This window comes from [Clostridium] aerotolerans DSM 5434 (assembly GCF_000687555.1).
In the GTDB taxonomy this organism is placed as follows: Bacteria; Bacillota; Clostridia; order Lachnospirales; family Lachnospiraceae; genus Lacrimispora; species Lacrimispora aerotolerans.
Genome location: NZ_JHWJ01000001.1, coordinates 519045 through 576715, shown reverse-complemented (window position 1 = coordinate 576715; position 57671 = coordinate 519045). Strand labels below are relative to the sequence as shown.

50 protein-coding genes and 1 riboswitch (2 of these 51 cut by a window edge) are annotated in these 57671 nt (G+C 42.0%); of the genes, 5 read left to right on the top strand and 45 right to left on the bottom strand.

Annotated elements, in window-relative coordinates:
* The 23 genes from T546_RS0102700 to T546_RS0102590 all read right to left on the bottom strand — a co-directional run.
* Positions 1-213, bottom strand: partial view of a phosphatidate cytidylyltransferase gene (locus T546_RS0102700; protein WP_026890296.1) — the beginning only. The gene continues 588 nt to the left of window position 1, outside the view; 213 of the gene's 801 nt are visible here — the first part of the coding sequence; its start codon is at positions 211-213; the stop codon falls past the left edge of the window.
* 19 nt (positions 214-232) lie between these two features.
* Positions 233-955 carry an isoprenyl transferase gene (locus T546_RS0102695; RefSeq protein WP_026890295.1) on the bottom strand — a complete coding sequence of 241 codons (723 nt, stop codon included), beginning with the start codon at positions 953-955 and terminating at the stop codon, positions 233-235.
* A 65-nt stretch (positions 956-1020) separates the two neighbouring features.
* Positions 1021-1575, bottom strand: a complete 555-nt coding sequence (frr, locus tag T546_RS0102690) for a ribosome recycling factor (RefSeq protein WP_026890294.1) — start codon at positions 1573-1575, stop codon at positions 1021-1023.
* A gap of 13 nt (positions 1576-1588) precedes the next feature.
* Positions 1589-2290: a UMP kinase gene (pyrH, locus tag T546_RS0102685; RefSeq protein ID WP_026890293.1), complete on the bottom strand. Its 702-nt coding sequence runs from the start codon at positions 2288-2290 to the stop codon at positions 1589-1591.
* Between the two features lie 132 nt (positions 2291-2422).
* A complete protein-coding gene (locus T546_RS0102680; protein ID WP_026890292.1) occupies positions 2423-4105 on the bottom strand; it encodes a peptide ABC transporter substrate-binding protein in 1683 nt (560 codons plus the stop codon).
* 217 nt (positions 4106-4322) lie between these two features.
* Entirely contained in the window at positions 4323-6014 is a 1692-nt protein-coding gene (locus T546_RS0102675; protein ID WP_026890291.1) for a peptide ABC transporter substrate-binding protein, read from the bottom strand.
* A gap of 111 nt (positions 6015-6125) precedes the next feature.
* Positions 6126-7103, bottom strand: a complete 978-nt coding sequence (locus T546_RS0102670) for an ABC transporter ATP-binding protein (protein ID WP_334291582.1) — start codon at positions 7101-7103, stop codon at positions 6126-6128.
* A complete protein-coding gene (locus T546_RS0102665; RefSeq protein ID WP_026890289.1) occupies positions 7103-8113 on the bottom strand; it encodes an ABC transporter ATP-binding protein in 1011 nt (336 codons plus the stop codon). Before T546_RS0102665 ends, T546_RS0102670 begins: the two co-directional genes overlap by 1 nt.
* A 15-nt stretch (positions 8114-8128) precedes the next feature.
* Positions 8129-9169: an ABC transporter permease gene (locus tag T546_RS0102660; RefSeq protein WP_026890288.1), complete on the bottom strand. Its 1041-nt coding sequence runs from the start codon at positions 9167-9169 to the stop codon at positions 8129-8131.
* A 17-nt stretch (positions 9170-9186) separates the two neighbouring features.
* Positions 9187-10104 carry an ABC transporter permease gene (locus T546_RS0102655; protein WP_026890287.1) on the bottom strand — a complete coding sequence of 306 codons (918 nt, stop codon included), beginning with the start codon at positions 10102-10104 and terminating at the stop codon, positions 9187-9189.
* 128 nt (positions 10105-10232) lie between these two features.
* On the bottom strand, positions 10233-11156 hold the full coding sequence (gene tsf, locus T546_RS0102650) for a translation elongation factor Ts (RefSeq protein WP_026890286.1): 924 nt from the start codon (positions 11154-11156) through the stop codon (positions 10233-10235).
* 136 nt (positions 11157-11292) lie between these two features.
* Positions 11293-12033, bottom strand: coding sequence for a 30S ribosomal protein S2 (gene rpsB, locus T546_RS0102645; protein WP_024835715.1), 741 nt, complete (start codon positions 12031-12033; stop codon positions 11293-11295).
* A 235-nt stretch (positions 12034-12268) separates the two neighbouring features.
* Positions 12269-13084 carry a GTP-sensing pleiotropic transcriptional regulator CodY gene (gene codY / locus T546_RS0102640; RefSeq protein ID WP_026890285.1) on the bottom strand — a complete coding sequence of 272 codons (816 nt, stop codon included), beginning with the start codon at positions 13082-13084 and terminating at the stop codon, positions 12269-12271.
* 133 nt (positions 13085-13217) lie between these two features.
* Entirely contained in the window at positions 13218-15287 is a 2070-nt protein-coding gene (gene topA, locus T546_RS0102635) for a type I DNA topoisomerase (RefSeq protein ID WP_026890284.1), read from the bottom strand.
* A 14-nt stretch (positions 15288-15301) separates the two neighbouring features.
* The gene (dprA, locus tag T546_RS0102630; RefSeq protein WP_034597480.1) at positions 15302-16402 is read right to left on the bottom strand and encodes a DNA-processing protein DprA; all 1101 of its coding nucleotides are present in this window, start codon (positions 16400-16402) and stop codon (positions 15302-15304) included.
* The gene (locus T546_RS0102625) at positions 16389-17936 is read right to left on the bottom strand and encodes a YifB family Mg chelatase-like AAA ATPase (RefSeq protein WP_026890282.1); all 1548 of its coding nucleotides are present in this window, start codon (positions 17934-17936) and stop codon (positions 16389-16391) included. The genes dprA and T546_RS0102625 overlap by 14 nt, the downstream gene beginning before the upstream one ends.
* 135 nt (positions 17937-18071) lie before the next feature.
* A complete protein-coding gene (locus T546_RS0102620; RefSeq protein WP_026890281.1) occupies positions 18072-18851 on the bottom strand; it encodes a TIGR03915 family putative DNA repair protein in 780 nt (259 codons plus the stop codon).
* A gap of 3 nt (positions 18852-18854) precedes the next feature.
* Positions 18855-20177 (bottom strand): putative DNA modification/repair radical SAM protein, encoded by a 1323-nt coding sequence (locus T546_RS0102615; RefSeq protein ID WP_026890280.1) that lies wholly within the window; start codon positions 20175-20177, stop codon positions 18855-18857.
* A 381-nt stretch (positions 20178-20558) separates the two neighbouring features.
* Positions 20559-21578: a UDP-glucose 4-epimerase GalE gene (gene galE, locus T546_RS0102610; protein ID WP_026890279.1), complete on the bottom strand. Its 1020-nt coding sequence runs from the start codon at positions 21576-21578 to the stop codon at positions 20559-20561.
* Positions 21579-21678: 100 nt separating this feature from the next.
* Complete coding sequence (locus T546_RS0102605; RefSeq protein ID WP_026890278.1) at positions 21679-22518, bottom strand: carbohydrate ABC transporter permease; 840 nt, start codon at positions 22516-22518, stop codon at positions 21679-21681.
* Between the two features lie 2 nt (positions 22519-22520).
* Positions 22521-23453, bottom strand: coding sequence for a carbohydrate ABC transporter permease (locus tag T546_RS22665; RefSeq protein ID WP_034597476.1), 933 nt, complete (start codon positions 23451-23453; stop codon positions 22521-22523).
* A gap of 54 nt (positions 23454-23507) precedes the next feature.
* Positions 23508-24914: a type 2 periplasmic-binding domain-containing protein gene (locus tag T546_RS0102595; protein ID WP_026890277.1), complete on the bottom strand. Its 1407-nt coding sequence runs from the start codon at positions 24912-24914 to the stop codon at positions 23508-23510.
* Positions 24915-24937: 23 nt separating this feature from the next.
* Positions 24938-25960: a LacI family DNA-binding transcriptional regulator gene (locus T546_RS0102590; protein WP_026890276.1), complete on the bottom strand. Its 1023-nt coding sequence runs from the start codon at positions 25958-25960 to the stop codon at positions 24938-24940.
* 292 nt (positions 25961-26252) lie between these two features.
* Between T546_RS0102590 and T546_RS0102585 the strand changes: the two genes are divergently transcribed.
* On the top strand, positions 26253-28682 hold the full coding sequence (locus T546_RS0102585) for a GH36-type glycosyl hydrolase domain-containing protein (RefSeq protein ID WP_026890275.1): 2430 nt from the start codon (positions 26253-26255) through the stop codon (positions 28680-28682).
* Positions 28683-28766: 84 nt separating this feature from the next.
* Positions 28767-29318, top strand: a complete 552-nt coding sequence (locus tag T546_RS0102580; RefSeq protein ID WP_026890274.1) for a nitroreductase family protein — start codon at positions 28767-28769, stop codon at positions 29316-29318.
* A gap of 65 nt (positions 29319-29383) precedes the next feature.
* Here the strand turns inward: T546_RS0102580 and T546_RS0102575 are convergent, their stop codons facing one another.
* Genes T546_RS0102575 through T546_RS0102565 form a run of 3 tightly spaced genes read right to left on the bottom strand, consistent with a single transcriptional unit; the run spans position 29384 to position 30568 of the window.
* Positions 29384-29698 carry a carboxymuconolactone decarboxylase family protein gene (locus T546_RS0102575; protein ID WP_026890273.1) on the bottom strand — a complete coding sequence of 105 codons (315 nt, stop codon included), beginning with the start codon at positions 29696-29698 and terminating at the stop codon, positions 29384-29386.
* Between the two features lie 31 nt (positions 29699-29729).
* A complete protein-coding gene (locus T546_RS0102570) occupies positions 29730-29972 on the bottom strand; it encodes a zinc ribbon domain-containing protein (protein WP_026890272.1) in 243 nt (80 codons plus the stop codon).
* A 14-nt stretch (positions 29973-29986) separates the two neighbouring features.
* The gene (locus T546_RS0102565) at positions 29987-30568 is read right to left on the bottom strand and encodes a TetR/AcrR family transcriptional regulator (RefSeq protein WP_026890271.1); all 582 of its coding nucleotides are present in this window, start codon (positions 30566-30568) and stop codon (positions 29987-29989) included.
* Between the two features lie 188 nt (positions 30569-30756).
* Between T546_RS0102565 and T546_RS0102560 the strand changes: the two genes are divergently transcribed.
* The gene (locus T546_RS0102560; protein ID WP_026890270.1) at positions 30757-32430 is read left to right on the top strand and encodes a S8 family peptidase; all 1674 of its coding nucleotides are present in this window, start codon (positions 30757-30759) and stop codon (positions 32428-32430) included.
* A gap of 173 nt (positions 32431-32603) precedes the next feature.
* Here the strand turns inward: T546_RS0102560 and T546_RS0102555 are convergent, their stop codons facing one another.
* From T546_RS0102555 to T546_RS0102525, 7 genes are all read right to left on the bottom strand, one after another.
* Entirely contained in the window at positions 32604-33782 is a 1179-nt protein-coding gene (locus tag T546_RS0102555) for an MFS transporter (protein ID WP_026890269.1), read from the bottom strand.
* 11 nt (positions 33783-33793) lie between these two features.
* On the bottom strand, positions 33794-34651 hold the full coding sequence (locus T546_RS0102550; protein WP_026890268.1) for a PRD domain-containing protein: 858 nt from the start codon (positions 34649-34651) through the stop codon (positions 33794-33796).
* 22 nt (positions 34652-34673) lie between these two features.
* Positions 34674-36098, bottom strand: a complete 1425-nt coding sequence (locus tag T546_RS0102545; protein ID WP_026890267.1) for a glycoside hydrolase family 1 protein — start codon at positions 36096-36098, stop codon at positions 34674-34676.
* 12 nt (positions 36099-36110) lie between these two features.
* On the bottom strand, positions 36111-38024 hold the full coding sequence (locus tag T546_RS22660) for a beta-glucoside-specific PTS transporter subunit IIABC (RefSeq protein ID WP_084326098.1): 1914 nt from the start codon (positions 38022-38024) through the stop codon (positions 36111-36113).
* Between the two features lie 347 nt (positions 38025-38371).
* Entirely contained in the window at positions 38372-39970 is a 1599-nt protein-coding gene (locus tag T546_RS0102535) for an ABC transporter substrate-binding protein (RefSeq protein WP_026890266.1), read from the bottom strand.
* A gap of 44 nt (positions 39971-40014) precedes the next feature.
* The gene (locus tag T546_RS0102530; protein WP_026890265.1) at positions 40015-40914 is read right to left on the bottom strand and encodes a carbohydrate ABC transporter permease; all 900 of its coding nucleotides are present in this window, start codon (positions 40912-40914) and stop codon (positions 40015-40017) included.
* Positions 40915-40927: 13 nt separating this feature from the next.
* Positions 40928-41881 carry an ABC transporter permease gene (locus T546_RS0102525; protein ID WP_026890264.1) on the bottom strand — a complete coding sequence of 318 codons (954 nt, stop codon included), beginning with the start codon at positions 41879-41881 and terminating at the stop codon, positions 40928-40930.
* Between the two features lie 210 nt (positions 41882-42091).
* Here T546_RS0102525 and T546_RS0102520 point away from each other — a divergent pair, with 210 nt between their 5' ends.
* Entirely contained in the window at positions 42092-43027 is a 936-nt protein-coding gene (locus tag T546_RS0102520) for a helix-turn-helix transcriptional regulator (protein ID WP_026890263.1), read from the top strand.
* Between the two features lie 77 nt (positions 43028-43104).
* On the opposite strand, the gene T546_RS0102515 is transcribed toward T546_RS0102520, so the two are convergent.
* Positions 43105-43995: an AraC family transcriptional regulator gene (locus T546_RS0102515; protein ID WP_026890262.1), complete on the bottom strand. Its 891-nt coding sequence runs from the start codon at positions 43993-43995 to the stop codon at positions 43105-43107.
* Positions 43996-44296: 301 nt separating this feature from the next.
* On the opposite strand from T546_RS0102515, the gene T546_RS0102510 reads away from it, so the two are divergent.
* Positions 44297-45172: an AraC family transcriptional regulator gene (locus T546_RS0102510; RefSeq protein WP_026890261.1), complete on the top strand. Its 876-nt coding sequence runs from the start codon at positions 44297-44299 to the stop codon at positions 45170-45172.
* A gap of 169 nt (positions 45173-45341) precedes the next feature.
* Here T546_RS0102510 and T546_RS25850 read toward each other — a convergent pair whose 3' ends face one another.
* From T546_RS25850 to citF, 11 genes are all read right to left on the bottom strand, one after another.
* Entirely contained in the window at positions 45342-45794 is a 453-nt protein-coding gene (locus tag T546_RS25850) for an acetylglutamate kinase (RefSeq protein ID WP_242842178.1), read from the bottom strand.
* 437 nt (positions 45795-46231) lie between these two features.
* Positions 46232-48883, bottom strand: a complete 2652-nt coding sequence (locus T546_RS0102500) for a cation-translocating P-type ATPase (RefSeq protein ID WP_026890259.1) — start codon at positions 48881-48883, stop codon at positions 46232-46234.
* A gap of 294 nt (positions 48884-49177) precedes the next feature.
* The gene (locus T546_RS0102490) at positions 49178-49645 is read right to left on the bottom strand and encodes a DUF2798 domain-containing protein (RefSeq protein WP_026890258.1); all 468 of its coding nucleotides are present in this window, start codon (positions 49643-49645) and stop codon (positions 49178-49180) included.
* Positions 49646-49796: 151 nt separating this feature from the next.
* On the bottom strand, positions 49797-50486 hold the full coding sequence (locus tag T546_RS0102485; RefSeq protein ID WP_026890257.1) for a beta/alpha barrel domain-containing protein: 690 nt from the start codon (positions 50484-50486) through the stop codon (positions 49797-49799).
* Positions 50487-50623: 137 nt separating this feature from the next.
* On the bottom strand, positions 50624-51883 hold the full coding sequence (locus T546_RS0102480; RefSeq protein ID WP_026890256.1) for a cytochrome P450: 1260 nt from the start codon (positions 51881-51883) through the stop codon (positions 50624-50626).
* 116 nt (positions 51884-51999) lie between these two features.
* Positions 52000-52329, bottom strand: a complete 330-nt coding sequence (locus T546_RS0102475; protein WP_026890255.1) for a hypothetical protein — start codon at positions 52327-52329, stop codon at positions 52000-52002.
* A gap of 311 nt (positions 52330-52640) precedes the next feature.
* A complete protein-coding gene (gene ribH / locus T546_RS0102470) occupies positions 52641-53108 on the bottom strand; it encodes a 6,7-dimethyl-8-ribityllumazine synthase (RefSeq protein WP_026890254.1) in 468 nt (155 codons plus the stop codon).
* Between the two features lie 19 nt (positions 53109-53127).
* Entirely contained in the window at positions 53128-54327 is a 1200-nt protein-coding gene (locus T546_RS0102465; RefSeq protein WP_026890253.1) for a bifunctional 3,4-dihydroxy-2-butanone-4-phosphate synthase/GTP cyclohydrolase II, read from the bottom strand.
* An 11-nt stretch (positions 54328-54338) separates the two neighbouring features.
* Positions 54339-54977 carry a riboflavin synthase gene (locus tag T546_RS0102460; RefSeq protein ID WP_026890252.1) on the bottom strand — a complete coding sequence of 213 codons (639 nt, stop codon included), beginning with the start codon at positions 54975-54977 and terminating at the stop codon, positions 54339-54341.
* On the bottom strand, positions 54959-56059 hold the full coding sequence (gene ribD / locus T546_RS0102455; RefSeq protein ID WP_026890251.1) for a bifunctional diaminohydroxyphosphoribosylaminopyrimidine deaminase/5-amino-6-(5-phosphoribosylamino)uracil reductase RibD: 1101 nt from the start codon (positions 56057-56059) through the stop codon (positions 54959-54961). Before ribD ends, T546_RS0102460 begins: the two co-directional genes overlap by 19 nt.
* Positions 56060-56395: 336 nt before the next feature.
* Positions 56396-56508: riboswitch (FMN riboswitch) on the bottom strand.
* 70 nt (positions 56509-56578) lie between these two features.
* Positions 56579-57671 carry the 3' portion of a citrate lyase subunit alpha gene (gene citF, locus T546_RS0102450; protein WP_026890250.1) on the bottom strand. It continues 470 nt past the right edge of the window, so the window shows 1093 of its 1563 coding nt (coding positions 471-1563); its start codon lies beyond the right edge, outside the window; it ends in the stop codon at positions 56579-56581.

Below are 57671 nucleotides of genomic sequence, written 5' to 3'. Positions count from 1 at the left end.
ATGAAACCACAGCAATCCGTAATAAGCTATTACTGCCAAATATCCCATATACCCCAATAAGTTTCGTTGTATCTTAATCACGCGATACAATTCAAACAAACCGATGAGAGAAATGGAAACGGTCGTTACAAACAGCAATATCCCTCCGCTGCCCACTGTTAAAAGAGCAATCAGCACAAGTATAATACCGCTTATGAGTCTGATCGTAAACATCGCGTTACCTCCCCCTGAATCACTTTACTCCCCCGAATCTTCGTTCCCTGTTATTGTACGCCGCAATTGCCTTTTTCATTTCTTCCATATTAAAATCAGGCCAAAAGCAATCGGTAACATAGAGCTCTGTATAGGCAAGCTGCCATAACAGATAGTTGGACAGCCTTAATTCTCCACTGGTACGAATCAATAAATCAGGATCTGGTATCTCAGCAGTATCCAGATAAGACTGAAACATCTTCTCATCCATGTCTTCCGGCAGAATTTTTCCATCTCTCACATCTTTCATAGCATTTTTAGCTGCGCGAACGATCTCGTCACGGCCGCCGTAATTTACTGCTATCACAAAAGTCAGGCCAGAATTATCTTTTGTCTCCCGCTCCAGCTTGTTAAGACCTTCCACAATGTCCTGGTCAAAGCGTTCCCGGTCACCAATCATCTTAACGCGAACATTATTAGCTTTTGCAACCTTTAACAATCTCACCATATAATAACGGAAAAGCTGCATAAGAGCTCCCACCTCATCGGAAGAACGCTTCCAGTTCTCAGTGGAAAAACCATAAACGGTTAAGTATTTAATTCCAAGCCTGGCTGCATCCTCAACGGTCTTCTCTACAGTCACACAGCCTTCTTTATGTCCCAAACTTCTGGGAAGTCCTCGTTTCTTGGCCCACCTGCCATTCCCATCTAATATGATAGCAACATGCTCCGGTATCACCATTCCCTGTATCTTATCGTCCATATTAAACCACTCCTTATAAAACACAAAACAGGACAGGCAAAAAGCCTGCCCCCCTGTTCAAAATTTTATACCGTAAGAAGATCTTTTGACTTCTCTTCAATCGCTTTATCGATCTGTGCGACCATCTTATCTGTTAACTTCTGGATTTTATCTTCTGCATCAGCCTGCTCATCCTCAGAAATCTCCTCTGCCTTTAACTGCTTCTTAAACGCATCATTGGCATCGCGACGGATATTGCGAATAGCAATCTTAGCATTCTCACCCTTCTTTTTCACATCCTTCACCAGCTCTTTTCTGCGTTCCTCGGTAAGCTCTGGGAATACAAGACGGATTACGTTTCCATCGTTTGTAGGATTAATGCCTAAATCAGAAGTAAGGATTGCTTTTTCAATGGCCTTTAACAAGCTCTTTTCCCACGGCTGAATTATGATCATGCGTGCTTCAGGAATGGTAACATTACCAACCTGCTGAAGGGGAGTTGGCGTACCGTAGTAATCCACTCTGATTTTGTCCAACACATGAGGATTGGCACGTCCAGCACGAATGGCCATAAAATCATTCTCCAGTGCTTTTAATGTCTTATTCATCTTCTCGTCGTAAACCTGTAAAATTTCCTGCATATCGTCCTCCTGGTTATGCGGTAACAATCGTACCGTTTATTTTTCCTTGCATGGCATTGGCAATGCCATCTTTTTCATTCAAGCTGAATACCGCAAGCGGCATCTTATTTTCCATACACATAATGGAAGCAGTCAGATCAATGACTCCAAGCTGCTTATCTATTACTTCCTGAATTGTAATCTTATCATACTTTACAGCATTGGGATTGATCTTAGGATCGCTGTCATATACGCCATCTATGGCCTTAGCCAGAAGAATACAGTCTGCATCCATCTCAATCGCACGCAATGCAATTCCAGTATCCGTAGAGAAATAAGGATGACCGGTTCCGCCGGCAAAGAATACTACCTTACCCTCAGCAAAGTACTTATTGGCTCTGTCTTTGGAAAAAAGCTCTGTCATGGAACCACATGAAAAAGGTGTCAAAATCTCAGCGCCCATTCCTTCATTCCGGAAAATCTCCGAAACATAAATACAGTTCATGATAGTAGCCAGCATTCCGATCTGGTCTGCCTTCGTTCTGTCAATGGCATTACTGGTTCTTCCTCTCCAGAAGTTCCCTCCGCCAATAACAATGCCCACCTGAACGCCTGCATCAACGGATATCTTAACCTGCCGTGCAACTTCTTTCACCGTAGCCTCATCATAGCCGGTCTTCTCTGCTCCGGCAAGAGCCTCACCGCTGAGTTTTAATAATACACGTCTTGGATTCATAACCTTAACTCTCCTGTACTTTTGTATTGTCTTAAAAGATTATAGCATACTTTTAGAAGGTTGGAAAGAGGTATTTCCCCGCAAAAAACCCGGGAAATAAATTCCCGGGCATCTCATATCAGGTTTTTCCTCTTATTCCATGGTGGCATACTGGAAGAACCAGTAACCAAATGGAGAATACCAGGTTCCTTTTAACTTTGTATTCTGTAACCAGAATTCATTTCTGTAGTTAAGCGGAGCAATGGCTGCATCTTCAAGAATCATATTCTCTGCCTCATGAAGTTTTGCATAATGCTCTTTCACATCGAGAGTAGCATTGGCTTCATCTAACAGCTTATCAAGTTCAGGGTTCTTATACTGAGCACTATTGTTACCACTTGTTGATTTCAATAAGTTCAGCAGATTGGAAGGATCATCATAATCAAGGCTCCATGCATCCCGTGCTGTGAGATAATCTCCTGCACGACGGGTTGGTGCAAAGGTTCCCCATTCCACGATTTTAATATCCATGTTAACGCCAAGTTCCTTCCAGCAGTTCTGTAAATACTCTGCCACTGCTTTGTTATGACCTGCATCATTGGTCATATATTCAACTACCGGAAATCCCTTTCCATCAGGATATCCAGCTTTTGCAAGAAGCTCCTTAGCCTTTTTTAAATCTTCTTCATGATTTTTAATATTAAAGAAATCTCCGCCGTTATTTTTTCTGGTTACATCCTCAAAATAAGTTCCGCTTTCAGCATCACTGACACCTTGAGGTACAAAGTTTCCTGCAGGAGCACCGATTCCCTGCATGACTGTATTTGATACATAATCCCGGTCAATGGCCAGACTCAGAGCTTTGCGGACATCCGGATTTGTAAAAGGCTCTTTCTGATTATTAAAATCTAAATAAGAAACTCCAACGTTAGGCGCTACATGAAACTCCTCATTGCCCTGAAGAGAAGGAATTTCCTCTGTAGGAACATCCTTAATCATAGCGACTTCTCCAGTTCGGTATGCACTGTACGCTGCATTCGCATCTTCCATTAAAACAAATTTTAAAGTATTAATAGTAACTTTATCTGCATTCCAGTAATTTTCATTCTTTGTAAAGGTGACATGGGAACCTGGAACCCACTCAATCATCTTTAAAGGACCATTGGAAATATAAGTTTCTGGCTTTAAGCTCCACTGCTCCCCATTGGCCTCTACAGAAGCCTTCTGTACAGGAACCATGGTTGCATGAGTTACAATCTTTATAAAATACACACAGGGAACAGATAACTCTACAACAAAGGTCTTATCATCAGGTGCGGAAACGCCAAGTGCGTCGATATTTCCAGCTGCGGCCTCCTGATATCCCTTTACGTATCCTAACATATCTTCAGCATATGGAGCTGCAACATTAGGATCTGAAAGCCGTTTCCAGGAGAAAACGAAGTCGTTTGCAGTTAAAGGAGTACCATCACTCCACTTCAAACCATCACGTAAATGAAAGGTATATGTAAGCCCATCATCAGACACCTCATAAGATTCTGCCTGTCCAGGTACAATCTTATTATCCTTGTCTACAATCAACAGTGTTTCAAAGGCATGCATAATCATGTTGGCACTGTCAGCTGCACTGTTTAAGGCAGGATCAATGGTTTCAGGGTCAGGTCCAACCTGTACTGCGAGATCAAGACCTGCAGTTCCGCTCTTCGGAGCAGTTGTTTCCCCGTTTGCTGCTGTAGTTGCGCCCTTTGATGGTTCAGCCGCTTTATTCCCACCGCAAGCAGAAAGAATAAGGCTGGATACCATAATCGCAACTAAAAAAAGTGACTTCTTTTTCATAGCTCATCCTCCTATAAATATCATAATATTGGCATCCCATAATATTACTAAATGTTTTACCAATTTTTTACAGAATAACATAGAAGCATAATAAAATCAATAAAATATATACTTAATTGTTCAATTATCACTAAAATCATCCATCAATCTTGAGATTTTAGGCACAAAAAAACAGCCAGGAAATATTTCCTGACTGTTTTTTGTAAGACTTTTATTCTTAGTCCATAGTAGCATACTGGAAGAACCAGTAGCCGTATGGAGAATGCCATGTTCCTTTTAATTTCGGATTCTGTAACCAGAAATCAGTGTAATAAGCAACTGGAGCAATTGCTGCATCCTTCAGAATCATATTCTCAGCTTCGTGAAGCTTTGAGTAATGTTCTTTTTCATCTGCAGTTGTGTTTGCTTCGTTTAACAGCTTATCAAGCTCTGGATTGCTGTACTTCGCATTGTTGTTACCGCTTGATGCCATCATTAAGTTGAGCATGTTGGAAGGATCATCATAATCGTAAACCCAACCATCACGAGCTACCTGATAATCACCAGCACGACGGGTTGGTGTGAAGGTTGCCCACTCAACAACTTTGATATCTACATTAATGTTAAGTACCTCTTTCCAGCAGCTCTGTAAATACTCAGCAACTGGTTTGTGGTAACCGGAATCATTAATCATATATTCAATTGTTGGGAAGCCCTGACCATCTGGATAACCAGCTTTTGCAAGAAGTTCTTTTGCTTTTGCTACATCTGCATCATGATTCTTTAAATCAAAGAAATCTTTGCCATTAAGTTTTTTTGTTTCATCTTCAAAGAAGCTTCCTGGCTCTGCATCAGAAATACCAGGTCCAACAAAGTTAGTAGCAGGCATATAAGTTCCCTGCATTACTGTGTTAGCAACATAATCTCTATCAATTGCAAGGCTTAATGCCATACGAACGTCAGGATTGTTGAAAGGTTCTTTCTGGTTCTGGAAATCAAGGTAGTAGGTACCCATGATAGGTTCTACATGGAAATCTTCTTTTCCTTTCAGACCTGGAACTTCTTCTGTAGGAACGGTCTTGATCATGGAAACTTCGCCTGTCTGGTAAGCACTGTAAGCAGCGTTTCCGTCTTCCATAAGAACGAACTTAAGAGTATTTAAGGTAACCTTATCTGCATCCCAATAGTTCTCATTCTTAGCGAATGTAATGTGAGATCCTGGAACCCACTCGATCATCTTTAAAGGACCATTAGAAACATAAGTTTCTGGCTTTAAAGTCCACTGATCGCCATTGGCTTCTACAGTAGCCTTTTCAACAGGTACCATGGAGCCATGTGTTACAAGTTTAGAGAAATATACACAAGGAGCAGATAATTCTACTACAAATGTATTTTCATCTGGTGCGGAAAGACCAAGAGCATCAAGATTTCCTGCTGCTGCCTCATCATATCCCTTTACATAACCAAGCATATCTCCTGCATATGGTGCTGCTGTTTTAGGATCAGCCAGTCTCTTCCATGAGTAAACGAAATCATTTGCTGTTAAAGGTGTGCCATCGCTCCACTTTAACCCTTTGCGAAGGTGGAAGGTATAAGTTAATCCATCTTCAGATACATCAAAAGACTCTGCCTGACCTGGTACGATCTTGTTCTCAGAATCTACAGACAGCAATGTCTCGAATGCATGAAGAATCATGTTTCCACCATCAACCGCACTATTTAAAGCAGGATCGATTGTCTCCGGATCTGGTCCAATCTGAACTGCAAGATCAAGCCCTTTGGAATTCCCTTCTGCTGGTGCGGTCGTTTCTCCGTTTGCTGCGCTGGTAGCTGCACCAGTTGTTGGCTGAGCAGATTTACTTCCGCCACAAGCGGTAAGAATCATGCCTGTTGCCATAACGGCAGCCAATACAAGTGACATTTTTTTCATAGTTTTTCCTCCTATAAAAGTATTCATTATCAGCGCAGTAACACTTTACTCGGCTACTGCGCTGATTTATGTTCTAGCATATCATAACTATGGGAAAATAGCAATGAATTTTTAGTTCACTTTATCTAAATGATGACAAGCCGCATAATGACCGGATGTAACCTCTTTCCATTCTGGTTCCTGAGCCGCACAGAGTTCATCTGCATAAGGGCAGCGTGTTCTGAATCGGCATCCAGATGGGGGATTTACAGGGCTTGGCACATCTCCTTCCAATACAATTCGATTGGATTTTCTGCTGAGCTCAGGATCGGCAATAGGAATCGCAGAAATCAAGCTCTTTGTATACGGATGAAGGCTGTGGAATGTAAGCTCATAGCTGTCCGCAAGCTCTACCATCTTTCCGAGATACATAACACCGATCCGGTTAGAGATATGCTTTACGATAGAAAGGTCATGGGCAATGAATAAATAAGTAAGTCCACGCTCCTCCTGAAGCTGTTCGAACATGTTAACAACCTGAGCCTGAATGGATACGTCCAAAGCAGATACAGGCTCATCACAGACGATAAACTGAGGGTCTACTGCCAGGGCTCTTGCAATACCAACACGCTGACGCTGTCCGCCGGAAAACTCGTGGGGATAACGGTTCGCATGCTCTGAGTTAAGGCCTACGGTAGAGAGAACAGAGATAATCTGTTCCTGACGGTCTTTTTTATTGGCAGCCAGACGATGAATGTCAATGGCCTCACCAATAATATCACCTACTGTCATACGGGGATCCAGACTGGCATAAGGATCCTGGAATACGATCTGCATCTTCCGGCGGTAAGGAAGCATATTTACTTTTGTTATGTCCTTTCCGTCAAAAAGGATCTTTCCGGCTGTCGGCTCATGAAGACGAAGCAGGGTACGTCCAGTAGTGGTCTTACCACAACCAGACTCACCTACAAGTCCAAGTGTTTCTCCCTTTTTAATTCCAAAGGATACGTTATCAACAGCTTTTACAACTTTTTTCTCAAACATTTTGCCACCGGCAACCGGGAAATACTGCTGTAAATTCTGAACTTCTACAAGATTCTTATTGTCCATCATGCATCTCCCTTCTGAGCCTGTTGTTTTTCAAACTCCTGCTTCTGCAGCAGCCAGCAGGCACTGTAATGTATATCTGAAACATCCGTATATGGCGGCATCTCACGCAGACAGATCTTAATACAAGCTCTGCATCTTGGCGCAAAAGGACAGCCAGCAGGTGGATTCAACATATCCACAGGGCTTCCTTCAATGGGCACAAGCTTGCTGTGCTCTTTTTCTGTCAGCTTAGGAATGCTTCGAATCAGACCTTTTGTATATTCGTGGCTTGGATTATAGAAAATATCGTTGGCGTCGCCATACTCTATTACTTTTCCAGCATACATAACCGCAATACGGTCACACATATTAGCAACCACACCAAGGTCATGGGTAATCATAATAATAGCCATACCAAGCTTTTCTTTTAATTCCATCATCAGTTCCAGAATCTGAGCCTGAATGGTCACGTCAAGAGCGGTTGTCGGTTCATCAGCAATCAGAAGCTTTGGTTCACATGCCAATGCAATGGCAATCATAACACGCTGACGCATACCACCAGATAATTCGTGTGGATACTGCTTTAAGCGTTTTTCCGGCTCATTGATACCAACCAGAGTCAATAATTCTTTTGCACGCTCATTGGCCTGAGCTTTATTCTTATCTGTATGAAGCATGATTACTTCACAGATCTGATTTCCTATGGTATATACAGGATTTAAGCTGGTCATAGGATCCTGGAAAATAATAGAGATCTCATTCCCTCTGATTTTTCTCATTTCCTTCTCTGTCATCTTGTCAATCTGATGACCGTTGAACTGAAGAGATCCTCCGATCAGACGTCCTGGATAAGCGGTAAGTCCCATTAAGCTGTATGCAGTAACAGATTTACCGGAACCTGACTCACCTACGATACCAAGAACTTCTCCTTCACGTAAATGAAGGGACACATTATTTAAAGCCTTAACTTCCCCTGCCGGAGTAAAGAAAGAAAGACGTTCATTTTCAATATTAACTAAATACTCACTCATCAGTTCTCTCCTCCTTTAATCTTTCAGTTTCGGGTCAAATGCATCACGAAGGCCGTCACCTAAGAGATTGAAACTTAAAATAATGACTGAAATCATGATTGCAGGCGCAAACAAACGGTGAGGATAGCTCTGAAGTCCGTTTAAGGCAGCACTTGCAAGGCTTCCGAGAGATGGCATAGGTGCAGCAACACCAAGACCAAGGAAGCTTAAAAAGCTTTCCGTAAAAATAGAAGACGGAATCTGCAGAGTTGTTGTAACGATCAAAGTACCGATACAGTTGGTAAGAAGGTGCTTTTTAATGATATGACCGCTGGAAGCTCCGAGAGCTCTTGCTGCCGTTACATACTCCTGCTCCTTTAAAATAAGAATCTGGCTTCTTACGATACGTGCCATACCTACCCAGTAAAGAAGTGCGAAAACCACAAAGATACTGATTAAGTTTACACCGATGACCTGAATCCACTGAAATCCCGGCTTCTGCGCCAAAGCTTTCAGGGGTTGGTCAAATGCCACCGATAGCAGTACAATGATTAATATATCTGGAACTGTATAAATCATATCCACAATACGCATCATAATCATATCCACCCAGCCTCCAAAGAAACCGGCGATGGAACCGTAAAGAGATCCAATCATAAGGATAATACAGGAAGCAACCAAACCTACGATCAGAGAAACACGGCTTCCCATCATAACACGGACTGCATAATCTCTACCAAGATTATCGGTTCCCAAAACGTGAGGGAATACACTCTCTCCTGCATCAATTGCCTGTAATTCCTTCTGGGAATACTGCATGGGGGCAAGATTTTCACTTCCCCTTATCTGCTGCTCATAGCTGTATGGATAAAACTGCGGTACAGCAAATGACAGAATGAATACTAATATGATAACAAAAACACTGATCATAGCGATTTTGTTCTTTTTTAAACGTCTGATTCCATCCTTCCAGAATCCGACACTTTTCCGCATGACTGTTAAGCTTTCTTTTTCCGCATCGCTTGCAGGGAGAAAGTCTTCCACATTAAGCTGTAATGACATTTTATTCTTTGGCATCCTCTTTCTCCTTTCTATTATTTCAGATTAATACGTGGGTCAATGAATTTATAAGCAACGTCGACCAGCACGTTCATGATAACCATCAAAGTAGCAAGGAAAATAGTGGTACCCATAATAAGAGGATAATCACGACCAGTAATCGAACCAATAAACTCAGATCCTAAGCCAGGGATGGTAAATATTTTCTCAACAATAAAACTTCCTGTTACGGTATAGGCCAAAAGCGGTCCTAAATATGTAACAACCGGAAGAATCGCATTACGAAGTGCATGCTTAAAGATGCTGACCAGCTGGGAAAGACCTTTTGCACGGGCAGTTCTCATATAATCCTGTCCCATGACATCAAGCATGGAGGAACGCATGAGGCGTGCAATATAGGATGACGGATAAAAGGAAAGAGCCATTACCGGCATGATATAGTTTTTCCACGAGGTAAGTCCAAACGTGGGCAAGAGCCCCAGTTTCAAACTTAGTACATACATGAGAACGGTACAAACCACGAAGCTAGGAACGGCAATGCCGCAGGTACTGAATATAATGATTACATTATCGACAGGAGTTCCACGCTTAAAAGCTGCAATACTTCCAAGAGGAACACCAATAAGAACAGCGGTCAGAATAGCCATACCGCCAATTTTAGCAGATACCGGGAACTTTGTTGCAATAATCATATTAACAGTACGTCCACGCTGCTTAACGCTTAATCCCAAATCTCCATGAAGAAGATCTGACATATAGGTGATGTACTGTTCACTTAACGGTTTATCAAGGCCATATTTTTCATTTAATGCGGCCTGAGCCTGTGGGCTGATTGCTTTCTCAGACATGAAGGGAGCGCCTGGGACCATATTCATGACAAAGAATGTAACCGTTGCAACTGCAAAGATTGTTACAATCGCCATAGCGATTCGCTTAATTATATACTTAGCCACTTTCGTCAACTCCTTTGGTATTGTGATGTCCGTACAATATGGAAACATTTGTTAATGGTAAACGGACACTGTTTTAATAGAAAAATCCCATGGATACCCATGGGATTCCCCCCTGAATCCTGTTAAGGTTACTGCATCTGTCTCGCAACTTCTTCAGCGAAATTGTCTTCTTTCTTTTCAAGACCCTCACCAGTTTCAAAACGTACAAACTTCTTCACATCTACCTTGCCGCCAACTTCTTTAGAAACCTGCTCTAAATATTTAGCTACAGTCAGATCTCCATCTTTTACATAAGCCTGGTCAACCAGACAGAACTCTTTTAATTCTTTATTCAGACGACCAACAATCATCTTGTCAATAATGCTGTCTGGCTTGTCCGGATTTTCATTCTTAGCCTGAACTTTTAAAATTTCAGTTTCATGATCGATGAATTCCTGAGAAATCTCATCTCTTCTAACATACTTTGGAGTTAATGCAGCAATCTGCATTGCAATATTTCTTAAAGCTTCTTTCACTGTATCGTTGACAATTTCTGCACTTGCCTCGATTAAAACGCCGATTCTTCCGCCGCCATGGATATAATCAACAACAACGCCATCAGTTGTAATTTTCTCAAATCTTCTGATGTTCATGTTCTCGCCGATAACTGCGATCTGGCTGGATAACATCTGCTCTACTGTTAAAGAAGTATCTTTTGCCCATGTTTCAGCAAGAAATGCTTCCATATCTTTGGATTCAGAAGCCAGTGCCTGTGCTGCAACATCAGCAACATATGTCTGGAACTGAGCATTCTTAGCAACGAAGTCTGTCTCGCTGTTTACTTCAACGATTGCTGCAGATTTTCCATCTTCGCTTACAATCGTAGCAACGATACCTTCTGCTGCAATTCTGCCTGCTTTCTTAGAAGCTGCTGCAAGTCCTTTTTCTCTTAAGAACTCAACTGCTTTTTCCATATCACCATCAGTTTCTGCAAGAGCCTTCTTGCAATCCATCATACCTGCACCGGTCAATTCTCTTAACTCTTTTACCATTCCAGCTGTAATTGCTGCCATTTATTTGCCCTCCATATATATATCAATATATCATTCCATGATTAATAGTCTACTTTAAATTACTGGGTTTTTTTCCAGTAAAAAATGCTCCGACCCGCTTCTCAAAGCAGGTCGAAGCATTCAATCGCCTGAATTATTAAGCTTCCACAGTCTCTTCCATATCCTGAGCCGCTTCTGCTTCCTCAGCTACTGCCTCGCCCTGGTTTGCTTCGATTACTGCGTCAGCCATCTTAGACACAATTAACTTAACAGCTCTGATCGCATCATCATTACCTGGGATCACGAAATCGAGTTCCTCAGGATCACAGTTTGTATCAGCGATACCGATTAATGGAATACCCAGTGTATGAGCTTCCTGTACGCAGATTCTTTCTTTCTTAGGATCAACGACAAAAATCGCATCTGGAATCTTCTTCATATCCTTGATTCCGCCTAAGTTCTTCTCTAATTTCTCCCACTCTTTCTTAAGAGCGATAACTTCTTTTTTAGGAAGTACTTCAAATGTACCGTCCTGAGACATAGTCTCGATTTCTTTTAATCTGGCAACTCTGGACTGAATTGTCTTAAAGTTTGTCAGCATACCGCCAAGCCATCTCTCGTTAACAAAGTACATTCCGCAACGCTCTGCCTCAGATTTGATTGCATCCTGAGCCTGCTTCTTTGTACCAACGAAAAGAATCTTACCGCCTTCGTTAGCAATATCAGAGATTGCTTTGTAAGCTTCGTCTACTTTAACTACAGATTTCTGTAAGTCGATGATGTAGATACCATTTCTCTCTGTGTAAATGTAAGGAGCCATCTTAGGGTTCCATCTTCTGGTCTGATGACCAAAGTGTACGCCAGCTTCTAAAAGCTGCTTCATTGAAATAACGCTCATGTTATTACCTCCATTGGTTTTACTTCCGTCCGTTTCTCATGCTTCCTGGGAGACCCTTATCAGGCACCTTCCACAGAAATCCGCAGACGTGTTTTTTATTAAGCTTAGCCAGTATAGCATAATTTTCTACACGATGCAAGTAGTTTTTTGTACTTAACGCCTGAAAAAGAGAGCTGTACTGACTAATTCAGAAAAAAAGAGCAGATTTTTGTCCGCTCCTTTTTTCTGAATATTTTTATAAATCTTTTAATTCTCTGCGTTCTGCCATGCTCTTAACGGTTCCTGCTTTAATCGTTCTTAACTCGTCAAAAACCACGTCATTTAATACTTTAATGTAAGTTCCCTTCATACCAGAAGATCTGGATTCAATAACGCCGGCACTTTCAAACTTGCGAAGGGCGTTAACGATAACGGAACGGGTAATTCCTACACGGTCAGCAATTTTACTTGCAACAAGGATTCCCTCGTTTCCATCCAATTCCTCAAAAATATGGGTAATTGCTTCCAGCTCAGAAAAGGATAATGTGCTGATAGCAGATTTTACAATCTGTACTTTTCTGGTCTCTTCCGCATTCTCTTCATTGACGGACCGCATCATCTCAAGGCCTACCACCGTAGTGCCGTACTCACTTAAAATAATATCATCAATGTCGTACTGAGAGTCTTTTTTGTAAATGAAGAGAGTTCCAAGCCTTTCACCTGCTATATCAATCGGTGTTATAATAGCCTGATATTTTCTAATATTATCGCCAGTAAATCCCAGCGTCTCCAAATTAACATTTTCTTTTGTTGACAGAATGCTGAGAAGGCGCTCATTCAGCATAATATCTACATAACCGCCGACCTGATCTGCAATCAGTTCCTGAATCTCATCGATGTCCGGTGACAGGCCTACGCCAAGCACCTTTCCCTTCTTGCTGATTACAAGAATATTGGAATTCAGGATCTCGGTCAGCACTTCACAGATATCGTTAAATACTACCTTATGCGAATTGTTGTTATGCAATAATTTGTTAATTTTTCTAGTTTTGTCCAACAACTGTACGCTCATAGCCGAAAACCTCCTTATGAATTTGTGTGAAAATCCAAAATATATCTCTAATGTATAAATATTAACATTATTATGCTCAAATAACAATAGTTTTTTGAAGATTTTCGATTTTCTTAATAATTTTCCATTTTTGCTATTTATCCGTGCTAAATCCACACTGCTCATTGGAACAAAGCAATTTGTTTCCTTTTTCAACCATGTAAGCTCCGCACTTTGGACATTTCTGTGTGGAAGGTTTTTGCCATGACATGAAATCACAATCAGGATTGGCTTCACAGCCATAGAATACTCTGCCTTTTTTCGTCTTCTTGATTACGACTTCCTTACCGCATTTGGGGCATGGAACTCCAACCTTCTCAAGATATGGCTTCGTGTTCTTACACTCCGGAAATCCGGGACAGGCAAGGAACTTACCGTGAGGACCGTATTTAATGACCATATTACGGCCGCACAGCTCACAAACTTCCTCTGTCACTTCATCTGCAATAGTCACAGATTCCAGCTCCACAAGAGCTTTGTCTACCGCTTCCTTTAAATCCGGATAAAAATTCTTTACAACCGTCTTCCACTGGACCGAACCATCTCCCACTTTATCAAGGAGATATTCCAGATTCGCGGTGAATGTAATGTCTACAATACTGGGGAAACTTTGCTTCATCATACTATTAACAACTTCCCCCAACTCTGTTACATAAAGATTCTTATTCTCCTTAGCCACATACCGTCTTGCAATAATTGTGGTGATGGTAGGTGCATAGGTACTTGGACGGCCAATTCCCTGTTCTTCCATTGCCTTTACTAAAGAAGCCTCAGTAAAATGCGCAGGCGGCTGGGTAAAATGCTGACCGTGCTCAAGTGTTTCAAGCTTTAATATACTTCCCTTTTCCAGATTCCCTAATAAGACATTGGCATCTTCTTTATCATCTTCCTGTACATACACAGACATGAATCCATCAAAAGAAAGCTTGGAAGCAGAAAGTGTAAACGTATACTCTCCGGCTCCTACCTTAACAGAAGTTGTCTGGTATACAGCTGGCTGCATACGGCTGGCCGCAAAGCGCTTCCAGATCAGCTGGTAAAGCCGGAACAAGTCTCTCTGCAAAGATTCTTTTACCATAACCGGTGTAAGTGCAATATCGGTTGGACGGATCGCCTCGTGAGCATCCTGAATCTTTGCGTTGGTCTTTTTGCTCTGCTCTCCCACTGCCACATACTGACTGCCATACTGTTTCCCAATGTACTCTCTTGCTGCTGTATCTGCTTCTTCTGCGATTCTGGTAGAATCTGTACGAAGATAAGTAATAAGACCTACGGTTCCATGACCAGCGATCTCAACACCTTCATAAAGCTGCTGTGCAAGACGCATGGTTTTTTGAGTAGAAAAATTAAGTACCTTGGAAGCTTCCTGCTGAAGTGTACTGGTTGTAAAGGGAATAGGAGCTTTTTTAACTCTTTCTCCATTCTTCACCTCTTCCACTTCATAGGTCTGATTCTCAAGTCCCTTAAGTATCACATCCAATTCCTTTTTATTACGAATGGGAAGCTTTCCGCTCTTATCACCATAAAACTTCGCAGTCAGCATCTTCTTGCTTCCGTCCTGCTTTAACTGGGCATCCAGATTCCAATACTCTTCGGGAATAAATGCATTGATTTCTTCCTCCCGGTCACTGATGAGCCGCAGTGCCACGGACTGTACACGGCCGGCACTTAAGCCTCTCTTAACCTTTGCCCATAAGAGGGGGCTTATCATATATCCAACCATACGGTCAAGGACTCTTCTGGCCTGCTGGGCATCCACCAGATTCATATCAATGGCTCTTGGGGTCTTTAAGGAGGCTTTTACTGCATTCTTTGTAATCTCGTTAAAGCTGATTCGAAATACCTGCTTTTCTTTCAGCTCATCAAGCTTTAAGGCTTTTAATAAATGCCAGGAAATAGCTTCTCCCTCACGGTCAGGGTCAGTCGCCAGATAAATCTTATCTGCCTTCTTTACTTCCTTCCTGAGCTTCGCCAGAATATCCCCTTTTCCTCTGATTGTTATATATTTTGGATCAAAATCATTCTCAACGTCAATTCCCATCTGACTTTTCGGGAGATCTCTTACATGTCCGTTGGATGCATCCACTTCATAGTTCGTCCCCAAGAACTTCTTTATTGTTTTTACTTTCGCCGGTGACTCCACAATTACTAAACAGTTCGCCATACCAAACTCCTCGCCTATAGTTTCTTACCATAATATTGATGGGATGTCTGCAAAATGAGGCCGTTTAATTCTAGCTCCAAAAGGGCACCCATACATTCACTGACAGACAATCCGCTTAAAGATACAATCTCTTCCAGATTCTTTGGTTGTAAATCTAGGCAACTATACACCATTTTTTCTTTTTTGGCAAGCCCGTTCTTATTTTTTTCATGAACTCTTAATATTTTACCATTTTGTAAATTAAAATATTCCAAAACAGAATCAGGACTTAAAATCACACCGGCGCCCTCAGAAATCAACCGGTTACAGCCTGCACTCAATGGATCTGTGACTCTCCCCGGAAGAGCAAAAATTTCCTTTCCCTGATCCAGTCCAAGGTTAGCTGTAATGAGAGAACCGCTCTTTTCTCTGGCCTCTATTACAAGGATCGCATCAGACAGTCCACTGATAATCCGGTTTCTCATGGGAAAATTACAAGGCCTGGGGGCTTCATCTGGAACAAACTCTGTAAGGATGCCTCCTCTTTCTTTCATTTGTTCAAACAATCCGTAATTCTCTTTGGGATAACAGATATTGATCCCGCTGCCTAATACACCATACGTATCTCCCTTTCCTTTCAAAGCACCCTGATGGCCTGCCCCGTCGATTCCGCTAGCAAGGCCGCTTATAATCTGGACTCCACAGGAAGCCAGTTCCTTAGAGAGATAAGAAGCCATCTGCCTTCCATAATTCGTGCAGTTTCTGGCTCCAATGACAGCGACTGTGGGACGATCTTCATCCGGAAGCTTTCCCTTGTAAAAGATACCCATAGGATAATCATATATTTTAAAGAGACGTGCCGGATAACCGGCATCATGTGGTGTGACAAACTCTATCTTTTGATCCTTTAAACCAGCAAGCTCCTTATCGCACCCGGTCTTCATTTTTTTACTATCTTCAAAAACAGATACAGCAGACGACTTAAGCAGTCCCAGCCTCTGTAACCCTTTTCCTTCTATATTATATATCTCCTTATAGCTTCCCATGTAATCATAAAGCCGCTTTATGGTCACAGCCCCTAACATAGGGACATGGCAAAGCCAGTATAAATACTCTCTCTCCTCATGGCTGACCATAGATTCCACCCCAGTATTTTCCTTCCAGACTGCGCAGACCGGCAGCCTCAGCCAAATGTGCTCTCCGAATCCCATAGGAACCTTCCAGATCCGCGATGGTCCTTGATATTTTAAGCAGCTTTTCATAGCCCCTTGCACTAAGCCTCTGAGTTTCATATATTTGCTTTAAGAATTCCCTGTCAGACTTCTGGAGTATACAGAACCTTTCAAGCTCTCCTTTTCGCATAGAACTGTTAAAGTATATTTTCTGCCCCTTAAACCGCTTTGCCTGTATCTTTCTGGCTGCTTCTATCCGGGTTCGTATGGAGGCAGAGGATTCTCCTCCCTCCTTTTGCTCCAGTTCCTCGTATGTAATCATTCTGGATTCGACGCAGATGTCAATGCGGTCTAAAAGAGGCTTCGATATCCTGCTTAAATATTTATATACCTGTTGTTCTGTGCACCTGCATTTGGTTCTGTCAGGATAAAATCCACAAACACATGGGTTCATGGAAGCAGCCATCATGAAATTCGCCGGGAATTCATAAGAGCCATGTACCCTGGAGATTGTTATCTTTCCTTCCTCCAATGGCTGTCTCAAGATCTCAATGGTACTTTTTTGAAATTCAGGGAATTCATCCAGAAACAGAACGCCTCCAGATGCCAGAGAGATTTCTCCTGGTTTGGGTATCCGCCCACCTCCCGAAAGAGCCTGAGGGCTGATGGTATGATGCGGACTTCGAAAGGGCCGCCTTGTCATTAATGGCATCTCAGGGGAAAGCAGTCCGCTGACGCTGTAGATTTTTGATATTTCGATGGTCTCTTCTAAAGATAACGACGGCATTATGGTGGGAATGCGATTTGCTAACATGGATTTGCCGGTTCCTGCCGGACCTATATAGAGAATATTGTGCATTCCCGCTACTGCCACCTCTGTAGCTCTTCGAAGGAGAGGCATTCCTCCTATTTCAGAAAAATCCACTTCATAGGAACAAGTCTCAGCCTGCCTCCAATCTCCCGGCTTCTCTCTTTTTCCAAGAGTACCTGGAACATTTAATTCATCAACCAACTCTTTTAGTTGACTTACCCCAATTATATTAATTCCTTCAATTACCAGACCTTCCTTAACATTCTCCCTGGGGAGAAAACATACGGACTTTCCATCCTTTCTTGCAGCTGCTGTAATCGAAAGTGCTCCATGAACCGGTTTAATTCTTCCATCTAACCCCAGTTCACCAGAAATCACGCAATCCTCCAAGGCAGAGGATTTGATATGGCCGGAAGCGGATAACATAGAAATTGCAATAGGCAGATCAAAGGCTGTGCCTTCTTTCCGTATATCAGCAGGAGAAAGATTTATAGTGACCTTTTTTGCAGGAAGACGAAAGCCGGAATTTTTTAATGCCGTTCTTACCCGGTCCTGCGCTTCCCTGACCTGGGAAGAAAGATATCCTACCATGGAAAAGCCCGGAAGTCCATCACTGACATCCGCTTCTACCAAAATAGGAACTCCTTCCACCCCCGTAATGCCAATGCTATGAACTTTGCTGTACAAAGACGCCTCATCCTTTCCTTATTCAGTTTTTATTTCTAACTTGGATAAACGTGCAGAAACGCACATGGAATGTTCCTGAACCGGAACGTGTCTCCATCATAACTCAAACGGTTGAAAAAGGCAAGAATTGTTTCATTATGTGTCCCGTAACCCATGGGAGAATTCTGGCATATAGGGCCGGTAACGCAAGGGCATATGATTTTGCTGACAAACAGGATTTTCCCGTTCTTTGATGGAAATGCTTTTCCGAAAGCATTTAAAAAGTTCCTCGTATTCATCTTCCTCGGAGGCTTTTTTTAACTTGCTCTCCCACTCCGGTGAAATAAGATCCAATAGATACCATGGACGATTGGCAGGATGTAGTGCTGCTTTTTTTCGATTCTCGTCATAAATCACCCAGTTCTCTCCTGACAAACGGTCTGCAAAATGAGGCGCCAGAAGAACAACCACATCATTCTTCGGGCCAATGCGGCTTACTAAAAGCTCTCCTTCCATCTCTATAAACCGCACAAATCCCGTCAGAAGATGAGTTTCGTTGTCGATGTGGCGGCACATTAGAAAAATCTCATATACCTCCGGAAGCTGCAGCATGTCAATGATACTGGAGCCAATATAAAATCCATAGATAAGAAAACGGTAAATCTTATCAGCCCGGTCGGGGTCCTTACTCAGGGCAGACTTATAGACGAGAGAATATGCTTCTTTTGAAATCTTCTCTTTCATCGCCTTTACGACCTTTCCTGCTTTCACCGAATCCGTTTTCACTTCTTCGTATTGGCAGAACAGCTCCATGGTATCTTCCGTTCCCATGATCTTTAATTTCACATTGTCATGACCTTTTCTGCTGGTCCACGCGGTATATACACCACTTAAGATTCCTTCTACACTATTCTCGCAGTAATAGACTGTTTTCATCTTCTATGACCCTCCTGACACGGTTAATGACGGGGCATTCATGTCATCAAACAGTGAAATCTGACGGTAGGAGCCCAAAGAGCCTATCTCCCATACCTTTCTTTTTTCATCCCCAATCAAATGGCTGGAAATATAATCCTCGTCAATTTTCACCGGATACATCATCCTGCCAGAGCAGGTAATAAAATAAATTGCTCTTTTTAATACAACACCGATCTTTTTCAGCGCATCAAAATCAAGCGGTCCGTTTTTCCTGGCCGCTACAATGCGCTGTGCTGATTTGACTCCCATTCCAGGTACCCGCAAAAGGGTATAGTAATCCGCCCGGTTCACCTCAACAGGAAATAACTCCAGATGTCTTAAGGCCCAGTCGCACTTTGGATCTAGGAGCACGTTAAAGTTGGGGCGTTCCTCTGAGAGCAGCTCTCCTGCCTGAAATCCATAAAAGCGCATCAACCAATCCGCCTGATACAGTCTGTGTTCCCTTAAAAGAGGAGGACCACCAGGCAAAGAAGGAAGATTAATATCCTGATTCACCGGTACAAATGCAGAATAAAACACTCTTTTTAAATCATACTTCTGATAGAGTGCCTCAGCCACCATCATCATCTGAAAATCATTCTCCGGCGTGGCACCTACGATCATCTGGGTACTCTGTCCGGCTGGAACAAAGGAGGGGGCTTTTTTATATTCCATCAGCTCAAACCGATTGGCAGTTATTCCCTTTTGAATCTGCTTCATAGGTGTGAGTATCTTACTTCTGCTTTTTCCCGGTGCCAGCTTCTTTAAGCCATCAGCCGTCGGCAATTCCAGATTGATGCTCATACGGTCTGCCAAAAAGCCTGTCTTCTCAATCAGAACAGGGTCTGCACCAGGAATGGCTTTTACATGGATATAACCATGAAAGTGGTATTCTTCTCTCAGTTTTTTCAAGGTCTGATAAATTAAGTCCATGGTATAATCAGGACTGTGCAAAATACCAGAGCTTAAAAACAAACCTTCTATATAATTGCGCCGGTAAAACTGTATGGTCAGCTGACATACTTCCTCTGGAGTAAATGCCGTACGGGGCACATCGTTGGAGCTTCGGTTGATGCAGTACTTGCAATCATAGATACATTGATTGGTAAATAAAATCTTCAACAGCGAAATACATCTGCCATCTGCAGAAAAGCTGTGGCAGATTCCTGCTTTGGCCGCATTTCCCAAAGTCCCTGCTTTTCCTTTCCGGTCAACACCGCTGGATGTGCAGGCAACATCATACTTTGCAGCATCTGATAAAATTTCAAGTTTTTCCTGAACACTTAATTCTTCCTGTATCAGCATCTTCTCACCTCGAACGCACGTTCTTTTAATGGAATCATATCATAAACCGAAAATATAATCAAGCATTTTCGAATGTATGTTCTTATTTGGGAGAAGTTACCATTTACTTCTTATTAGTATTGAATCACTTATAAGAAAAGCGGGAAATCAAGAATCTATTTATATAGGAAGAGACACCTTCATAATGGCGGATTTTTTCAAATGATTGACAAATTTAAGGTATTAAAAAAAGACCATAGCTGGTACATTATGGAGTCTGACATGTGATGATGAAAAGAAGAGAGACATGAATAACTGTAATTTTTTAATATTACATTGCTCTATTATAACAAATACCGCCAGCCGTCTTTATACGGAGGCGGTATCTATTTATAAATAATATTATTTTACATATCCTTCTGGATTATTTTTCTGCCAGTTCCAGGAATCGCGGCACATATCTTTTAAGCTCCGCTCTGCTTTCCAGCCAAGTTCTTTCTCTGCCTTGGAAGGATCGGCATAGCATTTGGCGATATCTCCTGGTCTTCTCTCTTTCATTACATAAGGAATCTTTAAATCATTGGCTTCTTCAAATGCGTGAATTACGTCCAGAACGCTGTAGCCGATGCCGGTTCCAAGATTATAGACCCAGACGCCGCCCTGACTTTTAGCCACCTTGTTTAATGCTTTCACATGGCCCACTGCAAGATCCACGACATGGATATAATCCCGAACACAGGTACCGTCTTCTGTCTGATAATCGCCTCCGAACAATCCAAGGCAATCTAATTTCCCCACTGCCACCTGAGTGATGTAGGGAAGAAGATTGTTTGGTATTCCTTTTGGGTTTTCTCCGATACGTCCGGATTTGTGTGCACCGATTGGATTAAAGTAACGCAGTAACATTACCTTCCATTCAGGATCCGCCGTATGTAAATCCGTTAAGATCTGCTCCAGCATTCCCTTTGTCCGTCCATATGGATTGGTAATCTCTCCTTTTGGACATTCTTCGGTAATAGGAACAAAGGCAGGGTCTCCATATACTGTTGCAGAGGAACTGAACACAATGCTCTTTACTCCATGAGCTTTCATCACTTCGCAAAGAACTAAGGTTCCTGTAATATTATTATGATAATATTCAAGCGGCTTGCCAACAGACTCTCCTACCGCCTTCAATCCGGCAAAATGAATCACCGACTCTATGTTTTCTTTTTCAAATATCTCTAAAAGTGCCCCCCGGTCCAATAAGTCTGCTTCATAAAAAGTCAGGCTCTTACCTGTGATATCCATCACACGTTCCAGAGATTCTTTACTGGCATTGCAAAGATTATCTACTACCACTACTTCATATCCTGCATCCAGCAGCTCTATGCAGGTGTGGCTCCCAATGTAGCCTGCACCTCCGGTAACCAAAATAGCCATTTTGTTTCCTCCTTCAAAAATGTACGTCTTTCCTTATTATAAGCATAAAGGCACAAAATGACAATGCAGAATTCTTAGAAAAACCTATAGTTTTTTTCGTTTATCCCTTCACGCTGCCTGCTGTAACTCCACCTATGATGAATTTAGACAGACATAAGTATATGATTGCCACTGGAATTATGGCGATGGTTATCAGCATGTAAACCTGCCCCATATCAAACTTTAAGAAATCTGCACTACGCAGCTGGGCGATGAGGATAGGGAGTGTCTTTCTGCTATTTGATTTTAATACCAGAGATGGAACGAAATAATTATTCCAGGAGGCAACAAATCCAAAGATTCCCTGAACAGCCAATGCTGGCTTAACAATAGGCAATACAATAAAGTTAAAGGTATAAAATTCATTGGATCCATCAATTCTCGCTGATTCCACAATTTCCAGCGGAAGGTTGCTTTCAAAATAAGACACCATAAAGTAGAAAACAACAGGAGCTGCCATAGACGGTAAAATCAAAGGAATAAAATTATCCATAAGGTTCATGGCATTGATGAGTCTTAAGAATCCAAGGGTAGTTACCTGTGTAGGAATCATCATAATTAGAATAATGAATAAGTAAATCGTCTTACGGAGCTTGAATTCATAGGCATGGATTCCGTAGGCAGTCATGGCGGAAACGTATACAGAAAGGATCGCTGAACTGCCTGCGATAATCAGGCTGTTCATAATCCCCTGAACAACCGGGAGATTCTTATTGTTAAGTACGTTATGAAGATTGGTACCAAAGGATTTGCCGGGAATAAATGAAAACCCTTTTGAAATCTCCGGATGAGATCTTGTTGCATTGATCACCAGACAGTAAAAGAAGAAGAGACATAAAAATACCAGCAGGGACAGTACAACGTAAGCCACGGCTTTTTTTAATTTTTCTGCATTGCTCATGATTAACGTCCTCCTTTCTTATCGCCGGAATTAGTCAGTATGAAAAATACAAACAAGCTAAGCACTGCTGTGATGATGAACAGTATGACAGATAAGGCACCTGCCATTCCGTAATTCTTACTGTAAAGGTGATTGTTCAAAAACATAATCAAGGTCATACTGGTTCTGTCAGGTGTTCCCTGGGCGTTAGTAAGTACCTGTGGCACATCAAACATCTGAAGACCACCAATCATGGATGTAATAAGTACATAGACGAAAATCGGCCTGATGATAGGCATGGTGACCTTAGTAAAAATCTGCAAGGATTTCGCTCCGTCAATGGATGCAGCCTCAAAAAGGGAAGCATCAACTCCCATAATAGCTGCCATTAAAAGAATGGTCGTGTTTCCAAACCACATCATGAAATTCATAAGACCAATCAGTCCCCTGGTTCCCCAAACCGTAGCCAGAAAACGAATGGGTTCATCGCTCATTCCTGCTTTCATCAACAGGTTATTCATTGGACCATTATCAGAAAACAACGCAAAAATCAGCATGGCAAAGGATGCCGCCATTATGACATTAGGCAAATAAATAATCGTCTTAAAAAACGCGCTTCCTCTAAGCTTCATCCGAAAATCAGCAAACCAGACAGCCAGAATCAAGGAGATAATGATCTGAGGTACAAACCCTATGACCCATAAAATCATGGTATTTCCAAAGTATTTAAGCAGATCACTTTGGAATATAGAGATATAATTTTGAAATCCTACAAAATTAGGACCGATATGGGTTAATCCGGAACGGTAATTTTCAAACAAACTGTTATAAAATGTATTGATCAGCGGGATCAGTGAGAATATAGAATATGTGGCAAAAAATGGTATCAGAAAAATATATCCCCATTTTGCATAGCTGACTTTTTTTCTGGTCTTTGCCTTTTTTTCTTTTACCATAGCAAAACCTCCTGCTTTTTTCAGGGCGGGGTGTCCCCGCCCTGCTATTTACAGCTACTCGGTTTTTAATTCCGGGTATTTTTCTTTGAGAGATGTATAGAAGTTCTTCATCGCTGTGTCTTTGTCAACAGTTCCGTTAAAGTAATCGTGCATAGCTGTCTGAATACTCTCATTAAGACCCTGGTCGTATGGAGAGATCTTACTCATATCGATCTTTTCAGCTGCATCACAGTACATCTGAAGAGGATTCTGTCCACCAAGGAACTCGGACTTATAATCGCTCTTTGCAAGTGCTTCCATAACGGTCTTGTTGTTCACAAAGTCATTCTTCTCTTCTACGATCTTCTTCATAGTTGCATCATCGGTACAGATTGTCTTCATAATATCAGCTACGATATCAGCATTGTCGGTTCCAGCCGCTGCACATAGCCAGGTTCCGCCCCAGTTGTAGGATTCTGGTCCAATGGTTGCTGCCCAGTCACCAAATGTACCGTTGCCTGCCTCCTGCTTTCCGCCATCAGCTTCTGCTTTTGCAAGAGAGTTCTTTGCCATAACGAAATCAACGCCCCATGCTGGCATGAAATAACCAAATACTTTGGAATCAGGTCCCTGCCCGGAAGCCCATTCAGCTGCCCAGAGAACTGTTTTCTGATTGTAGCCCTTGTCTGTATAGTTCTTTGTCTGCTCAATCCATTTCTCGATCTTAGGATCAATGACAACCTTATCACCATTTACCCAAGGAGAAGAAACGTTATTGGAGAATGTACGGTATGTATCATCAAATCCAGATACCATATAATATCCTTTATCCTTCATCTTTGCTGCTGTCTTATCAAAGGAATCCCAGTCATTGATTGCTTTTTGAACTTCAGCCGGATCATCGGTTCCAAGAACATCCTTTGCAATGGAACGGCGATAAATATAAAGTCCAGGGCAGCCCTGCCATGAAATACCCTTCTGTGCGCCCTTTGTATCCTGAGCGATGACCTTGGTATAATCATACTGCTTTGACATATCCTGATCTGTAATACCGATCTCCTTCAAATCAAGGGTACTGTCGGAATTTACATACTTCAATATATAATCAGCCTCTACAAGGAACATATCTACTTTATCATCTGCCTTTGCATCTGCCTGATTTAACAGTGCTTCATCAAGGGCGTTCTGATAAGCATTATTTTCACTTGGAGTCGTAACGAAATTCACTGTATACCCTGCCGGCAGCTTTGAAGCATAATAATCTTCATATCTTGCCTTGAATTCGTCATTCCACACGTAGATGTTAATGACTTTCCCCTCTTTACCTGGTTCCTCTTTTTTTGCCTCTGCTTCCTTACTTGTTGTTTCTGTCGTGCTACCCTTCGTTGTTTCCTGGGTCTGGGTACTTTTTGCACCACAGCCGGCAGTCAATGATGCAACCATAACTGCACACAACAATCCACTTACTACCTTCTTCTTCATATTACCTCTCCTTTTCTTAAAAACTATTTTAATTCATATGCATATCCAACCGATTCCCCAACAAGCAGATCTCCCTCCACAATGATCTGCTCCGTAAATGTAGTTTTAGGTTTCTCGATGGTGCTTATCAATTTCTCTGCTGCCCGCCTTCCAATTGCTGCCGTATCCTGACGAATGGTTGTCAGCCTTGGGTTTAAAAACTGGGAAACCCGGCTTCCATCGTATCCGGCAATGGAAATATCTTCCGGCACTTTCATATTCCTTGCTCTGATCTCATTTAGACCGCCAATCAAAGCGGTGTCATCCGGGTAAAGAATGCAGGTGGGCGGATCTTTTCGATCCAACAGCTTTTTCGTTGCTTCTGACGCCTGGCTGACATCCAGATAATTAGCTTCCACTGCATAATCATCCGGCACCTCCAGGTGATGATTCTCAATAAATCTGTAATAACTGGTGACTCTGGTTTTTGTAACGGCTGTACTTGACTGGCCATGAATATAGGCGATTTTTCTGTGCCCCTTTTCATAAACATGCTCCAAAAGTGTGGTAATTCCTGTTGCATTATCAGATAAGACAGAGGAACAGTTCTCATGAATGTGATCCACCGTTACAACCGGAATATCACCTGCAAGGAGTTCCGCTACTTCAGGACTGTCAAAGTTCACGCAGGCAATTACAACACCGTCTACATTCCGGTATTTGCAATGCTCATAGTAAGAAACTTTTTTCTTACCAATCTGGCTGTTGATAAAGGTGATATCATACCCCTGCTTTTCAGCTTCCACCTTAAACCCTTCCAACACGGCTGCAAAGTATTCATGAGTAAGACCGCTGTTAGCCTCATCAACAAATAGAACACCAATGTTATAGCTTTTATTGGTTTTTAAAGACCTTGCTGCTGCATTTGGAAAATATCCCAGTTTTTCCGCTGCCTTTTTAACTCTTAATTTTGTGCTCTCACCAATATCGCTTTGATCGTTGAGTGCTTTACTTACTGTGGCAACAGATACCCCGCAATGCTGCGCCAGTTCTTTCATAGAAATCATATGTCTCATCCTTTTAACTTAATCGTTTTCGTAATTCCACTATACCCCTACTTTTGGAAAAAATCAATAGTTTTTTAGAATTTTATCTAATTTATATAGATTATACGTTGACATTTTATGCATTATAACGGTTGATTCGAAAAGATAATCCCAGTAACTCATAAATTCCTCTTGTATTTCTGAAATAAATGAGCTATTATTGCAGTATGGCTCCAATATTTTTTACTTAATCGTTTTCGAAAAATGTCATTTTTAGTAAAATATATCTTTCAGCCGAAAGGAGTTATCCTATATGAAATATGGTTATTTCGATGATCAGGAAAAGGAATACATCATAAATACGCCGGACACTCCGCTTCCCTGGATCAATTACCTGGGCAGCGAAAATTTCTTTTCCCTGATGTCTAATACCGGAGGCGGCTATAGCTTTTATAAAGACGCAAAGCTTCTTAGACTGACCCGGTATCGTTATAACAACGTTCCCTTAGACAGCAACGGTCACTACTATTATATCAATGATAACGGAACTGTATGGAATCCGGGCTGGCAGCCTTCTCAGACTCCTCTGGATTCTTATGAATGCCGTCACGGCCTTGGCTATACCTGCTACAGCGGTACGAAAAACGGAGTCAAAGCAAGCGTTACTGCCTTTGTTCCTCTCCATGATCCATGCGAGATTCATAAGGTGACATTGGAGAACGCCTCCGATGCTCCAAGGGATTTTACCCTATATTCCTATGTAGAGTTCTGTTTATGGAACGCCATGGATGATATGACAAATTTTCAGCGTAATCTAAGTACTGGTGAAATTGAGGTGGAAGGTTCTGTCATTTATCACAAAACCGAATACAGGGAACGCCGCAATCACTATGCTTATTATGCTGTAAATGCAGAAATCGACGGCTTCGATACAGACAGAAATACCTTCGTGGGAACGTATGGCTCCAACAAAGAGCCGGTTATGGTCGGGAAGAACTCATCCGGTAACTCCATGGCAAGCGGCTGGTCTCCCATTGGTTCCCATCGTCTTTCCATTCATTTGGAACCAGGAGAATCAAAGGAACTGATCTTTGTACTTGGATATGCCGAAAATCCAGATGACAATAAATGGAGCGCTCCTAACATCATAAACAAAGAGCCTTCAAAAGCTGTTTTAGACAAATACAGTACAAGTGCTCAGGTAGATGAAGCCATTCTGTCATTAAAGAAACATTGGGAACAGCTTCTATCAACCTACTCTGTTTCCATGTCAGACGAAAAAGCAGCCCGCATGGTAAACATCTGGAACCAGTATCAATGTATGGTGACCTTTAACATGTCCCGTTCCGCCTCCTACTACGAATCAGGCACAGGAAGAGGCATGGGATTCCGTGATTCCTGCCAGGATCTTCTGGGCTTTGTACATATGATACCAGAACGGGCAAGAGAACGTATTATCGACATCGCTTCCACTCAGTTTGAAGACGGAAGCGCTTATCATCAATATCAGCCTCTGACAAAAAAGGGCAACCTTGATATCGGAAGCGGCTTTAACGACGATCCTCTTTGGCTCATTGCAGGAGTTTCTGCCTATATCAGAGAAACAGGTGACTGGGATATTCTAAAGGAATCTGTTCCCTTTGACAATGACGAAACTAAGAGCCAGTCTCTGATGGAACACTTAAGACGTTCCTTTGGCTTTACAAAAAATAACCTGGGACCACATGGACTTCCCTTAATTGGAAGAGCGGACTGGAATGACTGCCTGAACTTAAACTGCTTCTCCACAGAGCCTGGAGAATCCTTTCAGACAACAGGCCCATCAGAAGGTCCAGTCGCCGAATCCATTATGATCGCTGGCATGTATGTAAAATACGGAAAAGAATATGCGACCATCTGCCGTATGACCGGACTGGAGGAAGAGGCTTTAAAAGCAGAGGAATCTGTAAAAGAAGTTTACGATGCCGTGCTGAAAGCAGGTTGGGATGGCAGCTGGTTCTTAAGAGCCTACGATGCGTTTGGAGAAAAGGTAGGTTCCAAGGAGTGCGAGGAAGGACAGATTTTTATTGAGCCTCAGGGATTTTGCGTTATGGGCGGCATTGGTATTGAAGAAGGTCTTGCCGAGAAAGCCCTTGACAGTGTAAAGGAGCATCTTGACACACCATATGGCATTGTAATCCTTCAGCCGGCTTATTCTACTTATCAGAAGCATCTGGGAGAGATTACCTCTTACCCACCAGGCTATAAAGAAAATGCGGGTATCTTCTGCCACAACAACCCATGGATTACCATTGCTGAAACCATGATCGGCAGAGGTAACCGGGCATTTGAAGTATACCGGCGCACCTGTCCTGCTTATATCGAAGAAATCAGTGAGATTCACAAAACAGAACCTTATGTATATTCCCAGATGATTGCAGGTAAGGATGCCAAAAACTTTGGAGAGGCAAAAAACAGCTGGCTGACTGGTACTGCAGCATGGACCTTTGTCAGCATCTCCCAATACATCCTTGGAATCCGTCCTGGCTTTCATGGGCTCATTGTAGATCCATGTCTTCCGGATTCGATTGAAGAATTTACCGCCATTCGTAAATTCAGAGGTGCTGACTATCATATTCAGGTCAGAAAAAGCAAACATGGCGAGCCAAAAGCGTTTCTGGTCGACGGAATGTCTATGGAAGGAAATGAAATTCCATTTGAAGAAGGAAAGAAACAATATCATATTACGGTGGTTTTACCGTAAGTCTCAGGGCAAGGTCATTACGGCTTTGCCCTTTTTTAAATTTCATGATATAATAACTAGAAAAATCTGTAAGGAGAGGAAAATATGGATTTCTTAGAACTGGTCAAAGAACGTTACTCTGTGAGAAAATTCAGTAACAAGAAAGTGGAAAAGGAAACGCTGGATTTAATACTGGAAGCAGGAAGACTCGCTCCTACCGCTGTTAATTTTCAACCTCAAAGGATTCTTGTCATTGATAGTGAAGAAAATCTGGAACAATTAAAATCATGTACGGTTTATCATTTTTATGCTCCCATGGCACTTCTGGTATGCTACGATAAGACAGCGAGCTGGAAGCGGTCCTATGATAAGGAAGATATGGGTGTGGTGGATGCCAGCATTGTAACCACTCAGATGATGCTCCAGGCTGCTGCTCTGGGACTTGGCACTACCTGGGTAGGACATTTTGATCCGGAAGCGATTCGGTCTGCTTTTCAAATCCCTGATTATCTTATTCCAGTCGCACTACTTCCTCTGGGATATCCCAGAGAAGACTGTGTCCCTCATCAGCTCCATGGAACCAGATATGAGATGGAGCACACTGTTTTCTACAACTCCTTTGAGGGCATTCAGGAAGGAAAAGCCTCTAACAAATAATTCAAAAAGAACCCCCTTACGTTTCGGCTTTTTCTGATTAAACCGAAGCATAAGGGGGAATTTTTTTATTTACCTTCTCCATCAAAGGCTTTTAATGCGATGGGAAGAGAATGTATCACTGTATTGCCTACGGCCGGAAGCCCAACCATTACGCTGCTTATGATCTCTTCTCTCGTAGCGCCGTGAGCTTTTGCCATCTGCACGTGGAAGGGGATACCGCTATCCAGCTTTACAGCCGCCATCACTGCGATATAGGCTAACTCCTCTGTCTTTTTGTCCAGAGCGCTTGCTGCATCTAATTTCTGAATGGTCTCCATCCATGCTTTATGAACCTCTGGTGCCTCCTCTTGAAATGTCTGAAATGCATTACTTACCTGCATAATAAATTCTCCTCTCTATGATCTCCTACCCCTAGAAGCAATGCTTCCAGGCTGGCAGCTTTTTCATGCCGTTTAACGCAATCTCAATGGCTGCAGATTCATCAAATCCCTGGGTTTTCATTATAAAACCAACTGTGCTTGCTTTTTTCTCTTCAAATGACTGCATGGTCCCATCTGGTCTTGCACAATGAACACAATAATCCTTATCCATATCGCCTCCTGGAAAATCAGAAGCATTTTCCATAGGCATTCCACAAGCGATACATATCTTCATCCTATTTCCTCCTGTTAACATCTTATCAGCGTTAGAAAGGTATCTTTTAATTCCCTGGAGTAACGGCTGATTACCGGGCCTTGGGGCGCAAAAAAATCTTTATTCCATAAATAATAGTGAATCATCCCAAGCCATGTGGAATAAAGCATATGGGTAGGAATATCCTTAATGGTCCCTTTGTTTATTTCCTCCTCAAAAATACGGCTAAAATGATGGGCAATGGTAGTCTGGGTATTGGCAAAGGTATATTGCACTTCTTTTGGAAGCAGACTTCTTTCTGTCATGAGCCGGGTATAAAATTCCTCATGACGGCTTAAAATTACCAGATGCATCTCCAGAAGCTCTTCCACACTCCCGCTTTCCTCTGCAAGCCTTCGAATCTCCAAGGCAAGAGATGTGCCAAAACCTTCGATCAGGCATTCCAGCAGTTCATTCAACGACTGAAAGTGGGAAAATACAGAACCGTGAGAAACGCCCGCTTCTCTTGCTATCTCAGCGGTCGGCGCGCCAAACCCCTGCTCCATATATACCCGATATGCCGTATCCAGTATCTTCTGCCTCGTATTCTCTTTTTGTATCTGTCTTTTTGATTTCATATAATGACCAACCATTCATTGAGTGTGTACTCATTATAGTTCCAATTGATGAAAAAAGCAATCATTATTTTTTATTTTTGCACATTTTACCGTTTCGTCTCTTATAATATCAGTTTTATGCAAACCCCACGCACCCCCTGCATACTATTATACATATACTTTGCCTTGTAAGGCACAGGAGGCAATTCATGCAAAAAATTTTGGACAATGAATATTATGATTTAATCATAAGCAATGCCCTGATTCCCGAATCGGTTGACAAAGGCAATGTAACGATGATTAACGATAAGCACTCTCTTCTCCACTTGCATAGAAGCCAAATGAATGCCTGTGATCTTGGAATCTATCCTTACAGCAGTTTCCCCTCTCTTTATACTCTGGCTTCTAAGGTGAGTGTAGAAAAATCCGGAATTGGAAGCATCCAAAGAGAACCTGGCCTGAATTTATTTGGCCTGGGAATTATCATCGGAATTATTGATACAGGGATTGATTATCAACACCCTGCCTTTCGTAATCACGATGGCTCCAGCCGGATTCTCTCTATCTGGGATCAGACCGATCAAAACGGAACGCCTCCAAAAGGCTTTGAATTCGGTTCCGTCTATACAAAAACCAACATTGATACTGCTTTAATGTCTACCGCACCCTTAAGCATTGTTCCAAGCGTTGACACTCATGGTCATGGAACGGCAATCGCCAGCATTATTTCCGGCACCCCCAATCAGGAACATTCCTTTATGGGAGTAGCGCCCCAGACAAAACTGGCTGTTGTAAAGCTGAAAGAGGCAAAAAAAAGCTTAAAGGATATCTTTGCAGTACCAGAAGATGCCTTGTGTTATCAAGAATCCGATATCATGCTGGGAATCCGTTTTTTACTTTCTCTTGCCCGGCAATTAAGCCGCCCAGTTATTATTTGTATTGCTCTTGGCAGCAGCCAGGGAGGTCATGGAGGAAGAAGTGCCCTGTCTAGTTATATAGACAGCATTGTAAATCTCCAGAGAACCAATGTAACTGTAGCAGCAGGGAATGAAGCAGATAAACGCCGCCATTATTACCACAACATCACTTCCCCTCCCTTTGAAAATGAATTTTATTTAAACGTAGGAGAACAGGATAAGAGGTTTTCTATGGAAATCTGGCCGTTTCCGCCCGGAAGAATTACCCTGGATATTGTTTCACCTAACGGGGAATTTCTGGAAGGAAGGCCTCCCTCCCTTAACCGATGCGAAAAATATCAGCTTATCGCGGACAATTCATGCGTCTGGGTCAATAACATAGATATGGATGGAGAGACTGGGGATCAAGTGATTTTAGCTCGCTTTGAAAATCCTATACCAGGACCATGGCTGCTAAAAATCCACAGCATGGAAAACGAGCCTTTTTTTGTTCACGCCTGGCTTCCCTCCGGTAATCTCATAACCAATAAAACCTATTTTCAGATTTCAACACCGAATACCACCATCACTTCGCCTGGAAACTCAAAGAATCCTCTTACGGTAGCCGCCTACAATCAGTTTTTCGACTTGATCCTGGAAGAGTCGGGAAGAGGCTATACCAGATTTGGTGATGTAGTTCCAGATATAGCTGCTCCTGGTTACCGAATCCCCTGTGCCATTCCAGGTAACCAGTATGGCACCCTGACCGGTTCAGGCGCTGCCTGTGCCCATGCCACCGGCGTTGCCGCCATGGTAATGGAATGGGGGTTTGCCCGGGGAAATTATACAGAAATGACTGGTCTGCAGGTTAATCGTATGATTATCCGAGGCGCAAGAAGAAATGATCTTTATCAATACCCCAACAACATCTGGGGATATGGCCAGGTGGATATTTATCATATATTTGAACGGCTTTCCGTTGTTTAAAGTCAGAGACCTGATGGGCTGTTACTTAATAGCTCTTTACAATATCAAGCAATAAAAATACGTCTTGACCAGCTTCCAGCGTAGTGCGGAATTCTGTTCAAGACGTATTTTCCAGTAAGAGGTATTATATTTTTATGCTATTAGTCATTACAGATTTGTTTCGTTAAAGCCTCTTAACACTTTCTTTCAGTTCTGCTTCTATTGATATAGTATACCGTAGATACCACAGTACCTATGAGAGAAATCCCTGCCAGCACCAGATAACCGAAATGGATACTAAAAACAGAGGCCAGGGCTCCCGTAAAGATTGGAAATGTAGTCATACCAATGGCATATACTGCCTGAAAAAGCCCCATGGCTGTGGAACGCTTTTCCAATGGAATTCCACACATTGCCTCAGAATTAAGATAAGAAAACAAAATACCGGTAGACATTCCAGGCAGTATCTGCAGGAATAAAAGCTCTGAGATTTTATTTGCCGACGGTACCAGGATACAGTATACAGATACAATGACAAAGACGATAGGTATCCAGAATCTGGGGCCTTTCCTGCAACAGAGAAAGGTGGAAGCAAAAGCGGCAAACCCCACTGCTGAAACCATATATATGATAGAAGATAATCCAACAAGCCCGTTGGAAGCTCCAAGGTCTTTTAGGATCTGATTTGTAAATGACATTACCGTCGTAAGCTGAATGCCCTGCTGAATGAGAGCAAGTATGGAAAATAACCATAACCGTTTCAACTTACACACTGAGAGAAGGTCTTTTATATCAGCCTCTCCAGTCTTTTTACATGGTTCTTTAATTTGAAGCGAGAGAACAAAGGCTAGCAGTCCGGCACACACGCTGAGAATGCAGATCCCCTTCATCCCGATTCTGCTGTAGCCAATGGTACTTAACAGAAAACCAACGAGCATGCCAAGGTTATTAAACATTACGATCCTGCTGGTGGCTTCCTGCTGGTTTTTGTTTGAAAAGTGATTGGTGTAAAACACCATAAAAGATATCCACATGGCCGAAGCAAGGCCTGAAAAGAGATTTGCTGCTAAAAATCCCATCCCATTGCCCCAGAATATCCGAAACAAGGAGGCAAGACCGGAAAAACACGTTCCTGCCATAATGAAACATTTATGCCTTCCGATGGAATCTGCACAGAGTCCTATGGGAAGCCGAAATACCAGCTGGGTAATCCCATAAGCGCCTAAGACCATTCCGGTAAATGCACTGCTGACACCTAAAAAAGTCAGATAAGTCGTTTGATAGGGAATGTATATGTACTGCGCAAACCAAAAGAGGGAAACCATAGCAAGAAAACGGATTTCCTGTTTGCCAGTAAAAGTTTGTTCATTCAATTTGTGTCCCTTCATTTCCTGTTCTGCTGAGAGTATTCCTCCAATATCCGATGAATATGGACCGTTAAGTACATTTCTTCCTGTCTGGACAGTCTGGAATCAAATTTTTCCTGAATAAAGATCCCAATTTTTTTCACACAGTCGTACTCCCTTGGACAGCTTTCAATGACATGAGTATAAAAAGAATCCTCATAATCATATAAATCCTGACTGCCATTGACAAGCCGTTGTGCAAAGAGCCGCAAATGAGTGACGAAACGGGTATAACCGATCCCCTCTTCATTGTAAATAATGGAGAAGTTATATTTCACAATATCTAAAATTCCTTGAACGGTTTCAAATATGGTCTGGTTGTCAGTGCTATCAGAGTTATTTGTTTGGGCATTGATAAAATGAAAGGCAATGTTGCCGGCCTCATCCTGGGGTAAGTCCACATGCAGCTGCTCCCTCACAAGCTGCAGGGCATATAATCCGACCTGGAATTCTTTTGGATTAAAGCGCTTTAATGTCTGTGTATAAAAATTCTGTATTAAAATCCCCTCATGATATCTTTTTACAGCAAAAGAAAGATGGTCCGTCAGCCCCAGATAAATGTGCTCCATTAAAACCATGCCATAGGCTTCTATGGCATGGTCAATCACCTGCTTTGCCAGTTCAAAATAAGTACTGTCAATTTCAGATGCAAGACGGATGATATTCTTTGAAATGGACCGGTCCTTTAAGACAAACACTTTCTCAATGTCTTCACTTTTTAAATGGTGTCCGATGGATTTATTAAATCCAATTCCCTTTCCCATCAGGATCACTTCTCTGCCGCTGTCGTCAAGCGCCAGCAGCAGAGAATTATTCATTACCTTAACAACCCTCATAACCAAACCCCATTTCTGTTATTTAGAGTTCTTCCCCGTTCGTTTCAATTACCCGCTGATACCAGTAAAAGCTGTCTTTTTTGATACGGCTCATATCTTTTAAGTCATGATCGTCACGATTGATATAAATGAAACCATAACGTTTCTTAAATCCCTCGTGGGAGCTAAGAAGGTCCATAAAGGTCCATGGGGAATAACCCAGCATCTCAACTCCGTCTTCTATTGCCTGGCTGCAAGCCAGAATATGAGCCCTCAAGTAATCGATTCGATAATCGTCATGAACCTTACCGTCTTCCGTTAAGGTGTCGGCGGTACCCAGTCCATTTTCTGTAACGATTAGAGGAAGATGATATTTTTGATGATAATTATTTAATACGGTTCGAAGGCCTAGCGGGTCAATCTGTGCTCCGTATTCACTGGAAGCAAGATGCTCATTTTTCAGATGATGGAAATATCCATATTGGTCAAAATCAACCTGATTGATCGGGAACGCTCTCTCACCTACAGGATGAGTTTCATCCGCAGGCAGATACTTAACGCAAAGAGTTCGATAATAATTCAGGGCAATGAAATCCATCTTTGCATCCTTTAATATTTCCTCATCCTCCGGCATCATAATGGGAACGATATTTCTCTCCTCCAGATAACGCATGTAATACCCTGGATACTGGCCATAGTAATGCATGTCCAGGCAGTAATCTGTCTTAAACCAGTCATTTAACCGGGCTGCCCATACATCTTCCGGACGGTTACTCTCCGGATAAGTACAGGTGGAAGATACTGCCGGACCGATTTTCCCTTCCGGAATGATGGAATGACACGCTTTCACTGCAAGCGCATGAGCCAGGAACATGTGATAATCCATCTGCGCTCTCTGGCGGTCGGCCTCCCAGCTGCCTTCTGCGGTAATGTTCACTCGTTCATCCACGCGGACCATGAGGTTTTGCTCGTTATGAACCTGCCAATAGGTCACTCTGTCACCAAATGTTTGAAAACAGATTTTAGCATAGCGCTCAAATGCCTTTACGCAATCTCTGGATTCCCAGCCATTGTACTTTTCAACCAGTGCATAGGGAAGATCAAAGTGATATAAGGTGATAAATGGCTGAATATCATTGTCTAACAGGCAGTTAATGACATCATTATAAAAATCAATTCCTGTCTGATTGATTTCCCCGTCGCCATCTGGTATGATTCTTGCCCAGGCAATGGAAAAACGGTAAATATTAAGTCCCATCTCTTTCATCAGAGCGATATCCTCTTTCCAGTGATGGAAGAAATCGCTGGCAACCTTACTGTCTGCCTGTAGATGAGAACGCTTAAAGGAGTTTATATCTGCAACCGTAGGTCCTTTTCCGCCTTCATCCCAGCCACCTTCAATCTGAAATGCAGATGAGGATGCTCCCCATAAAAAGTGATCAGGAAACTTCGTTTTCAACTTGTTCATATTAAAACTCCTTTACTGATTTTTTTTGATGGCAATGACGGACTTCTGAAGATCAGCCCCTTTTCCAGTCATTCCGGAAACCTGCTGAAATACAGGAGTATTGCTTACGATAATCGGAACAATGGTATCATAGCCTTCCTTTTTCAAGGCATCAATATCAAAAGAGAGAATCTTAGTTCCTTTTTTAATATGGCTGCCTTCTTCTACAAACTTTTCAAAATGCTTTCCTTCTAACTGAACGGTATTAATTCCAACATGGATAATCATCTCTACCCCATTATCCAGCATAAGGCCAAGTGCATGTAGGGTTGGATAGATTAAGGTCACGGTACAATCCTCCGGAGCTACTACCTCTCCTTTTTCCGGGATAATAGCAATTCCATTTCCTAAAGCCATAGAAGAAAATACTTCATCGTTTACTTTTGTCATGGAAACAGCTTCACCTTCAATGGGTGAATATATGAATAAATCAGCTTCTGATGGATCTAATTCGTTATTCTTTGTTTCTACCTCGGTCTTTGACTCTGTGGTCTGGGCCACTGCTGTTGCTTCTGTTTTCTTTTTCTTATCTCCCATTTCATCAAAGCCAAACAGGTAAGTAAGTATCATAGCGCCAAAGAAGGAAACGCCTACACCGACCAGATAATATACAAATGGTTTCATACCAAATGCCGCATACGTTGCAAAGGTAAGAATTCCGTTGTTTGCAAAGGAATCACCATATACACCGCCAACGCCCATGATAGCTCCGCCAATGGCACCGCAAATGATGGCATAAATCATCGGTCTTTTTAATCGAAGGTTACATCCATAAATAGCAGGTTCTGTAATACCGCAAACGGAAGCGGATATTGCTGCTGATGCTGCTACTGTCTTTAAATCTTTATTCCTGGTCTTTAACATAACACCCAGGGCTGCTCCACCCTGTGAAAAGTTGGCTGCGCCTGCGAAAGCCAGAAGATTCTGGTGACCGAACTGAGCCACATCGTTAATACCAATTGGAAGAAGTGCTCTATGAGCTCCAAATATAACAAACACACACCACATACCGCCGATAAAGGCACCGCATATGGCCGGGCTTAAATTCATCATACCAGTGTAAACAAAGGTGATTGCATTACCGATGTAGATACCAATGGGACCAAATACCATAAAAGTTGCCGGAAGCATCACAAGAAGTGACAGACCAGGAACCAGAATGATTTTTAAGACTTCTGGAATTACTTTTTCTAAAAATTTCTGCACATAGGAAAGAATGAAAACTCCAATGATAATCGGAATGACAGAGGAAGCATAGCTTGCTTTGGTGATGGTAACACCAAACATGCTCACTACATCTTTTCCAGTCATCAACGCTACGACTGACGGGTAACACATGGTACCGCCAAGAGCCATGGCAATAAATTCATTTGCTTTAAATACCTTGGCACTGGTATAAGCTAAAATAACAGGCATGAAATAGAACAAGGCATCTGTACCAGCCATAATCAGCGTGTATGTCTGATTTACCGTAATATCCACACCTTGTTTCGCTGCCAGAATCTTTGCTATGGTAAGGAATCCCTTTAAAAGACCAGAGGCTGCAATCGCAGGAACCATAGGGGTAAACATAGCAGAAACTGCAATCAGAATGCGGTTCCAGATGGATACCTTCTCTTCGCTGATTTCTGTTGTTTCATCTATGGATAACATAGGAACCATGGCATCATAGACCTGGTTTACTTTGGTCCCCAACACTACCTGGAACTGTCCTCCGCTCTCTACAACAGAGATGACACCTTCCAGATGTTCGATGGTTTCTTTATTTGCTCTTTTTGAATCTTTTAATTGAAATCGTAATCTTGTAAAACAATGGGTCAGTCCTTTTACGTTACCAGAACCGCCAACATTCGTTAAGATATCTTTGGCTATTTGATTATAATTCATATACAAAACCCCTTTCAAGTATTTTCTTATCTCCTCATCCGGCCGGAATGACAAAATAAAAAGACCCAATTAAACGAACTCTTCATAAGACAAAATACCCCATCCGTCTTATAACCATTCGTCTAATCCGATCTTGCCTGCATTACCAGTAACACGTCTTCATATTCATTTATTTAGTTGTTCTCAACTTAACCATAATATATCACTATTTTTAAAATCGCGCAATATCCTTTTTAGTTTTTCTGCATTTAATACAATCTTTCTATGTATTTTTTGTCGAATATAAACAAAACAGACCGTGGAATGATTAAATGTGCTCCCACAGTCTGTTTTATTAATCAGCCTTTTTATTTACCAGTTTCTTTTTTATATTCATCCATATCCTTTTGAAACTCTGATTTTACTTTGTCATATCCCGCATCCTTGATCTTCCTTCTCATTTCATCAATGGCTTCCCTTGGATTGTCATATTTTCCATAAGCAAGCTGAGGGAGATATTCTGACAATACATTGGCAATGGCCGCCTGTTCTGCTTCCACCTCATGTTTATTCAGAATGAGATTCTCAAATTCATAGGTGTAGGCGATTTTATTCAGATTCTCTATCATTTCCTTCGTACCGCTCCAATTAAAGCTGTTTTCCAGCTCCAGATCATCGTTTCGTCCGCACCAGAAATTGGAATCCAGTTTATCCGTACTCTGATCCCAGCCTTCCGGGTAAGCCAGCTTATGATCTGCCGTAATGATATAATCCGTTCCCTCTATTCCGTAATTGATATACCGGTAACAGGTTTCATCATTGCGAAGAAGATCGTACACCATGAGCGCTCTCTCCGGGTGTTTGGAATTGGCACTGATGGCTGCTGCTCCGTGAGTTTTTAAGGGTTTTGCTATATTTTGATTCTCCTGGCCCCAGGGATACATCTTTGCATCAGACCCTGGCTGCTTTTTATCCATATTGGGCTTTATCTGCGAGTAATAAGTCTGACTGTGATGCTGATCACTTCCACTGGTTCCTGCATACATCTCTTCTCGGGAATCCCCGTCAAAATTAAGGACATCCTCTCTCCAGACGCCGATGCTATTCCATTGTTTCATTAACTCAGCCGCTTCATAAATAACATTGGACTCCATATAGGGAGAATAAATGGTGTATGGATCAGAAGCACTGGTATACCAGAATTCATAGTTTCCTGCATTGCAGCCTATGATGACACGGCTGTCGGTATTAGACTGTATAAATCCTCCCAGCGCACCTCCGGAGTTATTTTTCCCGGCTACATCCCAGGGGATGACACCTTCTTTGTTTTCCTTAACATACTTGAAATAGGTAGTCAGATCATCAAATTTTTGAACTGTCCCCTCCGAAAGGCCTGCTTCTTTGGCCCAGTCTCCCCGGTAGAACATCCCATGATTGGTATATTGAGTGTAGTGGTCTTCGGGAATAAAATAAATCTCCCCCTTATATTTGCAAATATCCCAGTTACCGGAGGCATCCACCTGATTCCAGGTCTTAGGTGCATAGGTCTTTAACATTTCTTCTGATAAGGGAAGAAACGCACCTTTCTCCACATTTTCCCAGCCATACAGCCAGTCGGTAGCTGTGGTGATGATATCCATGGAGCTGTCTCCGCTAAGGAGCTGAACGTTATATTGGGTCTGCCAGTCTGCCCATTCCACATAGGTAAGCTTTAATTCTGCATTGACCTTTTCTGTGAGGACCTGATTTAATTCCTTAAGCATTGCCTCACACCTGCCGTTGCTTGGCTTATCACCCAGCACCAGCATGTTGATGACCTCGTGACTGGAAGTATCCACACTTCCATCCTCCTTTTTCGGCGATGTGTTTTTTGAGACGCCCTCCCCCCGGCAGCCTGCAAGGCCCACGGCCATAACAGCAGACAGTATGACCGCTGCTGCAGACGCTGTAAAACCATGTTTTCTCATGACACTCCTCCATTTCATACTTTTATTAAGAAAGAAACTCCTTCTCACCCCTTCACTGCCCCAATGGCAATACCTGATATAAAATACCGTTGGACAAACGGATACATAAATATTATTGGACCTGTGGCTATTACGGCAGTTGCCATTTTCAGTGTATTGGAGGGCAACGCTGTTATGGAAACATTGGCCCCGGCAACGGAAGACTTTAATGCATTTGCCATATTGATGACATTATACAGATAATACTGGAGGGGCTTATATGTAACAGAGGACCCCAGATATAAGGACGATAAATACCATTCATTCCAATAGCCAAGAGCCAGAAACAGGCCTACCGTAGCAAGTGCAGGCTTAAGCATGGGGAAAATCAGGGTGGTAAAGATAGTAAAATCTCCAGCACCATCTATTTTCCCGGATTCGGTGATTTCATAAGGCACAGATTTTGCGAAATTTTTCATAAGTATGATAAGCCAGGGAGTCATAAGAAGCTGCAGGAACACAGAAAAGTAGCTTCCTTTTAAATTCAGATATCTGGAGACCCAGATATAGGTGGGGGCCATTCCAGCGGAGAATAAAGTGGTAAAATAAATAAAAAAAGAAAGTATATTACGAAACGGGAAATCCTGCCTCTGCAGAGCATATCCGGTCATGGCAATGAGGAACAGGCCAAGGAGGGTCCCGCAGACGGTCATCAAAATAGTAACGCCATAGGAACCGAGTATCATTTTGGGATACCGGAATACCCATTGGTATGCCGTCATTGTAAGTCCTCTGGGAAGAAGACCAAATTCCTGCCTGCTGATTACGCTTTCCGTGCTTAAAGATGCCGAGAGAATCAAGATAAAGGGAAGCAGGCATACCATTGTAAATAAGGCCACAACAGTATAGGAAATTCCTTTAATAAAAAGGTTTGTTTTACATTCTTTTATTTTCTGTTTCTTCATCTCTTACCCCCTTTTAAAACAGAGCATAGTCCGGATCGATTTTCTTTACGACCCAGTTGCTGATCATGACCAGGGCAAATCCAAACAGTGACTGGTACAGACCCACGGCTGAGGATGTGGAGAAATTGTTCTGTGACATCATCATCCGGTATACTGCTGTTTCAATGATATCGGTGGTAGGAAACAGCTGAGAATTTGCTCCCACCAGGTTCCAGAAAAGACCAAAGTTTCCCTTCATAATTCCACCCAGTGAAAATAGAAGCAAAATAATAAACGTAGGTTTCAGGCTTGGCAAAATGATGTAGCAGATTTTCTGCCAGCTGTTAGCCCCATCCACTTGGGCGGCTTCTACAATCCCGGACTCAATTCCGCAAATAGCCGCAAAATAAACCACAGAACCATATCCAGTCTGCTGCCACATCTGACAGAAAACTACAATAAAGGGCCATATCCCTGCCATGCTGTAGATCTTGACCGGATTTCCACCTGTCTCCCGGATGAGTGTATTAAGGGCACCTGTATCGTAATTTAAGATGTTAAACATGATTGCCCCAATAAGAACGACTGAGATAAAATATGGCAGAAACATAATTGTCTGAGATACTTTTCTAAACCATCTGCTGTTGATTTCATTGAGCATAATAGCCAGGGTAATCTGAAGTACATTACCAAGTAATATGAAAACAAGATTGTAAAGGATGGTGTTTCTGGTGAGCAGGCTTAACTGGCCTGACTTTATAAGGAATTCAAAGTTTTTAAAGCCAACAAACGGGCTGCCGAAGATGCCGTCCCTGAAATTGTAATTGGTAAACGCTATGTACACACCTGGAAGAGGACAATAATTAAATACGATAAAAAAAGCCACTGCCGGAAGACACATGAGGAGCAAAGTCCGGTTATTCCTCACCTTTTTACGAAAACTCCCTATCGCCTGATGGGTCGATACCGCTTTACGTTTCGAATCCATTCACATCCTCCTTTTTAATACTGGTTGCAAAATGAACTGTTTTTACGTTACAGCCCTTTCTCATGAAACCGTCTTACTCCCATGTATATTCAGGAGCGGCCTGTGAAATGCGTTTGTCCACTGCTTTTCATGAGTGATGGTTTGTTGTATAATAAAAAAGGTTTCAAATTATGACACTATTTAACATTCAACAGGGAAATGGAAGAATTAATGAATAAAGCAGAACGTTTAAACGATATGATTATGTTTTTAAAAGACAAAAGCGCCTTTCGTCTAAAGGACATTATGGAGCGTTTTGAAATATCCAGAAGCACGGCACTCAGAGACGTACAGTCTTTAGAGCGAATGGGACTGCCTATTTACTCCAGGCAAGGAAGAAACGGCCATTATGGAATTCTAAAAAACAGGATGCTCTCTCCTATCTTATTTACTATGGATGAGGTGTTCGCTTTATATTTTTCCATGCTTACCTTAGAAGCCTATGAAAGTACTCCCTTTCATTTAAGCGTGGACCAGCTAAAGAGAAAATTTGAAGCATGTATCTCCGCTGATAATATATCGTTGCTGCATCGAATGGAACAGGTCTTCCGTTTAGGCTCAATCAGACATTTTAATCATTGCTATTATTTAAAGGATATTCTGCAATATGCGATAGAAGAAAAAGTATGTGAAGTAGGATATAGAATGAATGATTCCGTACGAAATTATGTGGTACAGTTTTTTGATATCACCTCTGCTTACGGGCAGTGGTATGCCACAGGATACAACTTTAAGACCAATGAGCCTAAAGTATTTCGATGCGACAAAGTGATAGAAGTGAAAGAAAATTCAGTATATCATCCTAAGCCCTTAAGTGAATTTAAAAGAAAGGCAGTTGATTTATATAAAAAACCAGGTGCAACTGAGTTTAAGGTGACCGTTACAAATAAGGGGGCGGATTTATTTTACAAGGAGCATTATCCTTCCATGGAATTGTTTATGGAAAATGGGCAATATGTGATCCGCGGATTTTATAATCCCGGTGAAGAGTCCTTTATTGCTCATTACTTCTCAGCTTATGGAGAAAACGTGGAATCCATAAAGCCGGATTCACTGAAAACCCTGATAATAGAACGGTTGGAGGCTTTGATCAGACACTTGCATTAACTGCTTTATCTCAAAAAACCGTGAATCTTAAAAACGCCGGCATAAAGATAGCTTTATGCCGACGAACCAATACCTTATTATTTTTTCTTCACAGGAATCCATAGCTCGCAAAAAAGTTCTGGTTCCTGCTGATCGTAGTAAATTTCAAAATCCGTATCATCCGTATGGATATAACCGGACTGAGGCAGAAACTCTTTAAAGAACCGGCTCCAGGTCTCGCTGATACAATTACCACTGTCTCCATAACATTTAAATACCACGTATTCCGTGGGTTCTACCTCCCAGAACTGAAATCCCTGGTCTTTTAAGGCCATCTCATCATCAATTACAGTATCACTGTCAACCACCACTCCGATGCCATAATCAAAGGTTGCTTCCTGCTCTCTGGTAGGACTGCAAAGGCCATAGATATCCTTTTTACCCTTAGACCGCATGCCAGTCAGCTGGTTTATTATGCCCTTTTTGCGGCATTCTCCCCAAAACAGTGGAATATCATGATTGCTCTCATCATTGATTATTTCATTTGGAAACTCCTTCACCTTTGCAATAAATGTTCTCTTTCCCACTTCTTCTACTCTGTAATCCATGGTTCTACCACCTTCCAATATTATTTTAATGGCTAGGGCCTGAAACAGGGAAAGCTGAGTACCTTTTACTTTAGCAAGCTTTGGAGAAACTCCGTGAAACCTGGAAAATGCTTTGGAAAAACTCTCCGGGGTTTCATAGCCATATTTATAGGCGGCATCAATAATCTTTATATCCGTCAGCTGCAGCTCCTGTCCAGCCAGAGATAACCTGCGATTGCGAATATACTCGTTTGCTGTGATTCCGGCCATCAGGCTGAATGTTCTGTGAAAATTGTAACAAGACATATGTACCTGTCTGGCTACATCCTCATAATTGATGCTTTCCAATAAATGTTCTTCCATATAGTCAATTGCTGTTTGTAAAAGTGTTACCCATTCCATGTTTACTGCCCTCCTTGTATGGATTATTATAGATGTTTTCGTTCTCACTTTCCTGTTGTGGTTTGCTTACTTCTGTCCGCTTTGAAGAGATACAGATTCTGTCACTCATGTATTTCTCATTATACAAAGTAGATAGATACTGGTCAATCAATCAAAAAGCTTCATTTAATTACTATGTCTGTAACCTCATAAAACCTTGGTCTTAAAACCACTTATATGATAAACTGAAATCAAATTAGCAAGAATCGTCGAGAAGTTTTCTTTTGCTGCTGTTATGATTATAACTGTTAGGAGGGAAAAAATGGAGGAACAGATTTTAGCCGTCAGCCGAATGCAGGATTATATTGAACGCCACTTGCAGGATAACATTACACTTGCCGATTTGGCAAATGCATCACACTTTTCGCCTTGGCATTCACACAGATTGTTTTCCCAGTATATCAACTTGACACCTGCTGAATATATTCGTCGGCTTCGACTGTCTAAGTCAGCGCTTAAGCTAAGAGATGAGTCATGTAAGATTATTGATGTCGCCCTGGAGCTTGGCTTTGGCAGTACGGATGGGTATCAGCGCGCATTTTTTCGGGAATTTGGCTGCAATCCCAGAGAATATGCAAAATCCCCAATCCCCCTATACCTTTTCACTCCATACAAGGTTAGTGATCAAATAGTTCGAAAGGAGATTAAAATGGAACGTACAAAAACAGTATTTCTTCAATTGGTTGAAAAACCTGCCAGAAAAGTTATCATCAAGCGAGGAGTAACAGCAAGGGAATATTTTACCTATTGCGAGGAAGTAGGCTGTGACGTCTGGGGACTGCTCACCAGCATCAAGTCTATTAGCAATGAGCCGGTTTGCCTTTGGCTTCCAAATGCCTACAGGAAACAAGACACCTCCGAATATGTTCAGGGTGTTGAGGTGCCAGTAGACTATGACGGAATGATTCCCGATGGATTTGATACGATTTTACTGCCAGGAGCAAAATATCTGATGTTTAGGGGTGAGCCTTTTGATGAAAATGATTTTTGCGAAGCGATTAAGGAAATTCAAGAATCCATGAATCAATATGATCCGTCCTTTATTGGATATGTATGGGACGATGAAAATCCCCGTATTCAATTAGAACCACTGGGGGCAAGAGGATATATTGAGCTAAGGGCTGTAAAAGATAAATAATGACGCCATAAATGGCACGAGCCTGTCCGTTTGTTATAAAATGCTTAGGCTGAGTTCTTTCTAATTAGACTCAGCCTATATCCCATCTATTAAAAGCTTCTGTTCTGGTGTAAATTATGATTTATGCTATTACAAGAATATCATTTGGCTGCTTCCTTGCATAGAACCCTTAAAAATTCCCGGAAAATTGATTCACAATTCCATCTGTCATCATATCTGCCATTTCCAACGCCTGAGTTTCAATTTGATCATAAGTAGTAATGCTTTCCTCATATTTCCCAGTCAGCAGCTCAACAGCTTCATCTTTTGTCATTGCAAGATGATCAAAAAGCATCGTTTTCCAAGCTTCCTGTGACCAGTAAGGATTAATACTTGCTAGAAAAGCTGCTATTTCTTCTGCATTTGTATACCATTTCTTTTCTGCTTCCTCTGCTGCCTTACTATCACCAGCTTTTGCAGCCTTTACAAGATCCGCAGCAATTACAAGATGGCTGGTAAATAGCTGTTCAAACCTGGAAGCCGCCATTTCTCCATAGAGAGGCTTAAGCAGTGCTTCAAAATCCTTAGGATTCTGAAGCAAACGTTTGGTAACCAGATCTACGTCTGGTAAACCAAATACCATACTTAAGATGACCAACCGAGTCCATGTAATGTGCTGCTCCCACAGCATTCTGATATGATTACTTAAATCTACTTGAGCTTTGCTTATATCATCATGATCCTGGGGGATACAAGGCGGTAAATCCAGAGTATTTGGCTGTAAACATATGACTTGCCCGATATAAAGCTTGCTTGGATCTATTCCTGGATTAGCTGCTAAGATTTCATCCGTACTGGTATTAAACTTTAGAGCAATTAAAAATAAGGAGTCTCCTGGACAGACTTGATAACAAACTGAGCCCTTGGGACATTGTAACATAACAATCACGACCTAAAGATATACTTATTACTATAATAATGACAATGAAAATAAATCATACCTGAAAACACCATTAATAAAAGTTTTTTTCTATGAAATAGAGCCGGCATTCAGCCAGCTCTAACTTTATTAACTCTGATTTACTTTGAAAATGTCCGCTGCATCAGTTTTGTAATTTCTACAAGAATCAAAGGCAGCAGGGAGAATCCCAGGGTTATCAGCCACTGATGGAAAGAAAGCGTTGTCAGACTGAAAAAGCTTCTCAATTGAGGAATCATCATAATCAGTGCAATGATCACACCAGAGGCTGCCATCGTACCAAACAGAGCTTTATTATGATGGTTTCCCGGGGTAAAAATGGAATCAATGTTGGAACGCTGGTTTAAAGCGTGAAACATCTGGGAAATGGCCAGAACAAGAAATGTCATAGTCATTCCTACGGTATGGCCCTGAGCCGTTAGACCATATCGGTATGCCCAAACCGTGGCAATGGTAATAAAAATACCGTGGAGAACAACGCGGATCACCAATCCCGATTCAAATAAGGTTCCTGACTTCACCGGTTTGTGCTTCATAATATTTTTGCTGGCAGGATCAATTCCCAATGCAATGGCCGGAAGAGAATCCGTTACCAGGTTAATCAGCAATATGTGTACTGCAAGAATCGGCGCATCCCAGTTAAGTAAGGTCGCAATAAAGAGAGTCAATATTTCTGCAATGTTTCCTGCCAGAAGGAACTGAATCACCTTTTGAATGTTTCTGTATATACGACGTCCTTCCCGGATTGCATATTCAATGGTAGTGAAGTTATCATCAAGAAGCAGCATATCGGCGGCTTCCTTCGCTACATCCGTTCCGCTTTTTCCCATGGCAACACCAATGTCTGCAGCTTTTAAAGCAGGGGCATCATTTACCCCGTCGCCAGTCATGGCTGCAATTTCACCAGTACGCTGAAGGGATTCTATGATACGAAGCTTGTCGCTTGGGGTCACACGGGCGAAAACGGTTGTTGTTCCAATTGATTTATCAAGCTCTTCATCAGACATCTTATGGAGCTCATCACCGGATACAACGGTATTTCCTTCGCAGAAGATTTTTAACTGCTGGGCAATTGCTACCGCAGTCACCTTATGATCTCCTGTAATCATGATGGTGCGGATTCCTGCAGCCTTACAGGTCTCCACTGCCTGAATTACCTCCTTACGAGGTGGGTCAATCATACCGACCGCTCCAAGAAAGGTAAGATCACATTCCAGATCAGCCTCATCATCTTCCGGTATTTCTGAAACAACGCGCTTTGCAAATCCTAAGACACGAAGTGCATCTGATGACATGGTCAAGCATAATTCCCGGATCTCTTTACGGTCTTTCTCTGTAATGGATCGTATTCCATTTGATGTCAATATATAGTTACAAAGAGGAAGCATTTCATCCACAGCACCTTTTGTAAAGGCAGTAAAACCGTCTTTCATTTGGTGAACTGTGGTCATTCGCTTACGATCAGAGTCAAAAGGCTGTTCAAATAAGCGGGGGTGTTCCTCTTCTAATTCATTCTGATTAAGTCCAAAAGCATCACCCAGAAAAATCAAGGCTCCCTCTGTTGGATCACCAAGAATATCTCCTGGCCGGTCTGGGTCAAGGCTTGCATTGTTACAAAGCAAAGCCGCGTGAACCAACTCCAGATAAATCTCCTGTCTTTCCGATGCTCTTTCTACTTCCGTGGTATGACCGGATTCAAAATCTCCATTCATAGCCACCTTAGTAACTGTCATTTTGTTTTGAGTTAATGTACCCGTTTTGTCACAGCAGATGACCGTAGCTCCACCTAATGTTTCTACCGCTGGTAATTTACGTACCAGTGCATTTTTCTGAGCCATTCGCTGTACGCCAAGTGCCATTACAATCGTGGCAGTGGCTGGTAAACCTTCTGGAATTACTGAGATAGCCAGGGATATGGCGGTCATTAACAATGGAATCCAGGGTCTGCCGTACAGGGAACCAATTACAAAAATCACAATACAGACAAGAAGTCCGAAGATACTTAGAATCTTACCTACGGAATTTAACTTCCGTTTTAAAGGGGTATCGTATTCATCCTGCTGATCCAAAAGACCTGCGATCTGACCTACTTCTGTTCGCATTCCGGTTTCCACTACAATACCGGTTCCATTTCCGTACATGACTACAGATGAACTATAAGCCATGTTGCTTCGATCTCCCAGTGGAGATTCCTCTGAAAACAGAGCTGTATCTTCTTTGTCCACAGGAACAGATTCTCCGGTTAAGGACGCCTCCTGGATTTTTAAATTGTTGGTATTGATTAATCGGATATCCGCCGGAACGATACTGCCATCCTCTAAATAGATAATGTCTCCGACCACCAGTTCCTTTGCAGGAATCTGGCTTTCTTCCCCTTCACGCAGTACACGGGCAAAAGGTGCTCCCATGTTCTTTAAGGCTTCCAGGGCATTGGCTGCTTTTCGTTCCTGAATAATACTTACAGTTGCATTTAATGCTACAATTACTAAAATTACAATCGCTTCTGTCCATTCATGAAGCAGGACAGATAGTCCCGCAGCTCCAATCAAAATTAAGATCATGACATCGGTAAGCTGCTCTTTCAGCATAATCAAAATGCTTTTCTTACTTTTCTGACGCAGTTCGTTAAACCCGTCTCTTTGTAGTCTTAGTGCCGCCTCGGCATCGCTTAGGCCATCCTCTGATGTTTCAAGCATTGCTTGCACATCTTCTGCTGATTTTGCGTGCCAAGGCTTAGGTAAGTGGTCATCCATTAATGTAAATCTCCTTTATAAAATTTATTAAAAGTCAGAATAGCACAAAAAGGCATGCCTTGCCATGTAACACGCAAAGCACACCTTTGTATTATTCTGAAACCTTTTCTATTTAAATACGGTCGAGTACAGTTATTGTTGTTGCTACTGTCACTGTCATCCATTGAGTGAATTGTCTCCTTAAAATATTTACGAAACATTATATCCAATGAATTATATTTTGTCAATAACCAATTTTGACCTGACAATCCTTTGGACTGCCAGGTTAACTATATTACATTATTTTATCACTGCTTACTTATTCTCTCTTTTAAAAACAGTACCAAATATCATACGTACCAAAGGCCCTACAAAGAAAATCTGGGAAAAAAGAGCCATAGGAAAATTAAAAACTACGGTATTGATCCACACAGCTACGATCTCTGTTCCAGGGTTTTTAAATAGAATTACAGCAATCAGACTCATGATAGGACACATAACACATACCGTCATGGTCGATATGAGTAATATCATAATGATTGGCTGCTCCATAACCGGTGTAATGATTCGTTTCACTAACTTCATGGTTAATCTTTCACCAATCAGTAATTCAATCAAAATGGCAACCGGCCACATAATGATCATCTCGTGAAGACCCAGTAAAAAAATCTGATTCTTCATGCTTCCCATTTCTAAAGCAATGTTATAACAGATCATAACATACACCATAAAAAAGGTCATTAACAGAGTAAAAATAATGGTTTGAAATTTGTTTCTTGGCATTTGATGCTCCTCCTGGTAGTAAATTTAAGTAAAGTATCTGTGTTGTTCATGCCAGGCAGCAACGTTTCCAATAAGACCAAATTCTTTTACTCTAAAACTCAAGTAGTATACTATATTTCCAGGTAACAATCAAGTAAATTATAAAGATCTTTCAATCTAAATCAGTCATCTTACAACGTTTCCGATACTCTTCCATGATATGTCTGAATATCTCACCATTACTTGGAGGGGTATATGTAATGGCATTTGCTCCTGCTTCTATGACGGCCTCAATGGTTTCTCTGTTTGGGCCACCGGTTGCTATAATTGGAAATGTTTTATCGATCCTGCGCAGCTCCTTTATAATCTCGACGGTATTGCGGCCACCGGATACGTTAATGATGTTAGCACCCGATTCCAGCATACGTTCTTCCAGATTTTCATGAATAGAAATAATGGATAATACAATGGGAATATCAATATAATCCGATAAAGCTTTAACAAAATCTGTTTTCGTTGGCGCATTGAGCACGACTCCAATGGCTCCATGGAGTTCCGCATCAAGGGCAATTTCCCGAACTCTGGCACCAGAGGTAGTGCCGCCTCCCACACCTGCAAAAACAGGTTTTTGCGATACATCAATAATGGCATTTGTGACCTGCAAGGTAGGGGTGAAGGGGTATACGGCGATGACAGCATCTGCGTTGCAATTAGCAATAATGGCTACATCCGTAGAGAATAAGATCGATCTTATCTTCTGCCCATTAATTATAATTCCTGATGCCTGATTTATGGATTCTGGAACAATTACTGTATGGCTGCGCAAGTTCGTATTGATTCTCGGCACAATTTTATCATTCATATGTTTGTTCCCCTTTTCATTTTAGTTATTTCGTATTTTAGATTATATCATATCTTAATACACAAAAAAACGAGTATTTTTTTCAATTTACTCGTTTTTTATAACCTGTAAATATATAGAGTACATTCTTCGATGACTCAGACTTTTCTTTTTATATTCTTCATTATAAATCCGCTTTCAGGCAAGGTAGGAATCCTGGAGAGACGAAAGCTCAAATCCTGTTCTGGAACTTCAAACTCAATTTTGTTCACCAGAAAATCGAGACTTGCTTTCATTATCTCAATCGTAATACCTTCTCCTGGGCACCGATGCCCCTTGGCAGGATCACCGCCTCCCTGGGGGATAAAGCTGTATGTCCTGTCCTTTTCTTCCAAAAAACGCTCTGGCTCAAATTGATCAGGATTCTTCCAGATATGGGGATCATGATCCATCCCGTATACATCAAGCAATACCAAAACTCCTTTTTTAAACCCATACCCATTCCATTCAAAATCTCTATGAACCCTTGCTCCAAGAAATGGAGTAAATGGATAATACCTGCGGACCTCCTGCACAAACATTTCGTAATAATTATGATGATTTCTAAGTAATTCATCATGGCACTGGGGGTGTTCATAGACTGCTAATGCAGTAAACGTTATATAGGTTGAAATCGCCACAATGGGTCGAATTACGTTAATCAGTTCCTTTGCAGCCATTGAAAGCTCCATCTGATTTCCGTCTTGGTCCCTGTGAAAGGCCATTAATTTCAGCGGGGAATTCTCTTCCGGTTTCAGCTTACCCAGTCTCACATCGTCGATAATGCCTTGAATCCATTCCTCCGTTTTATTACGCCCTGACTTACCTTTCCAGTATCTTGGACCAACGCCTCCTATTCCATCAATCATGGAACAGAAATCATCTGCCCTGTCTTCGATTTCATTCTCCTTTATAGGGACGCCTGTCCACTTACACGCTGCTTTGCATATAATATTTTTCATTTCATGAAAAAGAACAATTTCTTTCTTTTCCATCCACTGAAAGACAGACGCTTCCAATTCTTCCTTATATAGCCGGGTCAATTCGTTTTGACGATCTTCCGTCATCAGAGACATGAAAAATAATTTGCGCTCCGTGTGGGGCTTCTTATCCATTCCCTGAATGGCATTAACTCCAAACAGTGTTTTTTGTATTCTCATGGGCATTGCACCTTTTCGTTGAAACAGTTCTTCATTGTAAAAGATCTTGCAAGCCTCTTCTCCGCTTAAGCATATTGCTTTCTCACCCATAATATGAGTTTCAAACATGTTGCATTCATAGCGATCCGTTCTATTTTTAATAAACAGGTATCCTTCTTCCAATATGTTCAGCGTATGATCTAAGCCTTTATCCTGTATGATTCTATCTTTTACTTCCATTTTTTCTCCCTTATATCAATAATTATTTTGTCAAAAGTAAAATACTTATCGTTTTATTATCGCTCGATAGCTAATAATTATTCGTTTGAAGAGAGTTATGTACGGTTAATTAAATATTATGCCTCCATAAATGCTGTTAGATATAACTTAAGGCAGGTCCTTATTTGGGAGGCCTGCCTAAAAAGATTATTCATAATCATATCCATCATCATAATTATAGTTATAATTATCATCAAAGTTATCGTCAAAATCCTCGTTAAAACCTTCGTTAAAACCTTCGTTAAAATTCTCGTTAAACCCCCTTGATCTCCAGCGGCACTTCCTACAGCCATCTCTGAAACCCTGCCAGTAAGCCTCTCTGATCTCTCTTCTGCACCGTTCATTGTTACCATTGTTACCATTATTATTGCCATTATTCCAATTGCAACGGCGTCTGCAGCAACCACAGTTAAAGCAGCCCATTCATCTCACCTCCTTTCCTATCATCATACTTTATTGTATGTTATCAAAAGACAAGTTGTGAAAATGTACCATTCTTGCAATCCATAATGAAAGAATTTTGATTCCTAACTATAGTGCTGCCAAAAAGAGAGAGGCGATTATCTCGCCCCTCTCATGAAATATTGTTTTTATTCTTATACACGAAAACACGCATGCTGATATCTTCATTTCTCTTACTCATATTTCCATATATTTATAATTACTTTACCATTCTTGACTGTGCAGAAGCGCTAGAATTGAAGGTCTAATTATCGTTTCAGCCTTCCATATCCCGTATTAAGTTTACCATTTCAATGGCACCTACCGCACAATCGAAGCCCTTGTTGCCAGCCTTTGTTCCGGCACGTTCAATGGCCTGCTCAATATTTTCAGTTGTGAGAACACCAAACATCACTGGAATATCACTGTTTAAAGATACATGGGCAATCCCCTTGGAAACTTCGCTGCATACATAGTCATAATGGGTGGTGCTTCCACGAATGACAGCACCCAGGCAGATGATTGCATCATATTTTCTGCTTTTTGCCATTTTGGAGGCAATGAGCGGAATTTCAAATGCGCCGGGAACCCATGCAATGTCAATGTCATCCTCGCTGACTTCGTGACGTTTCAATCCATCAAGTGCACCGCCAAGCAGTTTGCTTGTAATAAATTCATTAAATCGTGCGGCAACAATACCAATCTTAATGTCCCTGGATACTAAATTTCCCTCGAATGTTTTCAATGTTTTAATCTCCTTTTATTTAATAATGTAAGATGTGACCCATTTTTTTCTGCTTGGTTTTCAGATAGAATAAGTCGTGATCCGTAGCTTCCATTTCAATGGGAACCCGCTGGGTGATTTCCATGCCAAATCCGGAAAGTTGATATACCTTATCCGGATTATTGGTCAGCAGACGAAGGGTCTTGACTCCAAGGTCCCTTAAAATCTGTGCGCCAATGAAGTACTCCCGCATATCTCCAGGAAAGCCAAGAGAAAGATTGGCTTCCAAGGTATCCAGCCCCTGATCCTGAAGCGCGTAGGCGCGGAGCTTATTAATCAGCCCAATGCCCCGCCCCTCTTGACGCATGTAAAGCAGAATCCCCCTTCCCTCTTTTTCAATTTGCATCATGGCTGCCGCGAACTGCTGTCCACAGTCACATCGCATGGAACCGAACGCATCTCCAGTCAGGCATTCCGAATGAACCCGGCATAACAGATTTTCCCCATCACCAATTTCACCCTTTACCAGTGCCACGTGATGCTCCCCGTTGAGCTTGCTGATATATCCGTAAGCCTTGAAATCACCATACCTTGTAGGCATAGATGTGCAGGTTATCTGCTCAACCAGGGTTTCATTTCTTTTGCGGTAATCCTGTAAGGCTTTGATGGTAACTATCTTAAGGTCCCATTTCTGTGCCAGCTCCATAAGCTCTGGTGTACGCATCATAGTTCCGTCTTCCCTCATGATCTCACAGCAAAGACCACATTCCTTTAAACCTGCCAACCGCATAAAATCCACAGTAGCTTCAGTATGCCCGTTTCTCTCCAGTACGCCGTTTTTCTTTGCAAGGAGGGGAAACATATGGCCGGGACGGCGAAAATCCTCCGGTTTGCTTTCCTCAGCAACGCATTTCAAGGCTGTGATGCTCCGCTCTGCCGCCGAAATGCCAGTGGTGGTGGTCACATGGTCAACGGATACGGTAAATGCTGTCTTATGATTATCCCGGTTATCCTCCACCATCTGGGGAAATTGGAGCTTTTGGCAAAGGGCTTCGCTCATGGGCATACATATCAGACCTTTACCATGTACCGCCATAAAATTTACATTTTCAGTTGTGGCAAACTCCGCTGCACAGATAAAGTCACCTTCATTTTCTCTGTCCTCATCATCTGTAACCAAAATAATTTTACCAAGGCGAAGGTCCTTAAGCGCCTCTTCGATTGTGTTAAATTGAACCATATTTATTCCTCCTAAAAGCCGTTTTGGGCAAGAAATTCGGCTGTGATATTGTTGCTTTGAGTTTCTTTTCCCATCAGGCGTTCCACATATTTACCAATGCAGTCATTTTCTAAATTGACCAGATCCCCTACACGCCGTTTGGCTAGTGTTGTGAATAGAGCCGTGTGAGGTATGATGGAAACATCAAAGCTGTCCTTATACACATTTGCAACTGTGAGACTGATTCCGTCAATGGCAATGGAGCCTTTCTCAATGATGTAGCGAAGAACCGGAAGGGGTGTTTTGATTTTATACCAGATAGCGTTATCATCTCTTTGTATGTTAAGAATCGTGCCGGTTCCATCTATATGACCGGAAACGATATGACCGCCAAATCTGCCGGTTGCAGGCATCGCCCTCTCCAGATTAACCGGACTTCCCATACGAAGACTCCCCAGTGATGACCGGTTCATGGTCTCATGCATCACATCGGACGCAAAGCCAGCGGTAGAAATCGTAGTCACTGTAAGACAAACACCATTTACTGCAATGCTGTCACCCAAATGAATGTCATCCATGATCTTCAATGCCTGAATCCTTAAGACAGCAGAGCTTGCTCCTTTTTTCACACTTTCTATCGTTCCAATTTCTTCTATGATTCCTGTAAACACCAAATCACCTCGCTTTCCAACAAAATATCCTCCCCAACCTGTGTAATCACTGGCTTTTTCAGCCGAAATGCTTCATTGGGGCGAGTAACACCAAGCCCTTCCACCGGAGATTTTCCACTGCCGCCAAACACCTTTGGAGCCATATACGCCTGTATCTTATTGACAATGCCGTTTTTAAGTGCTGACCAATTCAGTGTGCCTCCTCCCTCCAGCAAAAGACTGTCAATCTGCTTTTCACCCAATTTTATCATCAAACTGTTTAAGTCAATATGATTATCTTTTTGAGGAAGTACCATAATCTCACAGCCCGCATCCAGGTATGGCTTATGTCGTTTTGCCTCTGTGACTGCCGTTGCAATAAGTGTGGGGGCTGCATCATTTGTAGTTACAATGTTTGCGTTCACTGGTGTTCTTAAATTGGTATCACAGATAATTCGCAGCGGATTTCTGCTGTTTTCCAGCCGACAGGTCAGCATGGGATCGTCTGCGAGAACAGTACCAACTCCGACCATAATGGCAGAATAACGGTGTCTGTCCTCATGAACACGCCGTCGAGCCTCTGGGCCAGTGATCCATTGTGACTTTCCGGTATAGGTGGCGATTTTTCCATCCATGGTCATGGCATATTTCATAACTACATAGGGGGTTCTGCTTTGAATGTAATGGAAAAAGCTTTCGTTTAGTTTGTCACATTCATCCTTTGCAGTATTCTCAATTACCTCAATACCGTGAGACCGTAAAATCTCAATTCCTTTCCCGGCGACCAGCGGATTGGGATCACCGGAACCGACTACCACACGGGTAATACCACTTTCTATGATCGCGTCGGTACAGGGTGGTGTTCTTCCATGATGACAGCAGGGTTCCAATGTCACATAGAGCGTTGCCCCCTTTGCAGATGCCTGACAGCCTGCCAGTGCTATCCTCTCGGCATGAAGTTCTCCATATTTTTTGTGATAGCCCTGCCCAATGATGCTTCCCTCCTTTACGATTACCGCCCCCACCATTGGGTTGGGGTTCACCCACCCGCATCCCTGTTTTGCAAGTTGAATTGCAAGACGCATATAATCTATATCTTTCATATTGCACCTCCTTCTGAATTTAAAGAGTCTGATTTACCGAACTCAGGCAATGACGCTTTGCCACGTTAGTGACAAGGGCACTTTTTATGCATTAAGACAATATTTTAATTACATAAAAAATACCCTGAACAAAATGTTCAGGGCTAAAAATATATGCAGCGCTTTCTTCCACGCAAACCAGAATCCTTACTAAAAAATGCCTTGAACACGAACATGTTCAAGGCATTTTAGAAAGCGAGTGACGGTTACGCTGAATGGAAATAAAAATAAAAGCTCTGAAATGGTAATTCATTTCAGAGCATAATCTAAATATCCACGCAAAAAACGTAAATCATTCTTTATCTTCTACTATCAGACTTTACTGTCGGCTTCGGAATTTAACCGAATCAACCTTGCGGTTCGTGGGCTATACCACCGGTCGGGAATTTCACCCTGCCCCGAAGATTTTATTCAATTGGCGTTATTATACTACTGTCGGAGCATCATGTCAATGAAAATATTATTGTCAGCTGTTCTGTCTTAATCCTCATATTCATATGGTTTTACCTGACGCACTACATCAAGGATTGTTCCATCACGAGCTTCCACAATAGCAACTACCTTATCTTCCCATTCCAGCAAATCTGGCTCCCCAACAAGGCTGTATGCTTTTTCCTGTAGGGATTCAATTGTTACATGCTTAATACCAGCTTTGTTCAGGCACTCAATGATATCCTGACGTGCTGGATTAACGGCAATGCCATAATCTGTTACCAAAACATCTACACATTCTCCTGGTGTTGTTACGGTTACTACATCCTTGCAGACTGTCGCCATTCGACCACGGGTAAGAGGTGTTACAATAATGCAGCATTTGGAACCTGCAGCAGTATCGGGATGTCCACCTGGAGCTCCACGTAGTACACCATCGGATCCAGTAATAACATTTACATTAAATTTCGTGTCGATTTCCAGGGCAGAAAGGACTACATAATCCAGTTTATTTACATATGCACCTTTATTAGCCGCATTTGCATATTCACTTAAATCAATTTCAATGTGATGTGGATTACTGAATAAATGAGCTGCAGCACCCTGATCAAAGTCCTGGGTATCCAGAATGTAATCCACATAACCTTTATCCTGTAATGCACAGATTGCGGAACTGGTACCTCCAAGAGCGAAGCTCATTTTAATCCCTGCTTTTTTCATATGCTCTTCCAGAAAACGGTTTACCGCAAGGGAAGGGCCGCCGACTCCTGTCTGAAAAGAAAATCCATCTTTAAAATAAGGAGTCGCTACAATGACATTTGCAACATTCTGAGCCATCATAAGTTCACGTGGATTGTCTGTCATACGTGCTTCCTTTGTTGCAATCTTCTTTGGATCACCAATTGCATCCACAACACAAACCGCATCTACATCAATACAAGAAATGGATGACGGAAGGTTGGGGAATGGAACCAGTGTGTCAGTGATAATAACTGTGTGATCCGCATAGCGTGCATCATGGTTTGCAAATCCCATAGAGCCACAGTTATTTTTTCCTCCCTGCCCCTTGGCATTGCCACAGCTGTCAGAGGTTGCTGCTGCCAGAAATGCAATATCAATATGCACTTCTCCTGCTTCCACT

Excerpts from the sequence above, each read along its gene's own strand:
- T546_RS0102465 (WP_026890253.1), bottom strand. The coding sequence starts at position 54,327 with ATGGTTCAATTTAACACAATCGAAGAGGCGCTTAAGGACCTTCGCCTT.
- T546_RS0102515 (WP_026890262.1), bottom strand. The coding sequence starts at position 43,995 with ATGGAATGGGTAACACTTTTACAAACAGCAATTGACTATATGGAAGAA.
- T546_RS0102615 (WP_026890280.1), bottom strand. The coding sequence starts at position 20,177 with ATGCTGATACAGGAAGAATTAAGTGTTCAGGAAAAACTTGAAATTTTA.
- ribD (WP_026890251.1), bottom strand. The coding sequence starts at position 56,059 with ATGAAAGATATAGATTATATGCGTCTTGCAATTCAACTTGCAAAACAG.
- T546_RS0102595 (WP_026890277.1), bottom strand. The coding sequence starts at position 24,914 with ATGAAGAAGAAGGTAGTAAGTGGATTGTTGTGTGCAGTTATGGTTGCA.
- T546_RS0102510 (WP_026890261.1), top strand. The coding sequence starts at position 44,297 with ATGGAGGAACAGATTTTAGCCGTCAGCCGAATGCAGGATTATATTGAA.
- T546_RS0102525 (WP_026890264.1), bottom strand. The coding sequence starts at position 41,881 with ATGGATTCGAAACGTAAAGCGGTATCGACCCATCAGGCGATAGGGAGT.
- T546_RS0102480 (WP_026890256.1), bottom strand. The coding sequence starts at position 51,883 with ATGGAAGTAAAAGATAGAATCATACAGGATAAAGGCTTAGATCATACG.
- T546_RS0102535 (WP_026890266.1), bottom strand. The coding sequence starts at position 39,970 with ATGAGAAAACATGGTTTTACAGCGTCTGCAGCAGCGGTCATACTGTCT.
- T546_RS0102530 (WP_026890265.1), bottom strand. The coding sequence starts at position 40,914 with ATGAAGAAACAGAAAATAAAAGAATGTAAAACAAACCTTTTTATTAAA.
- topA (WP_026890284.1), bottom strand. The coding sequence starts at position 15,287 with ATGGCGAACTGTTTAGTAATTGTGGAGTCACCGGCGAAAGTAAAAACA.
- T546_RS0102580 (WP_026890274.1), top strand. The coding sequence starts at position 28,767 with ATGGATTTCTTAGAACTGGTCAAAGAACGTTACTCTGTGAGAAAATTC.
- T546_RS0102575 (WP_026890273.1), bottom strand. The coding sequence starts at position 29,698 with ATGCAGGTAAGTAATGCATTTCAGACATTTCAAGAGGAGGCACCAGAG.
- rpsB (WP_024835715.1), bottom strand. The coding sequence starts at position 12,033 with ATGAGCGTTATTTCAATGAAGCAGCTTTTAGAAGCTGGCGTACACTTT.
- T546_RS0102590 (WP_026890276.1), bottom strand. The coding sequence starts at position 25,960 with ATGATTTCTATGAAAGAACTGGCGCAGCATTGCGGGGTATCTGTTGCC.
- T546_RS0102665 (WP_026890289.1), bottom strand. The coding sequence starts at position 8,113 with ATGAGTGAGTATTTAGTTAATATTGAAAATGAACGTCTTTCTTTCTTT.
- galE (WP_026890279.1), bottom strand. The coding sequence starts at position 21,578 with ATGGCTATTTTGGTTACCGGAGGTGCAGGCTACATTGGGAGCCACACC.
- T546_RS0102670 (WP_334291582.1), bottom strand. The coding sequence starts at position 7,103 with ATGGACAATAAGAATCTTGTAGAAGTTCAGAATTTACAGCAGTATTTC.
- T546_RS0102605 (WP_026890278.1), bottom strand. The coding sequence starts at position 22,518 with ATGAGCAATGCAGAAAAATTAAAAAAAGCCGTGGCTTACGTTGTACTG.
- T546_RS0102565 (WP_026890271.1), bottom strand. The coding sequence starts at position 30,568 with ATGAAATCAAAAAGACAGATACAAAAAGAGAATACGAGGCAGAAGATA.
- T546_RS22660 (WP_084326098.1), bottom strand. The coding sequence starts at position 38,024 with ATGAATTATAATCAAATAGCCAAAGATATCTTAACGAATGTTGGCGGT.
- T546_RS0102680 (WP_026890292.1), bottom strand. The coding sequence starts at position 4,105 with ATGAAAAAGAAGTCACTTTTTTTAGTTGCGATTATGGTATCCAGCCTT.
- T546_RS0102500 (WP_026890259.1), bottom strand. The coding sequence starts at position 48,883 with ATGGATGACCACTTACCTAAGCCTTGGCACGCAAAATCAGCAGAAGAT.
- T546_RS0102585 (WP_026890275.1), top strand. The coding sequence starts at position 26,253 with ATGAAATATGGTTATTTCGATGATCAGGAAAAGGAATACATCATAAAT.
- T546_RS22665 (WP_034597476.1), bottom strand. The coding sequence starts at position 23,453 with ATGGTAAAAGAAAAAAAGGCAAAGACCAGAAAAAAAGTCAGCTATGCA.
- T546_RS0102490 (WP_026890258.1), bottom strand. The coding sequence starts at position 49,645 with ATGCCAAGAAACAAATTTCAAACCATTATTTTTACTCTGTTAATGACC.
- T546_RS0102660 (WP_026890288.1), bottom strand. The coding sequence starts at position 9,169 with ATGCCAAAGAATAAAATGTCATTACAGCTTAATGTGGAAGACTTTCTC.
- codY (WP_026890285.1), bottom strand. The coding sequence starts at position 13,084 with ATGAGCGTACAGTTGTTGGACAAAACTAGAAAAATTAACAAATTATTG.
- T546_RS0102520 (WP_026890263.1), top strand. The coding sequence starts at position 42,092 with ATGAATAAAGCAGAACGTTTAAACGATATGATTATGTTTTTAAAAGAC.
- T546_RS0102620 (WP_026890281.1), bottom strand. The coding sequence starts at position 18,851 with ATGAAAACAGTCTATTACTGCGAGAATAGTGTAGAAGGAATCTTAAGT.
- T546_RS25850 (WP_242842178.1), bottom strand. The coding sequence starts at position 45,794 with ATGGTATTTGGTTTACCAGACGTAGATCTGGTTACCAAACGTTTGCTT.
- T546_RS0102550 (WP_026890268.1), bottom strand. The coding sequence starts at position 34,651 with ATGAGGGTTGTTAAGGTAATGAATAATTCTCTGCTGCTGGCGCTTGAC.
- T546_RS0102485 (WP_026890257.1), bottom strand. The coding sequence starts at position 50,486 with ATGAATGATAAAATTGTGCCGAGAATCAATACGAACTTGCGCAGCCAT.
- T546_RS0102560 (WP_026890270.1), top strand. The coding sequence starts at position 30,757 with ATGCAAAAAATTTTGGACAATGAATATTATGATTTAATCATAAGCAAT.
- frr (WP_026890294.1), bottom strand. The coding sequence starts at position 1,575 with ATGCAGGAAATTTTACAGGTTTACGACGAGAAGATGAATAAGACATTA.
- dprA (WP_034597480.1), bottom strand. The coding sequence starts at position 16,402 with ATGGTCAGCCATGAGGAGAGAGAGTATTTATACTGGCTTTGCCATGTC.
- T546_RS0102695 (WP_026890295.1), bottom strand. The coding sequence starts at position 955 with ATGGACGATAAGATACAGGGAATGGTGATACCGGAGCATGTTGCTATC.
- pyrH (WP_026890293.1), bottom strand. The coding sequence starts at position 2,290 with ATGAATCCAAGACGTGTATTATTAAAACTCAGCGGTGAGGCTCTTGCC.
- T546_RS0102570 (WP_026890272.1), bottom strand. The coding sequence starts at position 29,972 with ATGAAGATATGTATCGCTTGTGGAATGCCTATGGAAAATGCTTCTGAT.
- T546_RS0102545 (WP_026890267.1), bottom strand. The coding sequence starts at position 36,098 with ATGAACAAGTTGAAAACGAAGTTTCCTGATCACTTTTTATGGGGAGCA.
- tsf (WP_026890286.1), bottom strand. The coding sequence starts at position 11,156 with ATGGCAGCAATTACAGCTGGAATGGTAAAAGAGTTAAGAGAATTGACC.
- T546_RS0102675 (WP_026890291.1), bottom strand. The coding sequence starts at position 6,014 with ATGAAAAAAATGTCACTTGTATTGGCTGCCGTTATGGCAACAGGCATG.